The sequence below is a fragment of the Nocardia wallacei genome (assembly GCF_029869545.1).
GTDB classification, from domain to species: domain Bacteria; phylum Actinomycetota; class Actinomycetes; order Mycobacteriales; family Mycobacteriaceae; genus Nocardia; species Nocardia wallacei_A.
This window is the reverse complement of the sequence record NZ_JARWQD010000106.1, coordinates 57,672-106,058: the sequence shown is the minus strand read 5'-3', so window position 1 is coordinate 106,058 and position 48,387 is coordinate 57,672. Positions and strand designations below refer to the sequence as shown.

Below are 48,387 nucleotides of genomic sequence, written 5' to 3'. Positions count from 1 at the left end.
GGATCGGGGCGCGCCGCGTCGGGGTCTGCGAATTCGGAGCGTGCGGCGTCGGAGCGTGCGGGGTCGGGGCGGGCGGCGTCGGGGTCTGCGAATTCGGAGCGTGCGGGGTCGGAGCGTGCGGGGTCGGGGCGTGGGGGGTCGGGGCGCGCCGCGTCGGATCGGGTGGTGCCGGAGCGCTCAGGATCGGGGCGGGCGGCGTCGGAGCGGGTGCCGTCGACGGTGCGGGCGGCGGGGGCGTTGGCGGCGCTCGAGGGCGGGATCGGCGTGATTGTGGCGATCGTGCTGGTTGTGCGTGGGCTGACCGGGGCGGATCAGAGCCTGACCAGTGCGTATGGGACCGCGGCGTGGTTCGCGGTGCTGGGCGGGGCGGTGCTGGCGGCGGGTATCGCGCTGCTGCTGGGGCGGCGCTGGGGCCGCGCCATCGCCGTGATCGCCCAGATCCTGCTGCTACCGGTGTCGTGGTACATGATCGGCAGCCAGCCCCAGTTCGGCATCCCCCTGGGCCTCGTCGCACTCGTCGCCCTGGGCCTGATGTTCTCCCCGCCATCGACCCGCTGGGCCGCCGAGGTCTACGACACCGCCGAGTGAGCCGCCCTCGGGGAGCACCCGCTACTTCCGAATGTGACGGACCGCCCGGCACACGCCCCGAATCCACCCGAATTGCCCCCTGAACGGGCCACAGAGACGCATTTGGTCAACCGTCCATGTTTCTTGGTCGGAATGCGCCCCCAAATGGCTATCGCAGTGCGCCTTCCTCACATATCCCGGCGCGCCCTCCTCACATATCCCGGCATGCTCTTCGCCGGGATCACTCGGGGAAGTAGGTCGGGTCGTGGTGGCAGGTGGTGTCGGTCGGGGGGAGGGTGCCGTCGCGGAAGTAGGTGTTGACGATGGTGCTGACGCAGGGGCTCAGGCCGACGCGGAAGGCGCCGTGTATGCGGGTGTCGGCCAGGGTGACCAGGCGTGAGGCCGACAGCTTTCGATGTAGCGCGACGCCGCTGTGGTAGGCGGTGCGGGGGTCGCCGGTCGCCTGCAGGATCAGCGCAGGCGTGGCGTTGTCGATCTCGGTGGCGGGCTCGACCGGATCCGGCCAGTACGCGCAGGCGGTGATGTTGTTGGCGAATGCGCCGAACACCGGCTGCGTCGGCCGGGCGGCCTCGATATTGCGGTGGTACCACGACGGATCGCGGGGCGCGGGCTTGTCGCCGCACATGACCGCGGCCAGGCCCGAGGGTTCGGTCGGGTTGGCGCCGCTGATCTTCTCCTTCAGCCGTCCCATATCGAACGGCAGCCCGGAGACGGCATCGGACACGATCCGCACCACCTCGGCGAGATCGGCGTTGAACCGCGGATTCAGCAGCAGCGCGAACAGCATCATCGGCACGGTGTGCTCGTCGATCAGATAGAGGTCGCGGGCGACGGGATGGCTCGCGGCGCGCCGGATCACGTCCTCGACGAACGCGCGGACCTGCGGGGCGCTGGCGCCGAAGTGATAGTCGCCGTCGCGGCGAGCCGCCCAGGCCGCCCAGTCGTCGAGCGCGGCCTCGTTGGCCGGGCCCATGTCCTGATACATGCCGAGCCAGTAGCGATCCGAGTCGACCGCGCTGTCGAGCACCATCCGGTCGCTGCGCCGCGGGAACAGCTGCATGTACACCGAGGCCAGATAGGCGCCGTAGGAGCCGCCGAAATAGCTGACCCGCTGGTGGCCGAGTGCGGCGCGCACGACATCCATATCCCGGGCGGTGTTGCGGGTGTTGATATTTCGGGCCTTCTCGGGGTCCGTGGCCAGGCACGAGGCGGCGAACGCGGCGGCCAGGGTGGTGTCGCGCGCCAGGCCGAAGGCGTCGAATCCGGCGGAGAACAGAATGGTCGGCAGCGGCAGCGCGCACTGCACCCGGTCCGATCGGCCGACGCCGCGCGGGTCCATGCCGATCAGGTCGTATCCGGCGCGTACGTCCGGTGTGAGCCGGTCCCGGACGGTGGTGATCATGCGCAGCCCCGGACCACCCGGACCGCCGGGATTGGTCAGCATGATCCGGTGTGGACGGTCCGGGTCGGTGGCGCGGAGGCGCGAGATGGCGACGGTCAGGGTGCGCGCGTCCGGGCGGCCGTAGTCGAGCGGGACGACGATGCCCGCGCATTCGGCCCCGGCCTCGTCGAGAACCGTGTCGTTGCAAGGTTTCCAGTCGACCTGCTGGGTGTAGAAGCGCTCCAGACCGGCGCGAGCCTCGGGTGCTGCTGCCACCGGGCCCGCGTACACGGCGGTGGCGAGCATGAATCCCGGTACGAGCCAGCGAATCCACGGTGTCCGCATCGAATCTTCCGCCCCTCGTGCGCGTTTCCCGCTCGGCCACGGTGGCGCGCCGGGAATTTCGATCACGACCTTATCGCCGATCACGCCCATACGGTTTCAGCGAACCGGGGACGGGGCGGATTTGCCCGATTCGCGCTGGGACTACCTCCGTCCGGCCCCCAGGAAGTCGGCGGAGCGCGCCAGGCCCGCGCTTTCGACGGCGCGGGCCGCCGGGGCGAGGGCGGTGAGCGTTGCCCGGATCTCCGGAATCCGGTCGTAGGCGGTCGCCGCCAGCGCGTCGGTGCGGGATTCGATATGTGTCCGCAGCGCGCGACCGGCCTCGGTCGGTTCGCCCGACTCCTTCAGCAACCCACGGGACGCCAGCCGGGATTGTGCTGCGGCCCAGTCGTTTTCGCTCCAGCTGCGCAGCTCGCGCCACAGCTGCGGGGGAGTGCCGGAGTCGGCGGCGAACAGCACGACGGCCTCGCAACCGTCGAGGCCCTCGGTCAGCAGCGTGGCGAAGTGCCCGTCGCCGCGATGCTCGCGTAGCGCGGTGACGGCCTGCCAGAGTGCCTCGACCGGATCCTCGGGAGCGGGCAGGTCCCGGTTGGCGGCGAACAGCGCGCGCCCGCCCGCGGGCGCGGCCTCCACCGCCGCCGTCAATGTCGGCAGTACCTGCCTCGCCACGTCGGCCAGATCGGGTGCCAGTTCGCGCAGCGCCCGCGCCGCCGACGTGCGGCGCGCCTCCAGAATCGCCTCCGGGTCGGCGAACGTCCATGCGTCCGGGACCGCACGCCGGACCATGTCGGGATGGAAGTTGTAGAAGATCGCCTCCACGACGGTGGGGCCCACCGCGCCGAGCGGTGCGGCCCGCGCACCGAAGTAGCCCATCCAGAAACCGCGCAGCCCAACGGCTTTGAGTGCGGATATGCAGTCGGGCGCGAAATACGTGACTCCGTGCAGCGGCTCGAGGACTCGCCACATGTCACGCGCGAAGGTGTCGCTCATGGGATCGACAATACGGCGGTACCGGGGATGCGCCGCGGCGGTGCGCAGCCACCCTTGGTGTGCATTCACACCACCCTGGGCGCCGGATACCACCCCTCGGAGGGCTGATATCGGCGGGCACTGCGACGGACAGTAGAACGACGTCCCGTCCACGAACCGGAGCACCCGATGTCGATCGTCAGCCTCGCCGCCGCGGCGGACCGTCGCGCGACTGTCCGGGCCGCGGACGGTGTCGAGCTGGCGGTCGTCGAATCGGGTCGGCGCACCGCGGATCTGACAGTTGTTCTGGTGCACGGACATTGCGCGAGTTCCGAATCCTGGACCTATGTGCGTGCCGAGCTGTCGCGGCGATATCCGGATGCCCGGCTGGTCTGCTACGACCATCGCGGCCACGGGGAATCCGCCGCGGCGCCCGCCATACCTACTCCACCGCGGCGGGCGATCTGCCGGGCGCCGGTGGCGCAGGCCACTCGGTCATCCTCGAACAGCCCGACCGAGTAGCCGAGGCCCTCACCCGCTCCGCCGACTCCCCAAGGCCCAACCCCAGCACCAGCGCCGCCTAGCAGCCATGAGCAAGTAGCAATGCGGCCGTGCCGTCGCCACCACAGCTGTGGCGGGCCGGGTCGCCGGATGGCAAACCGCTGATACCGGGTGGAATTTTCGGACGTCCCTGCGTTGTTGCCCCGGTGGGCGGCACCGCGGCGATCGGTTCCGCGATCGCGAGTGGTGCGTTTCGTGCGTGCCCCTGGATAGACGGGACATCCCTATGGTCTTCGGACTGTTCGCTGCGCTGGTGGCTTGCGTAGGGTTCGGGGTGGCGTCGGTGTTGCAGGCGTATGGTGCGCGTCGGGCGGCGGCCGCTGCGCGGGACCGGGGTGTCGGTGGTCAGACGACCGAGACCGGTGCTCCGACGGTCGCGTCCACCGTTGCGGCGGCGCTGACGGTGTGGTTCATCGTCGGCACCGCACTGGATGTGGTCGGCTTCGCCGGGAATGCGGTGTCGGCTCGGCTGGTTCCGCTCTTTCTGTCGCAGACGATCATGAGTGCGAACCTGGTCGTCACTGCGGTGCTGGGCATTTTCGTGCTCGGGATTCGGTTGCACGTGCGCGATTGGGTGGCGATTCTCACGGTGATCCTGGCGCTCGCGGTGCTCGGTGCCGCCGCGGGACACGAGGGCGGCGGCAGCGACGATGCCCGGCTGCACTGGGGTGTGTTGATCGCCGCGGTTCTTCTCTTCGCGATCAGCCAGTTGGTGGTGCGGCGCCTCGGATCCAGGGGCGCGGTGGCGGCCGGTCTCGCCGCGGGGCTGCTTTTCGGGGCCATGGCGATCGCCGTCCGCATCGTCCGCGGGATCGATCCGCCGGACCTGCCGACCCTGCTCGCCGACCCCGCCGCGTGGACGATCGCGGTGGCGGGCATCGGTGGCTTCTATCTGCATACCGTTGCGCTGCAACTGGGTTCGGTGAACGGTGCGACGGCGGCACTGGTCGTCGGTGAGACGGTCGTCCCGGGAATCGTGGGGGTGCTGCTGCTCGGCGACCTGTCGAAACCCGGCCTCGGGTGGCTGGCCGCCCTGGGCTTCGTCCTGGCCATCGGGGGAGCGGTCGCTGTCGCGGTGTTCGGCAATCTGTCGCAGGCGCAGGGGCCGTCGGATCCGCCCGGGCTCGATGCCGAGGACGAGCCCTCCTCAGCTCAGGCCTCGGCGAGCTGGGTGAGGGCGGCGCCGTCGAGGCGGTAGCCGGTCCATTCGTCCTGGGGTGTGGCGCCCAGCGACTTGTAGAAATCGATCGAGGGCGTATTCCAGTCCAGGACAGCCCAATCCACGCGCTGGTATCCGCGGGCGACCGCCTCGCGCGCCAGCTCGGTGAGCAGGGCCTTGCCCAGGCCGAGGCCGCGCGCCTCCGGCTTGACGAACAGGTCCTCCAGGTAGATGCCGTGGGTACCGGTCCAGGTCGAGTAGTTCAGGAACCAGATCGCGCAGCCCAGCACCGCATCGCTCGAATCATCCTGTGCCACATGGGCGAACACGGCCGGGCTCGGCCCGAACAGCGCGGCGTGCAGCTGTTCGGCGGTGAGGTGGCACAGGTCCCGGGACTTCTCGTACTCGGCGAGGTCGTAGACCAGGCCGACGAGGGCGGGCACGTCGGCGGGCGTGGCGCGGCGGATCATCGGACACCTCCGTCGAGTGTGGGGACCAGGTTGTGCGACAGCACCGTGCGCGCCCGGTGGTCGTGGCCCAGCACGCTGATCCCGCCGGTGGACATGAAGAAGCGGCGGCCCTCGCGGACGTCGAATTCGGCCCAGCGGGCGATCAGGGCGCGCGAGAAATGCCCGTGCCCGACCAGCACCACGTCGCGGGTGCGCAGCGCCGGGTCGACCGCGGCCAGCACCCGGTCGGCGCGGGCCTGCACCTGGGCGAGGGATTCGCCGCCCGGCACCTCCCCGGTGAAGATGGTCCAGCCCGGTACGGTGCGCTGGATCTCGGGCGTGGTGATGCCCTCGTAGTCGCCGTAATCCCATTCGACCAGGTCGTCGTCGACCTGCGCGGGGCCGAGGCCCGCCAGTTCCGCGGTGCGCACCGCGCGCTGTTTCGGGCTGGTCAGAACCAGCGGATCCCGCAGCTTCAACTCGCCGAGCAGGTCGCCCGCGGCGCGCGCCTGCTGCTCGCCCAGCGGCGTCAGCGGCACATCGGTGCGCCCGGTGTGCTTGCGCGCCTTCGACCACTCGGTTTCGCCGTGTCGCAGCAGCACCAGCCGGAAATCAGCATCGCCCATGCCGTCGATCATGCCCGAACGGCTCGTTCGCGCGGCATGGTGGCGTCGTTTCGGGCAGATCAGCGGAACAATTCGGCGTTCGCGGCGGACCAGGCGGCGAAGGTGGTGGACCGGCCGGTGAGCTCGGCGACCGTGCCGGTCGCGGCCTGCGGGTGCTCGACCCGCGCGGCCAGGCCCGCGACGTACCACCGCGTGAAGGATTCGCCCAGCATCGGCTCGAGGCGCGCGATCAGTTCTTCGGCAGGCACCGTCACGAACGACAGCTCGCGGCCGAGCGCCTCGGCCAGGAACCCGAGACGCTCTGCCCTGGTGAAGGTTTCGGGGCCGGTGAGTGTGTAGGTCGTGCCGAGGTGGCCGTCGCCGAGCAGGACAGTCGCCGCGACCCGAGCGATATCGTCCATGGCGATGGGGGCGTCGGCGGAATCCGGAAACGGTTCGCGCACTTCGCCTGTCGTGCGAATCTGTTCCGCCCAGTCGGTGGCGTTCTCCATGAATTCGTACGCATGGAGGTGGGTCCAGCCGACGCCCGACTTCTCGACCGCCCGCGCGATGGGCTGCCAGGTCGAGGTCTCGTCTCCGGACAGATCGACGATGTGCTCGATTCCGGCTCGACGCGCCGATTCGACCACCTCCGTGACGGTTTCGCGAACCGGTGCGAGATACATCCTTTCGACGCCCTCGAAGGCGGCGGGCAGCGAGGACGGCCGCCGCAGGTAGCCCTCGACCACCTCGACCTCGGGCGGGAACGCCGTGCGTTCCGGGTGGTTCGACAGCGCGCGGATATCCTCGGCCCCGAGATCCACCAGGTGGTCGACGACCATCCGGCCGATATTGGCGGTGGCGCCGGTCACGAGAATCTTCATGATCTCTACCTCCGGAAGTCGGCTCGGTGATCGGCGGCCCACTGCGCGAAGCTGCGCGGCGCTCGTCCGGTGATGCGGTGGAAAGTATCGGTGGGTGGAAGGCACCCGGTGCCGTCGATCGAGTCGATCCGCAGTTCGAGCATCCAGTCGACGTAGTCGGCCGGGTATCCCTCGCGGAGCCAGTGTTCCCGCGCCTGCCGGGGAGTCAGCTCGTCGAATCGGATGTCCTCGCCGATGGCCGCGGCGATGGCCCGGACCTGCTCGGCCTGGGTGACCTTGGCGGGGCCCGTGAGCGTGTACGCCGCGCCGAGGTGCGCGTCGGTCAGCAGGGCGGCCACGGCGACCTCGGCGATGTCGGCCTCGTGCACCCACGGGTAACCGGAGGTGGGGTACGGCTCCCGGACGACGCGCTCGGCGCGGATCGACTCCGCCCAGCTCAGCGCGTTGACCGCCAGCAGGCCGGGGCGCAGATGCGTCCATTCGACCCCGGTGGCCTCGACCCACTGCTCGACCTGTCGATGGGCGTCCCGCTCGACGGCCAGGTGTTCTCTCAGGTACCGCAGGGCCGGGTCGGCGGGCTCGTCGCCGGTGAATCCGGCCGCGGCCGCGGAATGCACCACGAACCGGCGTACGCCCGCCCGCGCCGCCTGCTCGACGAAGTGACCGCCGGGCGTGGTGACGTCGTAGATGTGTGGGAACAGGTAGACGCGCTCGATGCCCTCCAGCACCCCCGGCCAGGTATCGGGTTGCTCGAAGTCCCCGTATCGCACATCGACCGCGGCCGGAAGGTGCGCGGTCCGCGGAGCGCGGGTCATGGCCCGCACCGCCTGCCCGGCATCGACCAATCGGTGAACGAGGCGACGGCCGACATTGCCGGTCGCGCCGGTGACGAGAATGCGCATGGCACTCCTAACTCATAGCTCGAACCGATGCCTGAGCGAAGGTAGCGCTGGTGGAAGCGCCGATGCACATGGTTGTCGGACTTCCCACATATGCTTGCGCGCAGCGATTTTGTGCCATCTCCGGCGAGATACGTTGCAGTGCAACGGTAACGGTGATGCCACCTACGGCCGGTCCAGCACCGCCCGCAGGAAGTCTTGGGTGCGTTGGTTTTCCGGGGCGGTGAAGATTCGCTCCGGGTCGCCCTGTTCGATGACGCGGCCGCTGTCGAACATCATCACGCGGTCGGAGACGTCGCGGGCGAACTGCATCTCGTGGGTGACGCACAGGAAGGTGATGTCGGTGGTGGCGGCGATGTCCTTGAGCAGGTGCAGCATGCCGCTGACCAACTCCGGGTCCAGAGCGGAGGTCACCTCGTCCAGCAGCAGCACCGCCGGGTCCATCGCCAGTGCCCGGGCGATCGCCACCCGCTGCTGCTGCCCGCCGGACAGCTGGGTGGGCCGGGCGCTCACCTTGTCCGACAGGCCGACCAGCTCCAGCAGGTCCCGGGCGCGCGCCTCGGCCTCGGCCTTCGGCTTGCCCAGGCTGCGCACCGGGCCCTCGGTGACGTTGCGCAGCACGTTCATGTTCGGAAACAGGTTGAACTGCTGGAACACCATGCCGATGCGACGGCGCACGCGGCGCAGATGGGCCTCGTCCGCCGGGACCAGACGCTCGCCCTTGCGCATATGGGTCAGATAGTCGCCGCCCACCTCGATGGTGCCGGAGGTGACCCGCTCGATGGTCATCAGCAGCCGCAGGATCGTCGTCTTACCGGAGCCGGAGGGACCGATCAGCGTGACGAATTCCCCTGGGGCGACGCTGAAGTCGAGGTTGTCGAGGACGGTATTGGTGCCGTACCGCTTCACCACGTCGGTGAAGCGGATGATGGGTGTGCCCGTGTCGCCGGAGGCGGGCTCGACGGCCGGGCTTTCAGACAGTTCCGACACGGCGTTCCAACTTTCGTACCAGTATCGAGCAGGGATAGCTCAGCGCGAAGAAGACGAGACCGACGGCCAGCCACGCCTCCGGCCCGGCGCCGCCGGTATCGGCCGCGTACTCGGTCTTGACCTGATAGACCATGTCGAGCACGACGATCGCCGACAGCAGCGGCACCTCCTTGAACATCGCGATGGTGTAGTTGCCCAGCGCCGGGAGCACGCGCGGAACCGCCTGCGGCAGAATCACATCCGTCCAGGTGCGGGTGCGGGGCAGGCTCAGGGCCCGCGCGGCCTCCCACTGGGTCGCGGGCACCGCGTCGATACCCGCGCGGTACACCTCGGCGCAGTAGCAGGCGTAGTGCACGCCGAGCGCGGTGACGCCGACGATCAGCCGCTGCGTGCCGGTCTCCAGCCCGCCGAGCAGCTCGGGGCGGACCACCCAGTACAGCACGAAGATCTGCACCAGCAGCGGCGTACTGCGCACGAATTCGATGAAGGCCCACAGTATTTGATCGACCACCGGGATGCGCATGCGGCGGATCACGGCGAACACCAGCCCCAGCACATAGGCGACCAGCGAGCCGAGCAGCGTGAACTGGATGGTGACGAGCAAGCCGTCCCAGATGTAGGGGAAGGCCTCGAAAAACCGGTCCCAGCGCCATTTCTCCATCAGGCACCCACCGTCATCGACAGCCGGCTACGCCGACGCTGCGGCTCCCGCCCCACCCGCCGGGCGGCCAGTCGTTCCAGGATCCGCATGACGATCGTGATGGCGACCGCCAGCAGCAGATACAGCACCAGCTCCATCGCGTAGATCAGGCCGAGCTCGCGGGCGAAGGTGGGCACCGCCCGCAACTCGTCGGCCTTCTTGAAGATCTCCGGGACCGCGATGAAACTCAGGATCGCCGTGGCCTTCAGCAACTGGATGAACAGGTTGTTGAAGGAGGGCAGCATCTCGACCACCGCCTGCGGCAGGATCACCCGCCAGAGTCGTTGCGGCTCGGTGAAATTCAATGCGATCGCGCCCTCGACCTGAGTCTGCGGCACGGAACTTATTGCGCCGCGCACGATTTCGGCCCCGTAGGCGCCGTGGTTGAGGCCGAGCACGACGATGCCGACCAGCAGCAGGCTCTGCGCGGTGGCGCCCAGCCGGACCCCGAGGAAGATCGGGACGGCCACCGCGAAGAAGAACAGCTGCACCACCTCGGAACTGCCGCGGAAGCCCTCCACGTAGATCCGGGCGACGGCGCGCACCAGCCGCCACCGCGACAGCATCGCGATACCGGCCGCGAAGGCCAGCACGACGGTCAGCGCGATGCCGCCGACCGTCGCCCAGATCGTGAAGGGCAGCCCGACGGCGATCCGCTCCAGATAGGTGTCGAAATTCTCGGACACGGGCTCGGCTCAGGACTGGCAGTACTGCTCGGTGGTCATCGCGGGCGTCGGCTCGTTCGCCTTGGTCAGCCCGTATTTCTCGACGATCCGCAGCCACTCGCCGCTCTCGTGCACCTTCTTCAGCTCGCGGTTGAAGTCGGCGCGGAACGCGTCGTCGCCGATGCGGAAGTTGAAGGTGCCCACCGCGGGTTTGTCGGTGGCCTGGAACGACGGGGTGACCTCGAGGTTGGCGTCCGGGTTGTTCTTCACCAGCCACTGGGCGGTCACGTCCAGGATGGCGGCGCCGTACACGTCGCCGTTGCGGACGGCGCGCAGGATGTCGTCCTGCTTGGCCATCGGCTCGATGAGATTGCCCGGGACGCCTGCCTTTTCGGCGTAGCCGTTCTCGACCGCGCCGCCGAGCGTGGCGATCTTCACGCCCGCGCCCCCGATATCCTCGAATCTGTTGATGCTCTTGGGATTTCCCTTCGGGACCATGAACGACGAGCCCACCTGGTAGTCCGGATCGGCGAAGGCCGAACTCTCGCAGCGCTTCTTGTTGATGAACATGCCCGCCGCGACGAACGCGTAGTGGTTGGCGCGCACACCGTCGATGAGACCATCGAAATCGGTTACCACGCCCTCGATTTCATCGATTCCGAGATTCTTCAGCACCACCCGGGCCACCTCGGGGGCGTATCCGGTCAGCTGGCCGTCCTTGTCCAGGAACGACCACGGTGCCTCGTTCGCGAAACCGACCTTGATCTTTCCGGAGGTCTTGGCCTCCTCGTAGGTCACCGCGGCCGATCCGCCACCGCCGGTGCCGCAGGCGGTCGCGGCCACCGTGGCCACCGCGAGCGCCAGGGTCGCGATGCGCCACCAGCGGCCTCGCGTGCCTGTTGTCGTGGATTTCCTCATCACCGAACTCCTCTTCAGTTGTCCGTGCTGTCCTCGGAGGTCGTGTGCGAGGGTGTGCACGGGCGTTCCGGCGGAGTCTGCACCGGGCAGCACCGCCTATGACGAACCTCACACAAATGCCAAGAAATTGCAGTGCTTTCGAAAAAATGGGTGGATAACGAGCCGAGAGGAGCCGCCGATGTCCTTCAATTCGGAAGAAATAGCCTTCATCCGCTCTCAGCCGCTGGTCAGAATGGCCACGGTCGCACCGGACGGGCAGCCGGACGTGGTGCCGCTGGCCTGCGAATTCGACGGACGCGGATTCTGGGTCGGGGGTGTCGGCGAGTCGGTGCTCGCCACCCGGAAATTCCGGAATGTGGCCGCCGGAAACGACCAGGTCGCGTTGGTATTCGACGACCTGGTCTCTTTCGATCCGTTCGTCCCCCGGTGCCTACGGGTGTACGGCCGCGCCCGGGGGCCCGTGGATCGCACCGGAATGGTGGGGTCGGGCTTTTTCCTGCGCATCACGCCGACGGTGTCGTGGAGCTGGAACATGGCGGGCGATCCTGCGGGCGCGACCTGGTTCGAGCCGCGCCGGGCCGTGCACACCGCGGACGACGATCAGCCGAGCGCGTAGAGGTCGGTGCCGCGGCGCTCCAGGATGGTGGATCCGGTCACCGACAGCGAGATCGGCTCGCCGCGGTAGTTGTTGCGCTGCACCGGGATTCGGTCGGTCTGTGCGCCGGTGGCCGGATCCACCACGGCGATGCCGTCGACCACCGGCATGAGAATCCGCCCGGCCATCAGGGCCGGACTGCCCAGTGCGTCGGAGGCGGTCCAGAGCGGGTCGAAGGTGGTGGCGCTCAACGCGATCAGGCTGTTGCCGGTGAAGACCAGGAAGGCCGAGCCGACCCGGGTGGTCGTGATGCCGTCGGCCAGGGGAGCGGTGAGCCGGTGCGAGCCGACGGGATTGCCGCCCTGATCGAAGATGGCGAATTCCGGTGCGGCGGTGTCGGTTCCGGGCAGGTACAGCGCGATTCTGTTGTCCGACACCGCGACCACGCGGGCCTTGTCCGAGGCGGCGCCCGGCTCGGTGAGCACGTGCGAGCCGTACTCCTCGGGCACGGTGTTGTCCTTGGGCGCGGGGTTCAGCACGGTCAGGCGGTTCGCGGCGTCGCCGGGGCAGCGTTCCAGGACCGCCAGCCGGGTGGTGCCGGAGGCGGCCGACAGGTGGGTGCAATCGGTGCGCGGCTGGGTGCGGACGTTGATCGGCGCGTCGACATAGCCGTACTCGAGGGTGCGGACCAGATCCGAGCGCCATACCTCCAGCCGGTCCGAGCCGCGGGCCAGCGTGTAGGTGCCGTCCACCGACAGCGTCACCTGCCGGTCCATATAGCTGCTGCGGGCGGTGCGGCGGGCGCCGGTGTCGGCGGCCAGCAGCGTGGTCTGGCTGCAGCCGCGGTCGTCGCGATAGGTGGCGATCACGGTGCCGAACTGGCTCTCCACGCCGCACAGCGGCAGATCGCGCTGATACTTCCAGACCTGCTGGCCCGTCTGCGGGTCGCGACCGGTGACGGTGCCGCCGTCGCCGGTGATCGCGACGCCGCTCGCCGACAGGGCCCGGGTGCTGGCGCCGTCCGGTTCGCGCCACAGCTCGCGCAGCGCCTGCGGCAGCGCGAGCGCGGTGGTCGGCGGGGTGACCGCGCGCGCGGCAGGCTCGGACGTGGTGGCGCGGGCATCGCTGTTCACCCACACGACCACCACCGCGACCGCCACAACCACGGCGATCGCGACTGCGGCAAGGATATCGGCGCGCGTCCGCCGCTCAGGTGCGAGCACGCCAGCGAGGGTATCGGATCGTACGCCCCAGCCCCCGCCCCACCCACCCAATTCCCACCGCGCTTTCGACCGGAATCCGTACAGGATGAAGGTGGATTCCGGCCAAGAACACGCCGGAAATGAGGTGGTTGAGGCGCGCCGGAAATGTGGGCGCGCCTTCCGGCTCAGGCTGAGGCGGACACCGACGTGGAGTCGGCGTTTGCGGTGGAGCCGTTGTGCGATTCGGGGTTGTGGGGGTCCGAGTCGCCTGCGGGCTTGCGGCGGCGCCTGCGGCGGCGGGCGGGCTTGTCTGCCGGGTCGCCGTTGGCGTCCGAGGTGGACTCGGGGCGGCGGTCGCTCGAACCTGCGGAGTCGGCTGCGGACCTCGTGCCCGTGGCGTCGATGCCCGAGTCCTGGTCGCCTGCGGCCTTGGTGCCCGCGTCTTGACCACGTGCGCTCTTGCTGGTCGAGTCCTGGTTGCCCGCTTCGCTGGCCGTGCCTTGGCTACCTGCGTCCCGGTTGCCTGTGCCTTGGCTACCTGCGTCCCGGTTGCCTGTGTCTTGGCCAACTGCGTCCTTGTTGCCTCGGTTGCTCGCGGCCTGGGCGTCGGCATCGGCTGCGGGCTTGCGGCGGCGTCGGCGGCGGCGGGTGGGCTGGTCGCCGTCTTCGGGGGCTGGGGACGGTTGCGCCGCAGTGGGGTTCGCGGGCTCGGTGGTCGATTCGGTTGTGGGATCGGTGGTTTCGGCATCGATCGGCTTGCCGCGCACGGTGCGGCGGCGGTTGCGCTTGCGGGGGGTGCGTGGTTCGCGCTCGACGACGACGGCGTCCTCGTCGCGAACCGGCTTGCGCCGCAACGTGCCCGTCGCGCCCTCCGGGATGCCCAGATCCGAGAACAGGTGCGGGGAGCGCGAATACGTCTCCACCGGCTCCGGAATACCCAGGCTGAGCGCGGAATCGATACTGGCCCAACGGGTCAGCTCGTCCCAGTCGACCAGGGTGACCGCGACGCCGGTGCGCCCGGCCCGGCCGGTGCGGCCGATGCGGTGCACGTAGGTCTTCTCGTCCTCGGGGCACTGGTAGTTGACGACGTGGGTGACGTCGTCGATATCGATGCCGCGGGCGGCGACATCGGTCGCGACCAGCACGTCGATCTTGCCCTCGCGGAACTTCTTCAGCGCCTTCTCGCGCGCGATCTGCCCCAGGTCGCCGTGCACGGCGCCGACGGCGAACCCGCGGTCGGCCAGATCGTCGGCGACCTTCTGCGCGGTGCGCTTGGTGCGGGTGAAGATCATGGTGGCGCCGCGGCTCTCGGCCTGCAGGATCCGCGCGACCAGCTCGCTCTTGTCCAGCGCGTGCGCCCGGTAGACGAACTGCGCCGTGCGATCGTGCACCGCCGAATCGTGCGGCTCCTCGGCCCGGATATGGGTGGGCTTGTGCAGGAACGTGCGGGCCAGCGTGATGATCGGCCCCGGCATGGTCGCCGAGAACAGCATGGTCTGGCGCTGTTCGGGCACCATCGTCAGGATGCGCTCGATATCGGGCAGGAAGCCCAGGTCGAGCATCTCGTCGGCCTCGTCGAGCACCAGCACCCCGACCTTGCCGAGGATCAGATGCTGCTGTTCGGCCAGATCCAGCAGGCGTCCGGGCGTGCCGACGACCACGTCGACACCGGACCGCAGCGCCGCGATCTGCGCCTCGTAGGGGCGGCCGCCGTAAATGGAGGCCACCTGCAGCGGGCCGTTGTGGTTGGTCAGATATTTCCCGGCATTCTCCAGATCCTTGGTGACCTGGATGCACAGCTCGCGCGTGGGCACGATGACCAGCGCGCGCGGCGTGCCGTCCAGCGCGGTGGTGCCGGAATCGGCGGTGGCAATTCGATGCAGCAGCGGGACGCCGAATCCGAAGGTCTTGCCCATGCCGGTGCGGGCCTGGCCGATGAGATCCTCACCCGCCAGTGCCAGCGGCAGCGTGAGTTCCTGGATTGCGAAAGTGCGTTCGATTCCGATCTCGCCGAGCGCGCGCACGATTTCCGGGCGCACTCCCAATTCGGCGAAAGACGGGGCGGTGTGGGTGGGGTCGAGTTCGGCCGTCAGCAACGTTTCCGTCAGCCCCGGCTCCTGTTCGACAGTGATCTTGCTCAGGTTCGTGCCTTTCCTCGTGTAATTCGCATCTCGCGCGCACGAGGCGTGGGGCGGACCCGTGCGGTCCGCGACGACCACGTATCCGCCGTCGTTCCCACCTCGACCGCTGCGGGACACCGGGATGGCATCGACCTGGCGCGGCGTAATGGTGGTGCGGATCTGGTGCGCGCACATTTTCCGTGGGCCGCGGTGACCCCTGCCGGTCGCGATCGATCTCGCAAGGAGGGTGAATTTCCGTTGCCCAGACAGATTGTAGCGTGATAGCTTCTTCTCCCCGAATTCCGGCTCCCGTGAATCTCCCGCGGTAATAGGCCGGACGTTTCCGCATACCCTCGTTCCCCTGCCCGTGGAGCCCTGCGGCACAGCACAATTCAGATCTCGCGGGGAATTCGGTACGACCGCGAGGCGGCGGATTTCGCCGCGCGTGTGGTGTCCGACACCACATATGTGTGACACCGTGTCACGGGTTAGGTTGGTGCGCGTGAGTCTGGCAGACACCGTGACAACGGCCGCGCGCAACATGTGGGCCCTGACCCTCGGCGACGGCATCGAGGCGCCCGCCCCCACCCCGTCGACGGTGCTGTGGGACGAACCGCATCGCCAGCTGCGGCGATTCGAGCCCGCCGCCGAACCGGCCGATGCCGCCGCATCCGTAGACGACGCCGCGGTGCTGCTCGTTCCGCCGCTGGCCGCCCCCGCCACCTGCTTCGACCTGCGCCCGGATCAGAGCCTGGCGCGCTTCCTGCTCGACGCGGGTCGCCACCCGTACGTGATCGACTACGGCGAGATCACCTTCGCCGACCGGGGCATGGGCTTCGAGGACTGGATCGACGACATCCTGCCGGGGGCGGTCCAGGCGGCCAGCGCCGATCGCGGGGGAGCGCCGGTCGATCTCGTCGGCTGGTCGCTGGGCGGCGTGCTGGCGCTGCTCACCGCCGCCGCCGATGCCGCCCTGCCGATCCGCTCGATCACCGCGGTCGGCGCGCCGCTCGACTACGACAAGGTCACCGGGGTGCCGCAGGTCCGGGCGATGGCCCGGCTCACCCGCGGGCTGGCCACCTCCACCCTGGTGCGCGCGGCGGGCGGGGTGCCCGCGCCGCTGACCCGGCTGGGGTACCGGGCCACCTCGTGGGAGCGCGAACTGCGCCGCCCGATGTTCATCGCTGCCAACATCACCGACAGCGCGACGCTGGGGCGGATGGAAACCATCGATCGCTTCCAGGCGCGGATGCCCGGCTATCCGGGCCGGCTGTACAACCAGCTGTGGAGCCGGTTCATGCTGGCCAACGACATCGGAAAGGGCGTGGTGCGGCTCAACGACGCGAGCATCGCGCTGGCCGACATCACCGCGCCGGTGCTGCTCGTCGGCGGGCCGAGCGACGTGATCACGCCCGCCGCGGCGGTCGAACACGGCACCGTCACGCTCACCGGCGCCCGCGAGGTGCGCTATGAAACGGCGCCCGGCAGCCACCTCGGCATCCTGACCGGACCGACCGCCCGCGATACCACGTGGACCTACCTCGAGAAGTTTCTGCGGGATCGGTCGTGACCGGTCACACGGTCGCCGCCGCGCCTATTAGGGTGGGGAGCATGGGAGCAAACCCGTCTGCCGCGCTGGGCGTCTCGAACGGAACCGACGCCCGTATCCCCGCCGACCATCCCGGTGTCCTCGACCTTTTCGCGGTGCTCGCCTACGGCGAGATCTCGGCGTTCTACCGGCTCGCCGAGGAGGCGAAGCTCTCGCCGACGCTGCGCGGCAAGGTGGCCGTGGCCAAGATGGCCGCCGCGGAGATGGAGCACTTCGAGACGCTGGAGCAGGCGCTGCGCTCGCGCGGCGTGGACGTCTTCGACGCGATGGCGCCGTTCGTGCGCGCGCTGGACGCCTACCACGCGTCGACCGACCCCTCGACCTGGCTCGAGTCGATGGTGAAGTTCTACGTGGGCGACGGTATCGCCGCCGACTTCTACAACGTGCTGGCCGATGCGCTGGCGCCCGAGGTGGGCACCGTCGTGCACGACGTGCTGGCCGAGACCAGCCATTCCGAATTCGTGGTGGAGGAGGTGCGCCGCACCGTCGCCGAGAGCCGGTCCGAGCGCGACCGGCTCACCCTGTGGGGGCGGCGGCTGCTGGGTGAGGCGATCACCCAGGCGCAGTACGTGATGGCGCAGCGCGACGAGCTCACCGAACTGGTCCTCATCGCCACCGGCGACCTCAACGGCATCGCCGCCCTGTTCGAGCGCATGCAGGCCAGTCATGCCGAGCGCATGCGCGTGCTGGGCCTGGGCTGAGGCCCGGGACGAAGGTTCGCTGACAGCGCACCTGGCGCGTCACTCTGCCCACTCGTCCTGCATTAGCCTGAGCAGGACAGCATCAGGACTCTAGGAGGTTGGCCGTGGAGGTCAAGATCGGTATTTCGGATAGCCCGCGCGAGCTCGTCATCACCAGTTCGCAGACCCCGGAAGAGGTCGAGGCGCTGGTGTCCGGTGCGCTGGAGGGTAACGGCGGCGTGGTGGCGCTGACCGACGAGAAGGGCCGCAAATACCTGATCCAGGCCGCCAAGGTCGCCTACGTGGAGATCGGCACGTCGACCAGCGGCCGCGTGGGTTTCGCTGCGGTGTAATTCGCGAGGCGAAAAGCGAAAAGCCCACCCGGGACCGGGTGGGCTTTCGTCGTTCCGGCCGGGATCTATTCGTGGGGATGCAGCGGGACCCGGGACAGGCCGCCCCAGCACAGGGCGACGGTGGTGTCGACCGCCTCCTCCTTCGGGATGGGGCGGTCGGCCTCCAGCCAGTAGCGGGCGGTGATCTGGCTGGCGCCGACCAGGCCCACGGCGAGGATCCGGGCGCGGTAGGGGTCCAGGCCCGAGTCGTGCGCGACGAGGTCGAAGACCGCGTCCACGCAGGCCTCGGTGGCCTGCTCCACCCGGCGCTGCACCTGCGGCTCGCTGGTCAGGTCGGATTCGAAGACCAGCCGGAAACCCTGGGTCTCGTGGTCGACGAAATCGAAGTAGGCGGCGACGGCCGCGCGCACGCGCTGGCGGTTGTCGGTGGTGGAGCGCAGCGCCTGGCGCACGCTCGACACCAGCACGTCGGTGTAGTTCTGCAGCACCGCGAGATAGAGTTCCAGCTTGCTCGAGAAGTGCTGGTACAACACGGGTTTGGAGACACCGGCACACTGGGAGATCTCGTCCATCCCGGCCGCGTGGTAGCCGCGTAGCACGAAGACCTCGCCGGCGGCGGTCAGCAACTGTGCGCGGCGTGCCTCACGAGGCAGGCGGGTGCCGCGCTTGCTCGGCGCCATGGCCTCGGACGACAATCGTGACGACGTCATCCGGTCCACGAGGTCTGTCATTTCGGCTCTCCCAATCGATTCCCGGCGATGAATGGATGTGCACGGGTATCCCACGAACGATACTCGTTCCTGAGACGACATGCCGATCCCGGCACCTATTGGCAACCTGTCAGTAACTGGTGGTCCAGAGCAATCTCGCACAGTCGTGAGAAATATCGCAACCCCAGCAGGCCCGAGATCGGTCGGGCAGTGCCCTCGGGCCGGTTGTGAGACTCTGGTGAAGTGACCGACGAACGGGGCAGATCGACCGGCGGGCGAGATTCCCGTCGCCTCGTGGATGCCTTCTCGTCGCGGGCCGCCGGCTTCGGCGCCAGACGCCGGACCGGGAACGGCCCGGAGAGCAGGGCCCCGCAGGCCGGGGCCCCGGAGATCTACGACCCGCTCGGCCTGTACACCGAGCCGAACGGCAACGGTCACCCTCCCGGCGCCGACCGCTGGCGTCAGCCGCTGCGAGCGTCCTGGGACCCGGCCGGTACGCGGGACGCGCGGTCGGGGGCCGAACCCGAGCGCGACGCCGGGAAACGGAGCGCCCTGGGCCGGTTCGTCGCCACCTACGGCTGGCGCGCCTACGCGCTTCCGGTGCTGTTCGTGATCACCGTGCTGGTGGCCGTGGATGCTGTCAAGGGGGCTGGCGATCCGGACGGCGCGGGCGCGCCCGGCCTGGGCAGGCTCAGCGGGCACACCGACAAGGCGGGCATCATCGGCGCCCCGCCGACCGGTGACGGCAAGTTCGGCGACCTGCCCAGCGGGGCGCTGCCCGCCGGTGGCGCGTTCGCCGAGGCCGGGACGGGCACCTGGCGGCTGGTGCGCGGCACCTCGGCGCAGATCGGCGCGGCGCAGGGGCATCTGTTCAGCTACACGGTCGAGGTCGAGGACGGCGTGGACACCTCCGCGCTCGGCGGCGACGACGCGGTGGCGAAGATGGTCGAGGCGACCCTGGCCAATCCCAAAAGCTGGACTCACGATCCCAAATTCGGCTTCCGCCGCATCGACTCCGGCGAACCCGATTTCCGGATCTCGCTGACCTCCCGCCAGACCACCAAGACCGCCTGCGGCTTCGATATCCCGATCGACTCCTCGTGCTACAACGCCGATCTCGGGCGGGTGGTGCTGTCGGAGGTGCGGTGGGTGCGCGGTGCGCCGGCGTTCGAGGGAGATATCGGTTCGTACCGCCAGTACCAGATCAATCACGAGGTCGGGCACGCCATCGGCTACCACGAGCATCAGCCGTGCGAGAGCGACGGCGGCCTGGCGCCGGTGATGATGCAGCAGACCTTCGGCACCCGCAACAACGACATCGCGGCGCTGGACCCGCAGGGCGTGGTGCCGATGGACGGCAAGAAGTGCCGGTTCAATCCCTGGCCCTACCCCCGCGGCTGATCGCCCGGCCGGTGCGGCACGATGGTGGGGAAGAACGGCCCGAGTCGCGGTGTTGCACAACAGTGCGTTGCCGTCATGGAGCGCAGCGCGATCGGCGAATTCGATTCGAGGAGTCTGAGGACGTGTCAGCAGCACAATCCCTGCCGCCACTGGTCGAACCGGCCGCCGAGCTGACCCGGGACGAGGTCGCTCGGTACAGCCGGCATCTGATCATTCCGGATCTGGGCGTGGACGGGCAGAAACGGCTGAAGAACGCCAAGGTGCTGGTGATCGGCGCGGGCGGCCTGGGCTCGCCCGCACTGCTGTATCTGGCCGCGGCCGGGGTGGGCACGCTGGGCATCGTGGAGTTCGACGAGGTGGACGCGTCGAATCTGCAGCGGCAGATCATTCACGGCGAGTCCGATATCGGGCGCAGCAAGGCCGACAGCGCGCGGGATTCGATTCTCGAGATCAATTCCGGAATCGACGTGCGGCTGCACAAGATTCGGCTGGAGCCGGAGAACGCGGTGGAGCTGTTCTCGGAGTACGACCTGATCGTCGACGGCACCGACAACTTCGCGACCCGGTATCTGGTCAACGACGCGGCGGTGCTCGCGGGCAAGCCGTACGTGTGGGGGTCGATCTACCGGTTCGAGGGCCAGGTGTCGGTGTTCTGGGAGGACGCACCGGACGGGCGGGGGATCAACTACCGCGACCTGTACCCCGAGGCCCCGCCGCCGGGCATGGTGCCCTCCTGCGCCGAGGGCGGCGTGCTGGGCGTGCTGTGCGCCTCGATCGGATCGGTGATGGTGACCGAGGCGATCAAGCTGATCACCGGCATCGGCGAGACGCTGCTGGGCCGGTTGATGGTGTACGACGCACTGGATATGAACTACCGGACCATCAAGCTGCGCCGGGATCCGGAGCGGCAGCCCATCACCGAGCTGATCGACTACGAGGCGTTCTGCGGCGTGGTGTCCGAGGAGGGCCAGTCCGCGGCGCTCGGTTCGACCGTCACCGCGCGCGAGCTGAAGGACATGCTCGACGCGGGCAAGGATGTCGCGATCGTCGACGTCCGCGAGCCCGTCGAGTGGGACATCGTGCGCATCGAGGGTGCGACGCTGATTCCGAAGGACCGCATCCTGTCCGGTGAGGCGCTGGCGGAGCTGCCGCAGAACCGCCCGATCGTGCTGCACTGCAAGACGGGTGTGCGTTCGGCCGAGGCGCTGGCGGCCCTGAAGAACGCCGGATTCTCCGACGCGGTGCACCTGCAGGGCGGAATCATCGCCTGGGCCAACCAGATCGACCCCACGCTGCCGGTGTACTGATACCGGCAGCGTGGGGATCAGGCAGCGGCTGACCGGCGCGTGGGGACCAGGCAGCGGCTGACCCGCGCGGGGTATTCCCCCCTCGCGTGGTTCGTTTGCGGGGACCGAATCCCCCTCCGGCCGACTAACATCCATTCGAAAGTGTGCAAAGGGTGTTAATCCGGCGCTGTTCCGTGGCGCGGACAACGGGCCGCGTCGGGTGCGGGAGCTGGAGGTTCGATGCTGATAGCCACATCGGCGCGGCTTCCGTGGTGGACAACGGTCCGGGAGTACGGTACGGCCGTGACGTCTGTGGAACCTCCCGAACATGTGCGGGCCACGTTCGGGCTTCGCGAGGTGACCCCGGTCGCGCTGGGCGATTGGGACGGCGGATGGCGCTGCGGCGATGTGGTGCTGTCGCCGGTTGCCGACCATGCCCGCGCCGCATGGTCGGCCAAGGTGCGCGAGGCGCTGCAGGTGGACGGGTTGCGGCTGGCCCGTCCGGTGCGCGGGACCGACGGGCGTTACGTCGTATCCGGTTGGCGCGCGGACACTTTCCTGGAGGGCACGCCCGAGCCCCGGCACGACGAGGTGGTGTCGGTGTCGCTGCGGCTGCATCAGGCGACCGCGAAACTCGAGCGGCCGCGGTTCCTGGTGCAGCAGCCGATCGCGCCGTGGGTGGATGTGGACGTCTTCGTCGCCGCCGACCGCGCCGCCTGGGAGCCGGTCCCGCTGCGCAGCCTGAAGCTGGGCGGCATGCTCCCGACCACCTCGCCCGACGGCCGGCGCAGCCTCGAAATGCTCGCCCAGCTGGCCACTCTGCGCAAACCCGTACAGACACCGTCGCAGTTGGTGCACGGCGACCTGTTCGGCACCGTCCTCTTCTCGGGTGCGTTCACGCCCGGCCTCACCGACCTCACCCCCTACTGGCGTCCCGCCCCCTGGGCCGCCGGGGTGATCGTCGTCGACGCTCTGTCGTGGGGCGGCGCCGACGACGGCCTGCTGACCCGCTGGGCCGACCTCCCCGAATGGCCGCAAATGATCTTGCGAGCGGTCATGTTCCGCCTCGCGGTCCACGCACTGCACCCCCGCTCCACCCCGGAGGCGTTCCCGGGCCTGGCCCGCACCGCCGACATGATCCGGATGAAACTCTGAAGCCCCCTGCGCCGCACCGTCGAACCGTAGACTGAGGGGTACCCGCATCGCGGCGACCGGGTTGTTCCGCTGTCGCTGTGGTTCGGATGTTCCGCTCTGGACCCCGGCGGCTCGTTCATGCGAATCCGAGAGCAGGGCTGCTCGCGACGGCGCGCGGATGACCGGTGCGAGCCCGTGTCGAGCATACGGTTCCACTAGGCTTCGGGATCCTGGCCGGCGCTCGGATTCGGCCTCCGACGGACGGATGCCCGCGACCCGCGGTGTCGCCGAGTCGACCGAGTAGGACAGGAGCAGAGCACGATGGCCGATCGACGGTGTTCGTCCGGTGGTTCCGGATGACCACCGCGGCGACCCGGTTCGTGATCGCGCTGCGCGAGGCGGGCGACGGCCGGAACGCGGCGTCGAACAATCGGCTGTGCGACGCGTGTGTTCGCGTGCTGCCGGTGGCGCAGGCGGCCATCACGCTGGCGATGCCGGGCGGGCGCTGGGAGGTTCTGGGTGCGGCCGGGGACACCGCCGCGCGTTTCGCCGACGCCCAGGCCGCCACCGGTGAGGGACCCGGCCCCGATGCCCATGCCGCCGGGGCGTCGGTCCGTGTTCGCGACTTCGCCGAGATGATCGCGGCCGGGAGGTGGCCGTTGCTCGCGCAGTGGAATCGGTTCACCGTGACGAGTCCGGTATGTTCCCTCCCGCTGCGGGTCGGCGCGATCCGGGTCGGATTTCTCGACCTGCTCGGTGCGGACCGGGTCGTGCGGGACGTCGAGGCGTACAGCGACGCGACCCAGGTGGCCACCGTGATCACCACGATCCTGCTGACCACCCTGACCACCCCGGTGGACGACGCGGTCGGCTTCACCGACAGGGAGCTGGGACCATGGTGGGAGCAGTCGCTGGCGGCCCGCGAGATCCATCAGGCGACCGGGATGATCGCGGTGCAGCTGGACTGCAGCGCCGCGGTCGCATATTCCCGGCTGGTGGGGTACGCGTTCAGTACCGAGCGCACGCTCGCGGACGTCGCCGCGGATGTCGTCGCCCGCCGCTTGCGCTTCCCGCCGGACGCGCAACCCGATCGGCATCGGCGCGCCGAGCCCGATCCGATCTGACACGAGAAGGGTGAATTGAGATGGCAGGCCGAGAAACCGCGCTGACTGCGGCGTTGGTGCGTCTGGTCGACACCCTGGTCGCCGATTACGACCCGGTGGACCTGACGCAGGAGCTGGTCGACACCTCGGTCGATCTGCTGCACGCCGACGCCGCGGGCCTGCTGCTGGCCGACGGCCGCGGTGAGTTGCAGGTGCTGGCGTCCACCTCCGAGGAGATGCGGCTGCTCGAACTGCTGCAGATCCAGGCCGCCGCGGGTCCGTGCCTGCAGGCGTTCCGCACCGGCGAGCAGGTCTTGGTCGAGGATCTCGACGCCGTCGGCGACCGGTGGCCGCAGTTCGTCGAATATGCTCTGCGACAGGGCTTTCGCGGGGTCTGCGCGCTTCCCATGCGGCTGCGCGCCGACCGGATCGGGGCGCTCAATCTGTTCACCACCCGCCCCGGCACACTGGGCGCCGACGACCTGCACATCGCGCAGGCGCTCGCCGACGTCGCGACGATCGGGATCCTGCACGCCCGCATCCTGGCGGACTCGCTGGCGGTGAACGAGCAGCTCAATCGCGCGCTCAACAGCCGGGTGGTCATCGAGCAGGCCAAGGGAATGCTCGCCGAACGCGGAAACCTCGACATGGACATGGCGTTCCAGCGGCTCCGCAAGTACGCACGCGACACCAACCATCGGCTGGCCGAGCTCGCACTCGCCGTGGTCGAGCGCACCGTCGAGCTGGACACCATCGTGGTTGCGGCGCGGCCGGACGACACGGAGTAATCTGGTCGGCACCTTGCCGCTGCTCCGGACCCTGGTAGTCGAATCAAGGCGTACCCGCCGACCCTTGGAGCAGCATCATCGACACCTCGCCCGCGGCGGCCCGTCCGGCCGCCACCTTCGAAAGAAGTTGTGAAACACCGGAATTCGTAGCAGCGAGCGACCGCTTGGTGCGGCACCTGTTCGATGTCGGGTTGCAACTGAACGCGCTACACGTGGTGGTCGACAACGGACACGCCACGCCCGCCGACAATCATGCCGTCCGCGAGGCCATCGCCGGGACACTCGAGGATCTGGATCTACTGGTCCGCGACGCGAGCGCGGCGGTGCTGGCCCTCGTCCGAGAGGCGCCGCCGTCACGCACACCGTGAACCGGCTCGCACGAAATACGGCTACCGCCAAGGCTTTCTGCGCGCCGTGCCGGGCCCGTCGGCATCGGTGTCGACGTCCCAGCCCGTCGTGAGGTCGAGCATGGTGATGCCCGCCTCACGAATGTAGGTTTCCAACCGCCGGATCGTCGTCGATACCGTCTCACGCGCCGCACGCGCCTCCTCGTCGGTGACGGTGCCGTCTTTCAGGCGCTCGTCCACCGTCCGCAGTTGCAGCGCAACACTGTTCAGATCCTGAATCAGGCGCTGGCAATGGTCGGCGAAGACCGCCGCACGATCGTCGGTCATCGCCCCTCCTGGGATCGCCGAGGATCCGCGGCCGAGCCGCGGGCGCCGGAGACCGGCGCACCTACGGTACCGCACGGGCGCCGCGAATCGGTGGTGATCGTTTCCCGTATGGCCGTGGGGCACCGGGTGTTTCGACGCGATATCAGTTGCGCCGACGGCGTGGTAGCTCGAGTCGATCCCGCCAGCTCGGATGGGTGCGGATGTGCCGCGAACCACCGGCGTGCTCGCGGCGGTCGCGGCTCAACGCGGAGTCGTCGGGCGACCGGTTCGGATCGTGGGCGGCGGAGTCGGTGGGGCGTGCGGCGGGCCGCAGGGCGGTCGACAGCAGCGCCAGACCGGCCGCACCGACCGCGCCGACGACGATGCCGAACAGGAACGGCCCGTCGGTCAGCACCCCGACGATGCCGAGGATGACGGCGGCGCCCACGGCCGTCAGACCGATGACGATGCTCATGGGAACTCCTGAACATTGCTGGGTATCGATCGCGTACCCGGCCCTTCGACGGTTATGCCCGCCGACAGGCGATCGTCTACTCCTCGGCGCCGTCGCCGGGTTGGACCCGTTCGTGCACGGTGAGCAGCACATGGTCGAACCGGTTGCGCAATCCGCCGCCGTTCGGGTCGATGGCGTTCGCCTCCTTCACCAGCCTGGCCGAGAGCGCCCGGATCTTGGTATTGGTGTGGTGTGAGCGCCATTTCAACACCGCGAACGCCTGTTCTGCGTTGAGCCCGTACACCAGTGCGAGCACCCCCTTGGCCTGTTCGATCGGGGCCCGGCTGGCGATCACCTCGGGGAGCAGGTCGTTGATGATGTCGTTGCGCTCCTCTTCGAGGGCATCGGTGAGATCGACGTAATAGCCCGTGGTGCCGGTGACTGTTCCGTGGTCGTCGGATTCGTAGTCGGCGATGACGATCACCTCGCGGGTCGCGCCCGCGGTGTCGATTATCCGCTGCCGCCCGCAGAACGGTTCGTGCCCTTCGATGACCTTCTCGATGACCGCCTCGAGGTCGGCTCGATCGTCCGGGTGCTGGTGGGACAGCAGGAGTTCGGTCGTCGGCTCGATCGTGCCCGGTTCGTACCCGAACAGCCGGGCCACCTCGTCCGACCATTCCCACCGCTGGTCGGCGAGCGTGAACCGGAACTCGCCCGCGTTGTCGCACGGCTCGTTGCCGAGCACGCTGCCGAGCGCGGTCACCAGCTGCGGGTCGAGGTGTTCGCCATCGATCATTGCGTCGGTATCCGTTCTGCCGGTGTCGATCGGGATCATCTCGAGGGTCGAGACGACTTGGTGCGCACGGTCATTCCCGGCAGGCCTGGTCGCGCAGGACCCGCAGTGTCTTCGTCAGGACGCGCGAGATCTGCATCTGGGAACAACCGAGCCGGTCCGCGATCTCCTGCTGGGACATCGAATCCCGGAACCGCATGACCAGCACCTGGCGCTCGCGGTCGGACAGGGCAGCCAACAGCGGGCCGATCGCCAGGTAGTCGTCGATATTTCCATATCGCGGCTCCACATCGCCGAGGATGTCCAGTAAAGACCGGGGAGCCGACCTGCCGTCGTCGACTTCGGTACCGGCATCGATGGACGACGCGTGGTAGGCGTTGCGCGCGATCAGCGCCTGGGTGACCTCGGCGAGGTCCACACCGAGCTCTGCGGCGATCTCGCGTGCCGCGGGTGATCGCCCCAGCCGCTGGGTCAGCGCATCGGTCGCCGGACCCAGCCTGCTCTGAATCTCTTTGAGTCGCCGGGGAACCCGCACGGCCCAGGTGTGATCACGGAAGTGCCGCCGCAGTTCTCCCATGATGGTCGGCACCGCGAAACCGAGGAATGCGGTGCCGTGATCGGGGTCGAACCGATCGACGGCGGCCACGAGTCCGACGCGGGCGATCTGCAGGAGATCCTCGTAGTTTTCACCGCGGCCGACGAACTTGCCCGCGATGCGCTCGGCCACCGGGAGACAGCGGGTGATGACCTCGTTGCGCAGTGACCGGCGTCGCGGATCGTCGAGATGGAGCCCGCCGATCTCGATGAACAGCGCGTCGACGAAACCGAAGCCATCGTCGGAGACGGGCTCGTCGGGGCTGTCCAAGGTGGTTCCGAAGGTGTCTCCGCTCATCGCGCACCGCCGCGTGTCCAGTGGAACTCTGCGACCGTGGGGTATCCGCCGAGTCCGTAATCGTAAGGGCCGACAAAGAATTCGAGCGTGTCGGTGAGTGCCGAGACGATGTGCCAGCCGATGTCGTCGGGGTCCGGACGGGCGCCCGAGCCGGTGACGGCCGATACCAGGACGTCCATCGCGGCGCCGTCGTATCTGAAGGAGCAGTCGAGTTCCGAACCGGGGACGGCGTCGCGCACCAGAGCGGTGGCGACCTCCTCGGTGGCGAGGCGGATATCGGTGACCTCGTCGATCCCGAAGTCCGCGAGGAGAGCGATTGTCTCGGTCACCGACCGCAACATGCTCAGTTCTTCGAAACAGGCGCCGACCTGCACACCGATCGTGCGGGCCCGCGCCGTGGGGGAAATCGCCATATGAGCTTCGCCGCTCGGGCATGAGACAACCCGGGCGCTGCCGGTACGCGCCGACACCACCGCCTCCGATCATCTGAACCGGCGCATCAGTGCGCCGACCTACTCAGCGGCCGGTTGCTGGACCGTGAGGCAGCAGTGATCGTAGCCGATGCCTGTCGCCGTGTGGCGTCCGACACGTGCCGGGCGGCGGTGGACGGCCGCGGTGTGCCCCCGCAATTTCGGAGGCGTATCAATTGTCGACAATAGGACAATTACCGTTCGGTTTGACGGTCGGCCGTGCCGGGTACTCGTTGGTAATGACGGTGGCGCAATATCATGGAATTACCGATACTTCGAACCGAGTATTTCCCGGCTGTCGTACAGTCTGCAGTGTGTAATTTGCGCCCACTGGATACATGAACTGGCCGGGCGTGAAAGGGGAGAAGCTTGTCATTTTCAACTCACGAATCGCGGAGCCGGAACCCGGAGAAGGGTTATATCGCACTGCTGGGCTGGAGCCTGAAGGCGGTCGAGGCCGTGGATCGGTTCGACCGCCGGTATGTGGTGGTCGCACCGGAGTGGGCGAAGGAATATTGCGCCGAGCATGATATCCCCTATATCCCCTGGAATTTCGAGCGGCTCAACGACAGGTCGATGGAGATCGCCGAGACACTGCGGGATCGAGGTGTGGACGTCGCGATCCCGATCTTCGAGGAGACCGTGGAGTGGGCCGGTGCGATCAACTCGGTGCTGCTGGACAACCCGCGGCTGCTGGGCCAGGCGATGCTGCTGCGGGACAAGTCGCTGATGAAGCGCCGCGCACAGCTCGGCGGCATCCGGGTGGGGATCTTCGAGGAGGCGCACGAGCGCGACGACGTCATCCGCTTCCTCAAGCGGGTCAACCAGACCCTGCTCAAGCTCGACGGCGACCCGAACGACCCTATCCACATCAAGGCATTCGACAAGGCGGGCTGCCTGGGTCATCGCGTCATCCGGACGCCCGATGAGATCGATGCCATTCCGGACGAGGATTTTCCGGTGTTGATGGAGTCTCATCTGGACGGGTGGGAATTTGCGGTGGAGGCGTGGGTCCACGACGGAAAGATCCGCTTCCTCAACATATCCGAATACGTCACGCTCGGATATTCGGTCTTCGTGCCCGCCACGCCCGAACTCGAGCAGTATCGCCCGGAGATAACCCGCCAGGTCGAGAAGCTGGTCAAGACGTTCGATATCGAATTCGGATTCGTTCACCCCGAGTATTTCGTCACCAGTGACGGCGAGATGTATTTCGGCGAGGTGGCCTATCGGCCGCCCGGATTCAATGTCTTCGAGTTGCTGGAGCGCACGTACGGGTTCAACGCCTACCACGGGCTCGTGCTCGCCTTCGACCCGAAGACCACGGAGGACGAAATCGTCGACTTCTTCCCGAAGGAGGTGGTGGATGCGCGAGGGCATGCGGGCAGCTTCGGGGTCTATCCGCGGCGGCGCGTGGTCAGCCGGTTGTCGCTGCCCGAGGAGACCGAGGATCACGACTATTTCGATTCGCACGAACTCAACCCGCCCCTGGCGGAGAAGGTCACCAAACGAACGGCGTTCGGTAACCACTGGGGACTGCTGTACTTCTTCGGTGAGGACCCGTACACTCTGCGCGATCTGCTGAAACGGCAGGAAGAGCTTGACTTCTACATCTAGTCCGTGCGACGGCTACGGCTCACGGGGAGGATCCTGAGTGAGTCCACTCAGTGGCGACAGTGCAACCCTGGAAAGGCGTCTGGCAACCCTGGACGACGCCACGCAATCACTCACGGCCGCAAGCGATTTCGGCAAGCAGGTCAAACTGGGGCGCGTCCTGGAGACGCTGCGGCGGGTGCTGTTGCTGCCCGGCGGCTGCGCCGCGGTGCGGGCCCGCGCCGAACGGCTGGAGGCGGCGGGCCTGTTCCTCGGCACCGACTGGGCCTACCCGCAGATCCTGATCCCGGCGCTGAGTGCCGGTTCGCTGCGCAGCGACAACGCCGACACGGTGGTGCTCGAGGCGGTCAGCGACCTGCGCCTGCTGGCCGTCGCGAAGGGGGATTACGCGCATCCGTCGATCTCTGCCGAGCAGGCGCGTCATCATCTGTCGCAGGTCCTGGCGATCAACCTGTCCCTGCTGCTGACGGCTCCGGGCGAGGCCGAACGCGCCCGGCAGGGTCGAATGGCCCAGGTGCCGCGGGAACTGCTCCACCACCTCGTCGAGGAGGTGGGATACGAGAAGGTGCTCGAGCATCTCGTCGACGAGATCTGGCGCATCCTGCGGCAGCGCCCCATTCAGGTCGACTCGGTCAAGCGGATGATCACGCAGATCTCCGTCGCCCGCAGCAACCCCGAGATCGACCTCGGTGCCAGCGGTCTCGGCGCGGACCGGCTGATCAGCAGCCTGTACGCCACCACCGACGCGTGCCGGGAGGATCCGGGAGTGGACGTGTACCGCACCCGACTGGAGTCCATGGACGAGGGCGCATTGCAGTACGAGGCAACGGGTTTCGCGCGATCGATGCACGACACCGGGCTCGTCTCGCCCTATCACGCGGTCCTGCTGCGCTTCCTGCTGCACAAGGGTGAGTACCTGCTCGCCGAGGCGCTGGGACTGTCCAGCACCGGACGCGACTGCCTGCTGTGCTATCACGACCTGGTGCGCGGCCTGATCGACGAGGCCGTCCACGTCGAGACCGCGCAGTGCGTCTACGGGCTCGCGCTGATGCTGGAGCGGGGCATTCTCTATCAGCCGCCGGTCGCCCCCGCCCTGTGGCGGCAGCTGGCGCTGCCGGTGTCGGCCCTATCCGCGCAGCGCTTGATCGGGGTGTTCGGGTCCGCGCCGGCGCCGCGCGCCCGTCTACTCGCGGGCACCCTGTCGATGCTGGGCCAGCCCCTCGGCGTCGGCCAGGGCGACAACCCCACCTGCCAGTCGGCGCGGGCCCTGTCGATGTGGGCCTACAACGACCCCGATTACCTGCTGCAGATCGTGGCGTGGGCCGCGCGGGACGACGAGATCGTCATGCACTTCGAGGGCGAGCCGATCTCCTCGCAAGACAGCGCCGGTGGCGTCGCCGCCGCGCTGCCGTTCGATCTGGATCCGGTGTCGCTGCTGGTGGTCCCGCACCTGGATCGCATCTACGCGGAGATGGGCCGCCGCTGCGTCGGCCGCGACGGTGATCCGCACCGGTGGATCAACCCCGAATTCCACGGCTGGTGGTCCGGCCGCGGATTCCGCATCAACGTCGACGTGGCCACCGGCAACCTGACCGAGCTCGACGAATTCCTCCGGCACTTCTACGCGAGCTACCACCCCCTCTACAATGGCAACCAGCCGCTGATCCACCCCCAGCCGGCCGGTATAGCCGTCACCGACAGCGCCGCGCGCTTCGTCGGCTGGCACGCGATCACCATCCTGCGGGTCTCGCTCGACCCCCAGGAGACGATGCGGGTCTACTTCTACAACCCCAACAACGACAGCGGCCAGGACTGGGGAGACGGCGTCGTCGTCGGCACCGCCGGACACGGCGAACGATTCGGCGAGGCATCACTTCCGTTCGAGCAGTTCGCCTCTCGCCTCTACATCTTCCACTTCGACCCCCTCGAGCCGGGCGAACTGGCCCGCGTCGACCGCGCCGAACTCGACCGCGTCATCGGCTACATCCACCGCAGCTGGGGCGCGGACCGGCTGGCGGAGACGCCCGGGGCGTGAGTGCCGCGCGGCGGTCATCCCTCGTGCAGGATCTGTAGCACCATCTGCGCGGCCTGCTCCTGCCACTTGGCGTACAGCGTCGGGTACGCGGATCGCTGCGTGGCCTGCGCGGCCTGCCACAGCGGGACGGACTGGTAGTTGGGCGCGTGCTCGGACACCGCGTCCAGGAAGGCGCGGGTCGCGTAGGCGGGGTCGGTCAACTGCTGGGGTGTACCCCAGCCCATCGACGGGCGCTGCTGGAACAGGCCGAGCGAGTCGTGGTCCACCGCGACGTCGACATTGCGCAGCGTCGACTCCTGCAGGGCGGTCGCCAGCGACAGCACCGCCGCGTAGGCGGGCAGGCCGCGCTCGCGGACGACGCCGACGATGGCGCGGGCGTTCTTCCACTGATCGGGGTTGGGGTCCAGGTGCTGCTGCGGGCCCTCGACACCGTGCGGCAGGAGGTCCGCCATCGTGGTATCCGCATACCTGTCGTCCGCGGCGGGACGCGGCTGTGTCGCCGAGGCGTGGTCGCCCGCCGAGCCGGAGACCACGAAGGCCAGCGCCACGCCGGTGGTCGCGGGACTCATCAGCACCGCAGCCGTGGCGGCCATGGCAAGAAGGGGTTTTCTACGAAGTTTCATGGGCTATCGCTGTGCTCCGTGCCGCCCGGCGTTCGCCCCCGCCCATCGGACTTCGGAACCCGATTTCGCAGGCGGGTACGGCGGCGGCGATCGGGGCGGCCCGATTTGATTCGATCCGGGCCGGTCACTGCACGATAGCGAAGATCTCTATGAGATAACGTTGAGGTAACTATTAGAGGGTAGCTGCTGGATTGCCCTACTCGACCACCTATTCCGCAGGTCGGCCGCCTGTCGAGGGTGGATTTCGATGCCGACGCACCGTCTCAAACTATGAGGCGAGTCATAGCCGAAATGGGACTCGCGTCACATTTGTGCGCGAAATGCGGAGGCGGGGGAGCACGGTCGCCGACGGCAGGGGGGACGACGGCGACCGTGCCCGGGGGATCCGGCTTGGTCAGGGCCGGATCGGTCGGTGGCACAGAAAGTGACGCTTGCTAGATCATCTGTGCTGGGCCGCAGGGCGTTACACGTTCGCGTAGGCCAATGACGGCGCGCGGCGCACCGCGAACGACGAGCGCAGGTAGAACCACCATGTCACCGCGGCCATCGCGAGGAACGCCACGGCGTAGGCCCAGAAGGCCGGCGTCATGCTGCCGAAGTTGTTGTTGGACAAGCGCAGTGCCTGCTGCAGCAGCCAGCCGCCCGAGGCGCCGACCGCACCGATCACGCCGATCGCCGCGCCCGCCTGTCGCTTCGCCGAGATCAGCGCAGAGGCAGTGTCCTCACCCGCCTCGCTGGCCCGGCGCTTGGTTTCGGCGATGAAGATCGACGGGATCATCCGGTAGGTCGACCCGTTGCCGATGCCGGTCAGCACGAACAGCAGCAGGAACGAGATCAGGTACAGCGGAAAGCTTTTCGCCGACAGGGCCGCCATGATCAGGACGGTCGCCACCGCCATGCCGCCGAAGACGTAGAGCGTGATGCGGGCGCCGGTCAGCTTGTCGGAGATCCAGCCGCCGAACGGGCGGCTGAACGAGCCGACGAAGGCGCCGAGGAAGGCGAGATTGCCGAGCGTGCTCATCCACCCGATCTTGGCCAGGTCCGGGAAGTTGGCCTTGAGCAGCGTGGGGAAGGCGAAGGAGAAGCCGATGAACGAGCCGAAGGTGCCGATGTAGAGGAAGGCCATCACCCAGGTGTGCCGATTCGCCATCGCGAACCGGTAGGACCGGCCGTCGGATTTGGCGGAGCTGATGCTGTCCATATAGCGCAGCGCGCCGAACATCGCGGCGAGGATGAACGGCACCCACACGAGCACCGCGAGCGTGATGCCGAACCGATAGCCGCCGGGATCCTTGGCCATCAGGTGCGTGCCGAGCGTGATGATCAGCGGCACGACCAGCTGGGTCTGCGCCACGCCCATATTGCCGCCCGCGGCGTTGATGCCCAGCGCGGCGCCCTTCTTGCCCTCGGGGAAGAAGAAGTTGATATTGGCCATGGACGAGGAGAAGTTGCCCCCGCCGACCCCGGCCAGCGCGGCGAGGATCAGGAACACCCACATCGGCGTGCCCGGCTGGTTGATGAAATAGGCGACGCCGAGGGTGGGCGCGAGCAGCATGCCCGCGCTGAAGACGGTGAAGGCGCGCCCGCCGAATCGGGGGATCGCGAAGGTGTAGGGCACCCGCAGCACGGAACCGACCAGCGTCGGGGTGGAGGTGAGCAGCAGGGCATTGCTCACGGCCACCGGATTGCCCCGGCCCAGTCCGTCGAGGAATTCGAATCCCGCGGCGCCCATGGCGGTGACGATGCTGCCCCAGATCACCCAGATGCTGAAGCCGAGGTTCTCGGCGAATACCGAGAAGATCAGGTTCTTGCGCGCCGTCCGCTTTCCGCCACTCTCCCAAAAGGTTTCGTTGTCGGGTTCCCAATGCTCGAGCCAGCGGCCGCGGGCCTGGTGGCGGAAGGCGGGCGTGTCCTGGCCGGTGTGTACTGCCGCGTCGGTGGTCGTCATCGGCGCTCCTCTCACGAAGGGACGACCGCCCTCATCGAGGAGATCCCCCGGCCGGGCTGTGCGCCGGCGGCCGTGGACCCCTGCGGTCGGGTCCACGGTACGAATGTGGCGTTACACACACGTCGCGCCCGGTGACGGGCCGGGCAATTCCCCCTCACCCGCCCGTCGGCGCGGCGGTGACGACTCGTTTACTTGTCCGGATATTCGGCGATGAGCGAGCCGAGAAAACAGTTCGCCGCCCGCGCGGCGCGCTCGGGATCGCCGTCGATCACCGCGTGCACCAGATCGGCGTGTTCGGCGTGGTAGGAGTCGCCGGATTTGGCTGTGCGGGAACGGATGCCCTGTTCGATCGTCTGCAGCAGCGAATCGTAGAATTCCAGATAGACCGCGTTGTGGCTGGCGACCACGATCGCGCGATGCAGTTCCACATCGGCCTCGATGGCGGTGGGGTTGTTCTCGTCCCACGCCTGCCGGCGCTCCTCTAGCAACCGCAGCAGGTTGGCGATGTCGGCATCGTCGCGGCGCTGCGCCGCCAGCCGGGCGGCCTGGGTGTCCAGGGCCTGGCGCAGCTCGAGGATGTCGCGCTCGACGGCGTCGGCGAAGTACTTGGCGAGGGTGCCGCCGAGGTCGGAGGTCGCGATCACGTAGGTGCCGGAGCCTTGGCGGCGCTCCAGCATGCCGGCGTGCACCAATGCCTGCACGGCCTCACGGACGGTATTGCGGCCGGTGCCGGTGAGCTCGGTCAGCTCCGGTTCCGTGGGGATGCGGGAGCCGACGGGCCAACGGCCGGAACGGATTTCGGCACGCAGCTGCTCGGTGACCTGAGCGATGAGGCTGGTGCGACGGACGGGTTGCACGCAGAACAGAGTACCCCTGCTCACATTCTTTGCGTCCTATCACCCAATCATCCTATGATTTTTACGTGACAGTAACCGTTGAGCAGACCGATATCGAGGTCCAGCATCGCCGCCGCTCCCTGATCGAGGGGCGGCTGCTCGTGTTCGCCGCCATCCTCATGTCGGCGTTCACGCTGCGTCTGGCGGTTACCGCGTTCACCCCGCTGGCCGAGCGGATCGGCGCCGATATCGGCTATTCGACCGCGGTGGTCGGCGTCTTCGGCATGATCCCGACCGCAATGTTCGCCTTCGCGGGCGTGCTGACCCCGATCTTCGTGCGGCGGCTGGGCCTCGAGCGCACCGCGCTGGTGGCGATGCTGATGGCCGGTGTCGGCCAGCTGGCGCGCGCCGCGGTGCCCGACACGTGGGAGCTGCTGGTGCTCTCGGCGCTGGCGCTGGCCGGTATGGGCATCGGCAACGTGGTGATCCCGCCGCTGGTCAAGCGGTACTTCGCCGATCATCTGGCGGTGCTGAGCTCGCTGTACATCACCATGGTGCAGCTGGGCACGGTGGTTCCGGCCGTGATCGCGGTGCCGGCCGCCGACTCCGCGGGCTGGCGGGTCTCGCTCGGGCTGTGGTCGCTGCTGGGCTTCGCGGCCGCGCTGCCCTGGCTGGGCGTGTTGCGCGATCGCCGCGGGCGGGACCGGGCGGACAAGACCGCGCTGCCGTCCGAACAGCACACCGCGGGCAAGGTGTGGCGCTCGCCGGTGGCGTGGGGGATGGCCGGAATGTTCGGCATGACCTCGCTGACCACCTACGCCATGTTCACCTGGCTGCCCAAGATCCTCACCGACGCGGGTGCGTCGGCGGCGTTCGGCGGCACCATGGTCGGTGTCTTCTCCTTCGTCGGGCTGGCCGCCGCGCTCACCGCGCCCAGCATCACCGCGCGGGTGAGCAATCCGTTCCCGATCGTGATCGGTTGTGCCATCGCCTTTTTCGTGGCCTTCGCCGGGCTGCTGACGGCACCCATGGGCGCGCCGTGGCTGTGGGTGATCCTGCTGGGGCTGGGTCCGAGCACGTTCCCGATGGCGCTGACGCTGATCAATCTGCGCACCCGCACGCAGGCCGGATCGGCGGCGCTGTCCGGGTTCACCCAGGGCGTCGGCTACACGGTGGCATGCGTGGGCCCGCTGCTGTTCGGCGTGCTGCACGACCTGACCGGCGGCTGGGGCGCGCCGTTCGCGCTGCTCGTGATCGCGGTGCTGGTGCTGCTGACGGGGGCGTGGCAGGCGTGCAAGCCGCGGATGTTGGAAGACACCTGGGTCCCTGCCGAAAGCGCGCCGGGACAAGCCTGATTTCACCGTAGGACTTGCCGACCGGTGAGGTGTGGGCCAAGATGTTGGCCATCGGCAAGCGAGTGTGTGCCAAAACACTTGCCGCCGTTGACCTCACCGGTCGGTTGTCGATGGGTGGGCTGTTTTTGACGCACGGAAACCGTTGTGTCACACGCACGAAACATTCACCCGGTTCTCACGGGTTCGCACGGGTAATCGTGAGCAACCGTTGATTTGACGGTCATTTCGCGCAGCATCGGCGCAATACCGGTTTCCTACCTTGGGGCCATCCCGCAATTCAGGAGGCCCTTTGAGCACGCTGACGCGCAACCACTGGAGAGCGCTTGCACGAGCGAAGGCGAGTGCACGTCACATTGAACATTGGGATGCCGAGGATGTCGACGCCTGGGAGTCCGGCGGTAAGTACATCGCGCGCCGCAATCTGATCTGGTCGGTGTTCGCCGAGCACATCGGGTTCTCGGTGTGGTCGATCTGGTCGGTGATGGTGCTGTTCATGCCCACCGACGTGTTCCACATCGACACGGCCGGGAAATTCTTCCTGGGCGCGGTGCCGACGCTGGTCGGCGGCGTGCTGCGGATCCCCTACACCGTCGCCACCGCCAAGTTCGGCGGGCGCAACTGGACCATCTTCTCCGCGCTCGCGCTGCTGGTGCCGACCCTGCTGACGCTGTATTTCATCAACCAGCCGGGCACCTCGTACACGACGTTCCTGATCGTGGCGGCGTTCGCGGGCCTGGGTGGCGGCAACTTCGCCTCATCGATGTCCAATATCAACGTCTTCTATCCGCAGCGCCTCAAGGGCTGGGCACTCGGCCTGAACGCCGGCGGTGGCAACATCGGCGTGCCGGTGATCCAGCTGATCGGCCTGGCCGTCATCGCCGCCCTCGGCAACGCCTACGGCAATGCCTCGCTGGTCTGCGCGGTGTACCTGCTGCTGATCGTGGTCGCGGCCGTCGGGGCGGCGCTGTACATGGACAACGTGCGCAATCAGAAGGCGGACCTGTCCTACATGGTGACCGCGCTGAAGGTGCCGCAGTCGTGGGCGATCGCGTTTCTCTACATCGGTACGTTCGGCTCCTTCATCGGCTACAGCTTCGCGTTCGGCCAGGTGCTGCAGATCAGCTTCGTCGCCGGCGGCGGCAAGCCCGCCGACGCCGCGCTGCACGCCGCGGCGATCGCGTTCATCGGACCGCTGCTCGGATCGCTGGCCCGCCCGTACGGCGGCAAGTGGGCCGACCGCATCGGCGGCAGCAAGGTCACGCTGTACACCTTCTTCGCGATGACGGTGGCCGCGATCGCGGTGGCCGGGGCCAGCGCCGCCGCCGACGGCAACGATCATGTGCCGACCGGCGGTGTGATGGCGGTGCTGGTGGCCGGATTCATCGCGCTGTTCGTGGTCTCGGGTGTCGGCAACGGGGCGGTCACCAAGATCATCCCGTCGGTGTTCGACGCGAAATCGCGCAGCCTGCCGGGGGATTCGGCCAGCCGGGCGGCCTGGTCGCAGAACACCTCGGGCGCGCTGATCGGTGTCGTCGGCGCGATCGGTGCCCTCGGCGGCGTCGGCATCAACCTGGTGCTGCGCTCCTCCTACGCCTCCACCAAGTCCGCGACCACCGCGTTCTGGGTGTTCATGGTCTTCTACCTGATCTGCGCCGCGGTGTGCTGGGCCGTGTTCCTGCGCCGTCCGAGCGCCCGGCGGCGCCCGGAGCCCGATGTCGTCGTCGAGGCCGAGTCGTTCGTGCTCGAGGCCGAGCTGGAATCCGGAAACAGCCTGCCGGGCAACGGCTCCCGGTCCACCAACCGTCGGCCCAGAGCCTGACCAGAACCACCCGGAGGACACTCATGAACCCCACTGTGGAACCCACCCAGCGCAAGACCGTGGTGGTCGTCGGTCACGGCATGGTCGGCCACCGGTTCGTCGAGGCGCTGCGCTCACGCGACACCGACGGCCGGTGGCAGGTCGTGATCCTCAGCGAGGAGCCGCAGGCCGCCTACGACCGCGTCGGGCTGTCGTCCTACGTCGGTAGCTGGGATCCGAATCAGCTGGCGCTGCCGGGCAACGACTACGCCGGGGACGACCTGGTGGATCTGCGGCTGGGTGTGCGCGCCGAGACCGTCGACCGCGGCGCCCGCAAGGTCACCACCTCCACCGGTGATGTGATCGGCTACGACGCCATGGTGCTCGCGACCGGTTCGTACGCGTTCGTGCCGCCGGTGCCGGGCCACGATCGGCCGGAATGCTTCGTGTACCGCACGATCGAGGATCTCGACGGCATCCGGTCGGCCGCCGAGGCCGCCGGGCCGGGAGCGGTCGGCGTCGTGGTCGGCGGCGGCCTGCTGGGCTTGGAGGCCGCGAACGCGTTGCGGCTCATGGGCATGACGCCGCACGTGGTCGAGTTCGCGCCGCGGCTGATGCCGGTGCAGGTCGACGAGGGCGGCGGAGCGATCCTGGAGCGGTTGGTCACCGACCTCGGCCTGCAGGTGCACACCGGGGTCGGCACCTCGTCGATCGAGCAGTCCGAAGGCGATGCGGGACTGCGGGTTACGCTGTCGGACGAGTCGACCATCGACGCGTCGCTGGTGGTGTTCTCCGCCGGTATCCGCCCGCGCGACCAGATCGCCCGCGACGCCGGGCTCGAGGTCGGCCCGCGCGGCGGCGTCGTCACCGACCTCGGCCTGCAGAGCTCCGATCCGCACATCTATGCCGTCGGCGAGGTGGCCGCGGTGGAGGGCACCTGCTACGGCCTGGTCGCCCCCGGTTACACCACGGCCGAGATCGTGGCGGACCGATTGCTCGGTGGCGCAGGCGAATTCCCGGGCGCGGACCTGTCGACCAAGCTGAAGCTGCTCGGCGTCGACGTCGCCAGCTTCGGCGATGCGCACGGCACCACCGAGGGCGCGCTGTCGGTCGTGCTGCACGACGCCGCCAAGGGCACCTACGCCAAACTCGTTCTCTCCGATGATGCGAAGACGCTGCTGGGCGGCGTCCTGGTCGGCGACGCCTCGCAGTACGCCGCGCTGCGCCCGCTGGTCGGCAGCGAGCTACCCGCCGAGCCCGCCGCACTGATCTCGCCCGCCGGAGCGGAATTGGGCGCCGACGCGCTGCCCGACGACGCCCAGATCTGTTCCTGCAACAACGTATCCAAGGGAGCGATCTGCGGCGCGATCGCGGAGGGCGCCTGCGACATCCCCGGCATCAAGAGCTGCACCTCCGCCGGAACCTCCTGCGGCGGTTGCGTTCCCATGCTCAAGAAGCTGCTCGAGCAGTCGGGCGTGGAGATGTCCAAGGCGCTGTGCGAGCACTTCGAGCAGTCGCGGCAGGAGCTGTTCGGGATCATCCAGGTCACCGGCATCCGCACGTTCTCGGAGCTGATCGCCAAGCACGGCAAGGGATCCGGTTGCGATATCTGCAAGCCCGCGGTCGCCTCGATCCTCGCCTCCACCTCGAGCGACCACATTCTCGACGGCGAGATGGCCGCGCTGCAGGACACCAACGACCACTTCCTGGCCAATATGCAGAAGAACGGCACCTATTCGGTGGTGCCGCGGATGCCGGGCGGTGAGTGCACGCCGGAGCAGCTGATCGAAATCGGGCAGATCGCCAAGGATTTCGGGCTCTACGTGAAGGTCACCGGCGGGCAGCGAATCGACCTGTTCGGCGCGCGGGTGGAGCAGCTGCCCAAGATCTGGCAGCGGCTGGTCGACGTCGGCATGGAATCCGGTCACGCGTACGGCAAGTCGCTGCGCACGGTGAAGAGCTGCGTCGGCTCCACCTGGTGCCGGTACGGACAGCAGGATTCGGTCGGGATGGCGGTGCGGCTGGAGCGGCGGTACCGCGGGCTGCGGTCGCCGCACAAGCTGAAGCTGGCCGTGTCCGGATGCGCCCGCGAATGCGCGGAGGCGCGCGGTAAGGACGTCGGCGTCATCGCCACCGAGCACGGCTGGAACCTCTACGTCGGCGGCAACGGCGGCCTCACCCCCAAGCACGCGGTGCTGCTGGCCGGGGATCTCGACGACGAGACGCTGATCAAGTACATCGACCGGTACCTGATGTTCTATATCCGCACCGCCGACCGGCTGCAGCGCACCGCGCCCTGGCAGGAGTCGCTCGAGGGCGGCATCGAGTACGTCAAGCAGGTCGTGTGCGAGGACTCGCTCGGCCTCGCCGACGAGCTGGAGGCCGCCATGGCCCGCCACGTCGACGGATACAAGGACGAGTGGGCGGCGGTGCTGGAGGATCCGGCGAAGCTGTCGCGGTTCGTCTCGTTCGTGAACGCGCCGGAGGAGGCGGATCCGACGATCGGCTTCGACGAGAGCGGGGAGCGGAAGGTCCCGGTGCTGCTCGGCATGCCCGAGATCCCGGCCGATGCCGCCACGCAGGGGAAATAGGCGCGTAATCGCGTGGAAACAGGACGCCGGTACCAATAGGTAGAGCGTTCGGAGGAGAGTTACCGATGACCGTGATCGACACCCCTGGCATTGCTCAGGCCACCGCGACCGGGTGGACCTCGGCCTGCCGCTTCGACTATCTGATTCCGGGCCGCGGCGTGGCGGTGTTGCTGAAGGGTGGCCGGCAGGCGGCCCTGTTCCTACTGCCCGACGGCACCCTGTACGCCGTCGGCAATATCGATCCGTTCGGGCGGGCCGCGGTGATGTCGCGCGGCATCGTGGGTGATCGCGGCGGCGTGCCCGTGGTGGCCTCCCCGCTGCTCAAGCAGGCATTCTCGCTGGTGGACGGGCGCTGCCTGGACGACGACACGATGGCGCTGCCGGTCTACGCCGTGCGCGTGGTCGACGGTGTCGTGGCGGTATCGAACGAGCCGATGCCGCACGAGGCCGCGGGCCGCACGGGTGAGGATTCGCCATGACCGTCGAACCTTCGACCGCCGCGTGCCTGGATGGTTTCACCATCGGCATCACGGCCGCCCGCCGCGCCGAGGAGCTGGCCACACTGCTCACCCGGCGCGGCGCCAATATCGTTGCCGCCCCGGCCATTCGGATCATTCCGCTGGCCGACGACAACGAACTGGAGCGGGTGACCCGGCAGTTGGTCACCGATCCGCCGCAGGTCGCCGTCGCCACCACGGGCATCGGCTTCCGCGGGTGGATGGAGGCCGCGGAGGGCTGGGGCCTGGCCGAGGATCTGCGCACCACCCTGGGCTCCACCCGGCTGCTCGCCCGGGGCCCGAAGGCCAAGGGCGCCATCCGCGCTGCCGAATTGCGCGAGGAGTGGTCGCCGGCGTCGGAGTCCTCGGCGGAGGTGCTGGATCACCTGCTCGCCGAGGGCGTCGAGGGCGTGCGGATCGCGGTGCAGCTGCACGGCGCGACCACCGAGTGGGAGCCGGTGCCGGACTTCTGCGAGGTATTGCGTTGCGCCGGAGCCGATGTCGTGCCGGTGCCGGTGTATCGCTGGATTCCGCCGGAGGATCCGGTGCCGCTGGACCGGCTGATCGAGGCGATCGTCACCTCCGCGCTGGACTGCGTCACCTTCACCAGCGCCCCCGCGGTGGCCTCGACACTCATGCGCGCCAAGGAAACCGGGCTGCTGGAGGCCGTGCTGCACGCGTTCCGGGCGCGGGTGCTTCCGGCCTGCGTCGGCCCGATCACCGCGGCGCCGCTGGAGGAGCTGGGCGTGCCCACCACCATGCCCGGCCGCGCGCGGCTCGGGGCGCTCGCGCGGCACGTCGCGGAGGAATTGCCGCGGCGCGCCAACAGGATTCACGCCGCCGGGCATGTGCTCAGCGTCCGCGGCGGGTGTGTGGTCGTCGACGATCAGGTGCGCCAGCTGGCGCCGGCGCCGATGGCGCTGATGCGTGCGCTGGCACGGCAGCCCGGCCGGGTCGTCTCCCGCGAGGATCTGCTGGCGGCGCTGCCCGGTGGTGGCGACGACACGCACGCGGTGGAGACCGGTATCGCGCGGCTGCGCGCCGGGCTGGGAACGCCGAAAGCCATTCAGACAGTGGTGAAACGGGGATACCGGCTGGCGCTGGATCCCGCCGAGTGCATCGACAACAATCCGCGCCCGGCCGCGGGCTACGGCCCGTCTCCGCGGCGCGGCGACATCCCGGTCGTCGGCGGTGCCCGCAACGCTGCCGATCCGGCCCCGCGCCGCGGCGACGGGGGCGGCAGCGTCCGCAACCACGACGGGGACCGCGAAGCCGCCGATCCGGCACATCGGCCGCAGCGCCCCGCGCCGCTGGCGGGGGTGTGATGAGTGGCATGGATGTGCCCGGCCCGGCCCTCGTACTGGTCGCCCACGGCACCCGGAGTTCACGCGGCGTAGAAATGGTCGCGGCACTGGCCGAGGCGGTATCGCGGGAGCTCGGTGCGCCGGTGGGTGATGAGATCGGCGTGCCGGTGAGCGGGTTGCGCGAGTTCGGTGCACCGGTGGGCGGGTCGAGTGAGCCTGGTTCGCCGGTGGGCGGTGAGAGCGCCTGTGGTGCAGAGCATGTCGGTGCGGGGATGTCCGCGCGTGGTGTCGCCGCGGTTACTCGTGGTGACGGACGGGTGCTGTGCTGTGACCGGCGGCCCGTGCCGATCGATTCCGGAGTATTGGCAGCGGGGGCGGAAATTCCGGTGCGCGTGGGTGATTCGGGCCCGGTGGTGCGGACGGCGTTCGTGGATGTGCTCGGGCCCTCGCCCGCCGAGGTGCTGCGAGATCTGGGTTCGGTTCCGGCCGTGGTGGTTCCGGCCTTCCTCGCCTCCGGGTATCACGTGTACCAGGACGTGCCGCGCGAGGTGGCCGAGAGCGGGCACGCGGTCGTCGCGGTGACGCCCGCGATGGGGCCGGATCCGGCGCTGGCGCGCATCATGCGAATGCGGTTACGCGCCGCGGGTTGGCGCCCCGGCGACGCGGTGGTCTTCGCGGCCGCCGGATCCTCGGATGCCCGCGCGCGGCGCGACGTCCGCCGCGCGACCATGATGCTCAGCGAACACCTGGCGGCCCCGGTGCGGACGGCCTATATCGCCACGGGCACCCCGAGGGTCCCGGAAGTCGTTGCGTCGCTGCGCGAATCGGGCGAGCGCCGCGTCTTCATCGCCTCCTACCTGCTGGCCCACGGCCTGTTCCACCAGCGCCTGCACGAATGCGGCGCCGACGGCGTCGCCGAACCCATCGGCGTCCACCCCGCGGTAGTCCGCCTACTAGCCGCCCGCTACCGCACCGCCGCTCACGCCCTCTCCCACACACCGGCCTGACCCCACACGGCCGTCCCACCATCACCGCTGCGCCCATTCCCAGCACCTCCGGCTGCCCCATTATTTCCGGCACGCTTTTGGCCGGAATCCACGGCGGTCAACAACGGATCCCGGCCAAAAGCACGCCGGGAATGCGGGTGTGCGTGCCGGGAATGTGGGTGTGCGTGCTGGGAATGTGGGTGAGCGTGCTGGGCATGCGGAGTGAGGTGCCGGGCATGCGGTGAGCCGGGCAGACATGTGGGCGAGCGTGCCGGGCATGCGGTGAGCGGGGCAGACATGCGGGGGAGCGTGGCGGGCAAGCGGGGCGGGCTGGTTCCCGCACGGTTTGTGTGTTCCCGCACGCCCTGCAGGGGCCTGTAGGGGGTGCGGGGATGGGTAAGGGGTGCGGCTGGGTGGGTGTGGGTCGTGAGTGGGGGGGGAGGCCCTGAGGTGTCAATGGGGGTTCGGGACGGATTCGGGGGGTGGGGTGGTGGCTTAATGTCGGGGGATGCGGAAGGTTACGGTTGCCGGGGCGACGGGGGCTGTGTTTGCGGTCGTGGCGTCGTTCGTGTTCGCGGTGACGGCGGTGGAGACGATGCTGTTGTACCCGAACGTTTTTCGTGAGGTGCCCGAATCGTTGGTGCGGGCCGAGGAGTTCATGAGTGTGGTCGCGGTGGGGGATGTGATGCGGCCGCTCGGGGGAGCCCTGCTGCTGACCGGGCTGGTCGCGGTGGTGGTGTCGCTGTGGGGGCGGCTGGCGCGGGGCTGGACGATCGCGGCGTTCCTCACGGTGCTGTTCGGCCTGGGCGTGCTGTCGACCATGTACCAGTGGCCGCGGGCGACCATTCTCTACGACGAGCGCGACCAGCACACCCGCGCCGAAATCGACCGTGCCGCCACGGAATTCCTGATCGGCCAGGGCTTCCGGATCGCCTTCGCCGCCCTGGCCGCGCTGTTCGCCATACTCGCCGCCCTGCGCTGCTATCGCGAAAGGGTCCTCGCTACCGCCGAGCGGCCCGCCGTTTCGGTGTGAGTCACCCATTCTTCGCCTGCGCGTCCCCTGGCTTCGTTGTTAGCGCAATTATTGTGTGGTCATGAGGATTCGGCGGTGGCGGCGGATATATCTGGGCGCCGAATACGCGGCATTGTTCTTCGGCGGCACCACGGCCTACAACCGGCTGATGCGCGGTAAGCCACCGATTCCCGCACTGCTCGCGCTGGCCGCGGGCGCCGCCGCCTACCTGCGGCGCGCACCCGATTTCGACCGCTCCGCGCTGTGGCGTACCTCCGCGCTGCGGGCCGAGGCCCGCTCGATGGCGGCACTGGCGGGAGCGAGCTCCCTCACCCTAGGCGCGGCGGTGGCGCTGCTGCGGCGCGACGACCTGTTCGACCTGCCCCGGCGGAACCCGTGGTTGTGGCTCGCGGTGATGGTCCTGTATCCCGCGCTGAGCGTGTACCCGCAGGAATTGGTCTTCCGGTCGTTCCTCTTCCAGCGGTACGCGCCCGTCTTCGGGGAGAGCCTCGTGCTGGTCGCCGCCAGCGCCGCCGCGTTCGCCTACGTCCACATCATTTTCGGCAACTGGTTCTCCGTCGTCGCCAGCGGCGTCGGCGGATGGTTCTTCGCGGCGCGGTACCTGCGGACGCAGTCGCTGTTCACCGCGTCCGTGGAGCATTCGGTGTACGGCATGCTCGTCTTCACCGTCGGCCTCGGCCGGTACTTCTACCACGGTGCGGCGATTCCGGGGCGGGTCAGCGGCGCGGTTCGATCCTGAGCCCACCACCGGTGACGTTCCGCGTCATCTCCAGCTCCAGGAAGTCGTGCGGGAACCCCAGGGTGATGGCGCTGGCCGCCTCGAGCCGGGCCAGATGTTCGGCGTCGAACTCCACCTCGAGGGCGCCGAGGTTGTCCTCCAACTGGGCGGCGGTGCGGGCGCCGATGATCGGGGCCGTGACCGCCGGGTTGCGCAGGGTCCACGCCAGGGCGACCTGTGACGGAGTCCTACCCAGTTGCGCCGCAACCTCTTTCACGACCTCGGCGATCGCGAGGCCGCGCTCGGTGAGCGCACCGCTGGACAGGGCGACGTTCTTACGCGTGCCCTCGGGCGAACCGACGGCGCCGTCGGCGAGATCGGCGCGGCCGTACTTGCCGGTGAGCACCCCGCTGGCCAGCGGCGACCAGGGGATCACGCCCAGCCCCAGCTCCCGGGCCATCGGGATCAGGTCGCGTTCGCCGGTGCGCTCGATGAGGCTGTACTCGATCTGCAGTGCCACCAGCGGCGACCAGCCGCGCAGATCGGCGATGGCCTGCATGCGCGAGACCTGCCAGGCCGGGGCGTCGGAGATCGCCACGTACAGCACCTTGCCCTGGCGCACCAGATCGTCGAGCCCGCGCAGGATTTCCTCGACCGGGGTGTGAAAGTCCCAGGCGTGCAGGTAGAGCAGATCGATGTAGTCGGTATTCAGGTGCCGCAGACTGGCTTCCACCGAGGCGAACATGCTCTTGCGGTGGTTGCCACCGGAATTCGGGTCGCCCGGCCGCCGCAGCATCGTGTATTTCGTTGCCAGCACCAGGCTTTCGCGATTGTCCCGGGTGAACTCGCCCAGCAGCCGCTCGGAGCTGCCCGCGGTGTACATGCTGGCCGTATCGATGAAGTTGCCGCCGCGCCCGATATAGGTGTCGAGCAGTTTGCGCGATTCGTCGCGGTCGGCACCCCAGCCCCAGTCTTCGCCGAAGGTCATCGTCCCCAGCGCCAGCGGCGAGACCCGCAGTCCGGAGCGGCCCAGCAGCCGGTAGGTGTCGAGAGTGAGGGACATGGTGTGTGCTCCTGTTCGTTCCGTGCGTCGCGACCAAGTCTGTGCCGGTCGCGACCAGGGGGTAAGGGAAGAATCTTCCTGGGAACGCTGGTACCAGGACCGCCGTAGGATCGATGCCGATGACTGGCACGGTGGACACGACTCAGGAGCTGGCCGCATTCCTGCGCGCGCGGCGGGAGCGGCTGGACCCGCGGGATCTGGGCCTGCCCGCGCGGCGGTCCCGGCGCACCCCCGGGCTGCGGCGCGAGGAGGTCGCCGAGCTGGCGGGGGTCAGCGTCGACTACATCGTGCGGTTGGAGCAGGGCCGGGGGCTGCGACCGTCGGCCGAGGTGCTGGAGGCGCTGGCCGGGGCCCTGCGGCTGGACGCCGACGAGCGCGCCTACCTGTTCGACCTGGCCCGGCAGCGCCAACCCACCGACGACAAGCCCGCGACCACCGCGGCCCCCGCCCTGCGGCTGCTGGTGGCGGATCTGTCCCCGCTGCCCGTCATGGTGGTGAACCACCGCTACGACATCCTGGCGTGGAATCCGCAGATGGCGCGGCTGCTGCTGGACTTCGACACCCTCCCGTCGCAGCAGCGCAACTCGATGTGGCTGTGCCTGCTGCATCCGGGCATGCGTGACTTCTTCGCCGATCGCGAGCGCACCGTGCGCGAGGGCATCGCCGACCTGCGCGCCGCCTGGGCCGTGCATCCCGAGGATCGGGTGCTCGCCGATCTGATAGGGGAATTCCGTTCCCGCAGTGCGGAATTCGAGCGACTCTGGGCGAAGCGGGACGTGCGGGTGAACGGCCGCGGCCACAAGACCCTGGTGCACCCCGAGGTCGGCGCGGTCACCGTGGCCTACGAGGCACTGCAGCCGCTGCAGGATCCGGACCAGCGCCTGATCATCTACCGCGCCGCCGACGAGGACAGCCAGGCCGCGCTGGACCGGCTCTGCCCGCGGTGACCGGACGCCCCGGCCTGGTTTGCGCCTATTCTCCGCCTCGAATGCCGTAGGTTTGCCCATGGAGCGATTCGCCAGGGCAGGCACACCGGAGACTAGGAGGCCGGGTGACGCGGACGCAGGTCGGTTCGGTCGCCGTCGACGTGGACGGCGACCTCCCGTTGTCTGCGGCACAGTTGCGGTGGTGGGTGGCGCAGCAGCTGTACCCCGAGGTGCCGAATACGGTCGCGATGTATCTGGAGTTGACCGGCCCGCTCGCCGTCGAGCTGCTGCGGTCGTGCGCGGTGCGAGCGGCCGGGGAGCTGCAGTCGCCACTCGTGCGGTTCCGGAACATCCGCGGGGAGCCGCGCCAATTCCTGTCTCCGCGGGCGTTCGACCCACCGCGCTACGAGGACCTCACCGACCGGGATGATCCGCTCGCCGCCGCGTTGCGGAGCATGGAGTCCGATCACGGGACGCCGCTGGATCTCGAGCGCGATCGGCTCACCACCGCAACGGTATTCCGGGTCGGCCCCGATCGCCATCTGCTGTATCTGCGCAGCCACCACATCGTGCTGGACGGTGTCGGTGCGGCGTCGGTGCTGCGGCGCACCGCGGAGCTGTACGCGGGTGCGGGCGAGAAGGAAGGTTCGCACCGCGGCCCACTGTCGGTGGCCGAGTTGCTGCAAGACGAACTCGCATACCAGGATTCGCCACGGCGGCGGGCCGATCGGGATTTCTGGAACCAGCAGCTGACCGGGCTCGACGAACCGGTGACCTTGGCCGGACACCGCATGCCGCCCGAACCGCGGCCACACCGGGTCGGCGCCACGGTGCCCGAATCGACGGCGGCCCGGCTCGAGACCGTGCGGAAGCGGACCGGCGCCACCTTCCCGGAGCTGACGATCGCCGCGTTCGCCTGCTATCTGGCCGCGATGACCGGAACCGGCGACGTCGTACTGGCGCTGCCGGTGGCGGCCCGCCCGACGGCGGCGCTGCGCCGCTCGGCAGGATCGGTGTCCAATGTTGTTCCCTTGCGGCTGAACGGGATTCGCGATGGCACAGTCGGGGCGATCACGGCGCAGGTGCGTGCGCGGGTCATCGGGGCGTTGCGGCATCAGCGCTACCGCTACGAGGACATGCAGCGCGATCGCGGCGAGAGTCATGTGGTCCGCGGCGGCTTCGGACCGGTGCTGAATGTGCTCGGCTTCGTGGAACCGCTGCGGCTCGGGCCGTTGACCGCGCAGGCGCGGCTGCTGTCCCTCGGTCCGGTGGAAGATCTGCTCGTCAACGGCTATCAGCTCGGACCCGACGAGCGGACGGCCAGCATCGACATGCTGGCCAATCCCGCGTTGTACTCGCGCGCCACGCTGCGGTGGCACCATCACCGCTTCCTCGAGTACTTCGGGCGATTCCTGGCGGCGGAACCGGAACTGGCGGTGCGGGCGCTGGATCCGCCACCCGTGCGGGCGGGGGGACCTGCGGTGCGCGCGGATCGCCTGCTTCCGGACCTGTTGCGCGACGGAGCTTTCGGAGCGAGGCGGGTGCACCGCGGGCACGGGAAGCAACGATCCGCGACCTGGTCGCGGACAGCGACCGAGAGCCTGGCGGCCGGGGCGGTCGCACTGCAGGACGGGGCGCGGCGGTGGACATATCGAGAGCTGGACGAGCAATCCTCGCGCTGGGCACGGGAGCTGATCGAATTCGGTG

The 48,387-nt window shown here is 68.8% G+C and carries 46 protein-coding genes and 2 pseudogenes (1 of these 48 cut by a window edge); 26 read left to right on the top strand and 22 right to left on the bottom strand.

Annotated features, from left to right (window positions below):
* Nucleotides 1–165: 165 nt before the first annotated feature.
* Complete coding sequence (locus QH290_RS07420; protein WP_280382331.1) at nt 166–588, top strand: hypothetical protein; 423 nt, start codon at nt 166–168, stop codon at nt 586–588.
* Between the two features lie 220 nt (nt 589–808).
* On the opposite strand, the gene QH290_RS07415 is transcribed toward QH290_RS07420, so the two are convergent.
* Complete coding sequence (locus tag QH290_RS07415; RefSeq protein WP_280382330.1) at nt 809–2,314, bottom strand: alpha/beta hydrolase; 1,506 nt, start codon at nt 2,312–2,314, stop codon at nt 809–811.
* 141 nt (nt 2,315–2,455) lie between these two features.
* Nucleotides 2,456–3,301, bottom strand: a complete 846-nt coding sequence (locus QH290_RS07410) for an SCO6745 family protein (RefSeq protein WP_280382329.1) — start codon at nt 3,299–3,301, stop codon at nt 2,456–2,458.
* Between the two features lie 168 nt (nt 3,302–3,469).
* Between QH290_RS07410 and QH290_RS07405 the strand changes: the two genes are divergently transcribed.
* Together QH290_RS07405 and QH290_RS07400 are read left to right on the top strand one after the other, a co-directional pair.
* Nucleotides 3,470–3,802: an alpha/beta fold hydrolase gene (locus tag QH290_RS07405; RefSeq protein WP_280382328.1), complete on the top strand. Its 333-nt coding sequence runs from the start codon at nt 3,470–3,472 to the stop codon at nt 3,800–3,802.
* A gap of 265 nt (nt 3,803–4,067) precedes the next feature.
* Nucleotides 4,068–5,039 carry a hypothetical protein gene (locus QH290_RS07400; protein WP_280382327.1) on the top strand — a complete coding sequence of 324 codons (972 nt, stop codon included), beginning with the start codon at nt 4,068–4,070 and terminating at the stop codon, nt 5,037–5,039.
* Here QH290_RS07400 and QH290_RS07395 read toward each other — a convergent pair.
* The 8 genes from QH290_RS07395 to ehuB form a co-directional block, all read right to left on the bottom strand.
* Nucleotides 4,994–5,470, bottom strand: coding sequence for a GNAT family N-acetyltransferase (locus QH290_RS07395; protein ID WP_280268486.1), 477 nt, complete (start codon nt 5,468–5,470; stop codon nt 4,994–4,996). The two genes, QH290_RS07400 and QH290_RS07395, sit on opposite strands and share 46 nt — an antisense overlap.
* On the bottom strand, nt 5,467–6,075 hold the full coding sequence (locus tag QH290_RS07390) for an acid phosphatase (RefSeq protein WP_280268485.1): 609 nt from the start codon (nt 6,073–6,075) through the stop codon (nt 5,467–5,469). Before QH290_RS07390 ends, QH290_RS07395 begins: the two co-directional genes overlap by 4 nt.
* A 59-nt stretch (nt 6,076–6,134) precedes the next feature.
* Nucleotides 6,135–6,938, bottom strand: coding sequence for an NAD(P)H-binding protein (locus QH290_RS07385; RefSeq protein ID WP_280382326.1), 804 nt, complete (start codon nt 6,936–6,938; stop codon nt 6,135–6,137).
* Between the two features lie 5 nt (nt 6,939–6,943).
* On the bottom strand, nt 6,944–7,840 hold the full coding sequence (locus QH290_RS07380; protein WP_280268483.1) for an NAD(P)H-binding protein: 897 nt from the start codon (nt 7,838–7,840) through the stop codon (nt 6,944–6,946).
* Nucleotides 7,841–8,002: 162 nt separating this feature from the next.
* Complete coding sequence (gene ehuA / locus QH290_RS07375) at nt 8,003–8,767, bottom strand: ectoine/hydroxyectoine ABC transporter ATP-binding protein EhuA (RefSeq protein WP_280268496.1); 765 nt, start codon at nt 8,765–8,767, stop codon at nt 8,003–8,005.
* A gap of 43 nt (nt 8,768–8,810) precedes the next feature.
* On the bottom strand, nt 8,811–9,488 hold the full coding sequence (gene ehuD, locus QH290_RS07370) for an ectoine/hydroxyectoine ABC transporter permease subunit EhuD (protein WP_280268482.1): 678 nt from the start codon (nt 9,486–9,488) through the stop codon (nt 8,811–8,813).
* A complete protein-coding gene (locus QH290_RS07365; protein WP_280268481.1) occupies nt 9,488–10,213 on the bottom strand; it encodes an amino acid ABC transporter permease in 726 nt (241 codons plus the stop codon). The genes ehuD and QH290_RS07365 overlap by 1 nt, the downstream gene beginning before the upstream one ends.
* A gap of 9 nt (nt 10,214–10,222) precedes the next feature.
* The gene (ehuB, locus tag QH290_RS07360) at nt 10,223–11,110 is read right to left on the bottom strand and encodes an ectoine/hydroxyectoine ABC transporter substrate-binding protein EhuB (RefSeq protein ID WP_280268480.1); all 888 of its coding nucleotides are present in this window, start codon (nt 11,108–11,110) and stop codon (nt 10,223–10,225) included.
* Between the two features lie 178 nt (nt 11,111–11,288).
* Between ehuB and QH290_RS07355 the strand changes: the two genes are divergently transcribed.
* Entirely contained in the window at nt 11,289–11,726 is a 438-nt protein-coding gene (locus QH290_RS07355) for a PPOX class F420-dependent oxidoreductase (RefSeq protein WP_280268479.1), read from the top strand.
* On the opposite strand, the gene QH290_RS07350 is transcribed toward QH290_RS07355, so the two are convergent.
* Together QH290_RS07350 and QH290_RS07345 are read right to left on the bottom strand one after the other, a co-directional pair.
* Nucleotides 11,711–12,928 carry an Rv3212 family protein gene (locus tag QH290_RS07350; RefSeq protein ID WP_280268478.1) on the bottom strand — a complete coding sequence of 406 codons (1,218 nt, stop codon included), beginning with the start codon at nt 12,926–12,928 and terminating at the stop codon, nt 11,711–11,713. The two genes, QH290_RS07355 and QH290_RS07350, sit on opposite strands and share 16 nt — an antisense overlap.
* A gap of 736 nt (nt 12,929–13,664) precedes the next feature.
* Nucleotides 13,665–15,015, bottom strand: a pseudogene (locus QH290_RS07345) (DEAD/DEAH box helicase); the annotation flags it as partial.
* A gap of 514 nt (nt 15,016–15,529) precedes the next feature.
* Between QH290_RS07345 and QH290_RS07340 the strand changes: the two are divergent.
* The 3 genes from QH290_RS07340 (at nt 15,530) to QH290_RS07330 (ending at nt 17,669) form a co-directional block, all read left to right on the top strand.
* On the top strand, nt 15,530–16,597 hold the full coding sequence (locus QH290_RS07340; protein ID WP_280268477.1) for an alpha/beta fold hydrolase: 1,068 nt from the start codon (nt 15,530–15,532) through the stop codon (nt 16,595–16,597).
* 41 nt (nt 16,598–16,638) lie between these two features.
* A complete protein-coding gene (locus QH290_RS07335) occupies nt 16,639–17,337 on the top strand; it encodes a ferritin-like fold-containing protein (protein ID WP_280268476.1) in 699 nt (232 codons plus the stop codon).
* A gap of 104 nt (nt 17,338–17,441) precedes the next feature.
* Nucleotides 17,442–17,669 carry a DUF3107 domain-containing protein gene (locus tag QH290_RS07330; protein ID WP_280268475.1) on the top strand — a complete coding sequence of 76 codons (228 nt, stop codon included), beginning with the start codon at nt 17,442–17,444 and terminating at the stop codon, nt 17,667–17,669.
* A 65-nt stretch (nt 17,670–17,734) separates the two neighbouring features.
* Here QH290_RS07330 and fasR read toward each other — a convergent pair whose 3' ends face one another.
* Nucleotides 17,735–18,400: an HTH-type transcriptional activator FasR gene (gene fasR / locus QH290_RS07325; protein ID WP_280268474.1), complete on the bottom strand. Its 666-nt coding sequence runs from the start codon at nt 18,398–18,400 to the stop codon at nt 17,735–17,737.
* 387 nt (nt 18,401–18,787) lie between these two features.
* Between fasR and QH290_RS07320 the strand changes: the two genes are divergently transcribed.
* The 6 genes from QH290_RS07320 to QH290_RS07295 all read left to right on the top strand — a co-directional run bounded on the left by QH290_RS07320 (nt 18,788) and on the right by QH290_RS07295 (nt 24,459).
* Complete coding sequence (locus tag QH290_RS07320; RefSeq protein ID WP_425301835.1) at nt 18,788–19,780, top strand: DUF3152 domain-containing protein; 993 nt, start codon at nt 18,788–18,790, stop codon at nt 19,778–19,780.
* A 122-nt stretch (nt 19,781–19,902) separates the two neighbouring features.
* Entirely contained in the window at nt 19,903–21,087 is a 1,185-nt protein-coding gene (gene moeZ, locus QH290_RS07315) for an adenylyltransferase/sulfurtransferase MoeZ (protein WP_280382325.1), read from the top strand.
* A gap of 282 nt (nt 21,088–21,369) precedes the next feature.
* Nucleotides 21,370–22,221, top strand: coding sequence for a TIGR02569 family protein (locus tag QH290_RS07310; RefSeq protein WP_280267505.1), 852 nt, complete (start codon nt 21,370–21,372; stop codon nt 22,219–22,221).
* 335 nt (nt 22,222–22,556) lie between these two features.
* A complete protein-coding gene (locus QH290_RS07305; protein ID WP_280382323.1) occupies nt 22,557–23,324 on the top strand; it encodes an ANTAR domain-containing protein in 768 nt (255 codons plus the stop codon).
* 20 nt (nt 23,325–23,344) lie between these two features.
* Nucleotides 23,345–24,091 carry a GAF and ANTAR domain-containing protein gene (locus tag QH290_RS07300; RefSeq protein ID WP_280267503.1) on the top strand — a complete coding sequence of 249 codons (747 nt, stop codon included), beginning with the start codon at nt 23,345–23,347 and terminating at the stop codon, nt 24,089–24,091.
* A gap of 164 nt (nt 24,092–24,255) precedes the next feature.
* Nucleotides 24,256–24,459: a hypothetical protein gene (locus QH290_RS07295; RefSeq protein WP_280382322.1), complete on the top strand. Its 204-nt coding sequence runs from the start codon at nt 24,256–24,258 to the stop codon at nt 24,457–24,459.
* A 21-nt stretch (nt 24,460–24,480) separates the two neighbouring features.
* On the opposite strand, the gene QH290_RS07290 is transcribed toward QH290_RS07295, so the two are convergent.
* The 5 genes from QH290_RS07290 to QH290_RS07270 all read right to left on the bottom strand — a co-directional run bounded on the left by QH290_RS07290 (nt 24,481) and on the right by QH290_RS07270 (nt 27,212).
* On the bottom strand, nt 24,481–24,765 hold the full coding sequence (locus tag QH290_RS07290) for a hypothetical protein (protein WP_280267501.1): 285 nt from the start codon (nt 24,763–24,765) through the stop codon (nt 24,481–24,483).
* A gap of 142 nt (nt 24,766–24,907) precedes the next feature.
* The gene (locus tag QH290_RS07285) at nt 24,908–25,219 is read right to left on the bottom strand and encodes a hypothetical protein (protein WP_280268207.1); all 312 of its coding nucleotides are present in this window, start codon (nt 25,217–25,219) and stop codon (nt 24,908–24,910) included.
* 76 nt (nt 25,220–25,295) lie between these two features.
* The gene (locus QH290_RS07280; RefSeq protein WP_280382321.1) at nt 25,296–25,994 is read right to left on the bottom strand and encodes a PAS and ANTAR domain-containing protein; all 699 of its coding nucleotides are present in this window, start codon (nt 25,992–25,994) and stop codon (nt 25,296–25,298) included.
* 70 nt (nt 25,995–26,064) lie between these two features.
* Nucleotides 26,065–26,883: an RNA polymerase sigma factor SigF gene (locus tag QH290_RS07275; protein WP_280382320.1), complete on the bottom strand. Its 819-nt coding sequence runs from the start codon at nt 26,881–26,883 to the stop codon at nt 26,065–26,067.
* Nucleotides 26,880–27,212, bottom strand: a complete 333-nt coding sequence (locus tag QH290_RS07270; RefSeq protein WP_280268210.1) for an anti-sigma factor — start codon at nt 27,210–27,212, stop codon at nt 26,880–26,882. Before QH290_RS07270 ends, QH290_RS07275 begins: the two co-directional genes overlap by 4 nt.
* Nucleotides 27,213–27,929: 717 nt before the next feature.
* On the opposite strand from QH290_RS07270, the gene QH290_RS07265 reads away from it, so the two are divergent.
* A complete protein-coding gene (locus QH290_RS07265; protein WP_425301827.1) occupies nt 27,930–28,970 on the top strand; it encodes an ATP-grasp domain-containing protein in 1,041 nt (346 codons plus the stop codon).
* Between the two features lie 37 nt (nt 28,971–29,007).
* Nucleotides 29,008–31,002 carry a hypothetical protein gene (locus QH290_RS07260; RefSeq protein WP_280382319.1) on the top strand — a complete coding sequence of 665 codons (1,995 nt, stop codon included), beginning with the start codon at nt 29,008–29,010 and terminating at the stop codon, nt 31,000–31,002.
* A 14-nt stretch (nt 31,003–31,016) separates the two neighbouring features.
* Here QH290_RS07260 and QH290_RS07255 read toward each other — a convergent pair whose 3' ends face one another.
* The 3 genes from QH290_RS07255 to QH290_RS07245 all read right to left on the bottom strand — a co-directional run bounded on the left by QH290_RS07255 (nt 31,017) and on the right by QH290_RS07245 (nt 34,430).
* A complete protein-coding gene (locus QH290_RS07255; RefSeq protein ID WP_280268213.1) occupies nt 31,017–31,595 on the bottom strand; it encodes a hypothetical protein in 579 nt (192 codons plus the stop codon).
* Between the two features lie 493 nt (nt 31,596–32,088).
* Nucleotides 32,089–33,573 carry an MFS transporter gene (locus QH290_RS07250; protein ID WP_280382318.1) on the bottom strand — a complete coding sequence of 495 codons (1,485 nt, stop codon included), beginning with the start codon at nt 33,571–33,573 and terminating at the stop codon, nt 32,089–32,091.
* A 188-nt stretch (nt 33,574–33,761) separates the two neighbouring features.
* A complete protein-coding gene (locus QH290_RS07245) occupies nt 33,762–34,430 on the bottom strand; it encodes a FadR/GntR family transcriptional regulator (RefSeq protein ID WP_280268215.1) in 669 nt (222 codons plus the stop codon).
* A gap of 65 nt (nt 34,431–34,495) precedes the next feature.
* Between QH290_RS07245 and QH290_RS07240 the strand changes: the two genes are divergently transcribed.
* From QH290_RS07240 to QH290_RS07200, 9 genes and pseudogenes are all read left to right on the top strand, one after another.
* Nucleotides 34,496–35,764, top strand: a complete 1,269-nt coding sequence (locus QH290_RS07240) for an MFS transporter (protein WP_425303563.1) — start codon at nt 34,496–34,498, stop codon at nt 35,762–35,764.
* Nucleotides 35,765–36,053: 289 nt separating this feature from the next.
* Complete coding sequence (locus QH290_RS07235; protein ID WP_425303562.1) at nt 36,054–37,583, top strand: nitrate/nitrite transporter; 1,530 nt, start codon at nt 36,054–36,056, stop codon at nt 37,581–37,583.
* Between the two features lie 23 nt (nt 37,584–37,606).
* A complete protein-coding gene (gene nirB / locus QH290_RS07230; RefSeq protein ID WP_280268217.1) occupies nt 37,607–40,153 on the top strand; it encodes a nitrite reductase large subunit NirB in 2,547 nt (848 codons plus the stop codon).
* Between the two features lie 65 nt (nt 40,154–40,218).
* Nucleotides 40,219–40,632 carry a nitrite reductase small subunit NirD gene (nirD, locus tag QH290_RS07225; RefSeq protein WP_280268218.1) on the top strand — a complete coding sequence of 138 codons (414 nt, stop codon included), beginning with the start codon at nt 40,219–40,221 and terminating at the stop codon, nt 40,630–40,632.
* A complete protein-coding gene (locus QH290_RS07220; protein WP_280382317.1) occupies nt 40,629–41,975 on the top strand; it encodes a uroporphyrinogen-III synthase in 1,347 nt (448 codons plus the stop codon). The genes nirD and QH290_RS07220 overlap by 4 nt, the downstream gene beginning before the upstream one ends.
* A 14-nt stretch (nt 41,976–41,989) precedes the next feature.
* A pseudogene (locus tag QH290_RS07215) lies at nt 41,990–42,091 on the top strand (sirohydrochlorin chelatase); the annotation flags it as partial.
* A 135-nt stretch (nt 42,092–42,226) separates the two neighbouring features.
* On the top strand, nt 42,227–42,961 hold the full coding sequence (locus QH290_RS07210; RefSeq protein WP_425303564.1) for a sirohydrochlorin chelatase: 735 nt from the start codon (nt 42,227–42,229) through the stop codon (nt 42,959–42,961).
* Between the two features lie 535 nt (nt 42,962–43,496).
* Nucleotides 43,497–43,973, top strand: a complete 477-nt coding sequence (locus QH290_RS07205) for a hypothetical protein (RefSeq protein WP_280266873.1) — start codon at nt 43,497–43,499, stop codon at nt 43,971–43,973.
* A gap of 61 nt (nt 43,974–44,034) precedes the next feature.
* Nucleotides 44,035–44,712 carry a CPBP family intramembrane glutamic endopeptidase gene (locus QH290_RS07200; protein WP_280382316.1) on the top strand — a complete coding sequence of 226 codons (678 nt, stop codon included), beginning with the start codon at nt 44,035–44,037 and terminating at the stop codon, nt 44,710–44,712.
* On the opposite strand, the gene QH290_RS07195 is transcribed toward QH290_RS07200, so the two are convergent.
* On the bottom strand, nt 44,690–45,754 hold the full coding sequence (locus tag QH290_RS07195) for an aldo/keto reductase (RefSeq protein WP_280266871.1): 1,065 nt from the start codon (nt 45,752–45,754) through the stop codon (nt 44,690–44,692). The two genes, QH290_RS07200 and QH290_RS07195, sit on opposite strands and share 23 nt — an antisense overlap.
* 119 nt (nt 45,755–45,873) lie before the next feature.
* Between QH290_RS07195 and QH290_RS07190 the strand changes: the two genes are divergently transcribed.
* Together QH290_RS07190 and QH290_RS07185 are read left to right on the top strand one after the other, a co-directional pair.
* A complete protein-coding gene (locus QH290_RS07190; RefSeq protein ID WP_280382315.1) occupies nt 45,874–46,701 on the top strand; it encodes a helix-turn-helix domain-containing protein in 828 nt (275 codons plus the stop codon).
* A 104-nt stretch (nt 46,702–46,805) separates the two neighbouring features.
* Nucleotides 46,806–48,387: the beginning of an amino acid adenylation domain-containing protein gene (locus tag QH290_RS07185; protein WP_280382314.1), read on the top strand. It continues 2,378 nt past the right edge of the window; only the first 1,582 of its 3,960 coding nucleotides appear in the window; the start codon lies at nt 46,806–46,808; its stop codon lies off the right edge, out of view.

Bases quoted from the DNA above. Each gene is read 5' to 3' on its own strand.
- QH290_RS07415 (WP_280382330.1), bottom strand. From the start codon at position 2,314: ATGCGGACACCGTGGATTCGCTGGCTCGTACCGGGATTCATGCTCGCC.
- QH290_RS07410 (WP_280382329.1), bottom strand. From the start codon at position 3,301: ATGAGCGACACCTTCGCGCGTGACATGTGGCGAGTCCTCGAGCCGCTG.
- QH290_RS07405 (WP_280382328.1), top strand. From the start codon at position 3,470: ATGTCGATCGTCAGCCTCGCCGCCGCGGCGGACCGTCGCGCGACTGTC.
- QH290_RS07400 (WP_280382327.1), top strand. From the start codon at position 4,068: ATGGTCTTCGGACTGTTCGCTGCGCTGGTGGCTTGCGTAGGGTTCGGG.
- QH290_RS07395 (WP_280268486.1), bottom strand. From the start codon at position 5,470: ATGATCCGCCGCGCCACGCCCGCCGACGTGCCCGCCCTCGTCGGCCTG.
- QH290_RS07390 (WP_280268485.1), bottom strand. From the start codon at position 6,075: ATGGGCGATGCTGATTTCCGGCTGGTGCTGCTGCGACACGGCGAAACC.
- QH290_RS07385 (WP_280382326.1), bottom strand. From the start codon at position 6,938: ATGAAGATTCTCGTGACCGGCGCCACCGCCAATATCGGCCGGATGGTC.
- QH290_RS07380 (WP_280268483.1), bottom strand. From the start codon at position 7,840: ATGCGCATTCTCGTCACCGGCGCGACCGGCAATGTCGGCCGTCGCCTC.
- ehuD (WP_280268482.1), bottom strand. From the start codon at position 9,488: ATGGAGAAATGGCGCTGGGACCGGTTTTTCGAGGCCTTCCCCTACATC.
- ehuB (WP_280268480.1), bottom strand. From the start codon at position 11,110: ATGAGGAAATCCACGACAACAGGCACGCGAGGCCGCTGGTGGCGCATC.
- QH290_RS07355 (WP_280268479.1), top strand. From the start codon at position 11,289: ATGTCCTTCAATTCGGAAGAAATAGCCTTCATCCGCTCTCAGCCGCTG.
- QH290_RS07335 (WP_280268476.1), top strand. From the start codon at position 16,639: ATGGGAGCAAACCCGTCTGCCGCGCTGGGCGTCTCGAACGGAACCGAC.
- fasR (WP_280268474.1), bottom strand. From the start codon at position 18,400: ATGACAGACCTCGTGGACCGGATGACGTCGTCACGATTGTCGTCCGAG.
- QH290_RS07305 (WP_280382323.1), top strand. From the start codon at position 22,557: ATGACCACCGCGGCGACCCGGTTCGTGATCGCGCTGCGCGAGGCGGGC.
- QH290_RS07300 (WP_280267503.1), top strand. From the start codon at position 23,345: ATGGCAGGCCGAGAAACCGCGCTGACTGCGGCGTTGGTGCGTCTGGTC.
- QH290_RS07290 (WP_280267501.1), bottom strand. From the start codon at position 24,765: ATGACCGACGATCGTGCGGCGGTCTTCGCCGACCATTGCCAGCGCCTG.
- QH290_RS07285 (WP_280268207.1), bottom strand. From the start codon at position 25,219: ATGAGCATCGTCATCGGTCTGACGGCCGTGGGCGCCGCCGTCATCCTC.
- QH290_RS07280 (WP_280382321.1), bottom strand. From the start codon at position 25,994: ATGATCGATGGCGAACACCTCGACCCGCAGCTGGTGACCGCGCTCGGC.
- QH290_RS07275 (WP_280382320.1), bottom strand. From the start codon at position 26,883: ATGAGCGGAGACACCTTCGGAACCACCTTGGACAGCCCCGACGAGCCC.
- QH290_RS07265 (WP_425301827.1), top strand. From the start codon at position 27,930: ATGGAGATCGCCGAGACACTGCGGGATCGAGGTGTGGACGTCGCGATC.
- QH290_RS07255 (WP_280268213.1), bottom strand. From the start codon at position 31,595: ATGGCCGCCACGGCTGCGGTGCTGATGAGTCCCGCGACCACCGGCGTG.
- QH290_RS07250 (WP_280382318.1), bottom strand. From the start codon at position 33,573: ATGACGACCACCGACGCGGCAGTACACACCGGCCAGGACACGCCCGCC.
- nirB (WP_280268217.1), top strand. From the start codon at position 37,607: ATGAACCCCACTGTGGAACCCACCCAGCGCAAGACCGTGGTGGTCGTC.
- nirD (WP_280268218.1), top strand. From the start codon at position 40,219: ATGACCGTGATCGACACCCCTGGCATTGCTCAGGCCACCGCGACCGGG.
- QH290_RS07220 (WP_280382317.1), top strand. From the start codon at position 40,629: ATGACCGTCGAACCTTCGACCGCCGCGTGCCTGGATGGTTTCACCATC.
- QH290_RS07210 (WP_425303564.1), top strand. From the start codon at position 42,227: ATGTCCGCGCGTGGTGTCGCCGCGGTTACTCGTGGTGACGGACGGGTG.
- QH290_RS07200 (WP_280382316.1), top strand. From the start codon at position 44,035: ATGAGGATTCGGCGGTGGCGGCGGATATATCTGGGCGCCGAATACGCG.
- QH290_RS07195 (WP_280266871.1), bottom strand. From the start codon at position 45,754: ATGTCCCTCACTCTCGACACCTACCGGCTGCTGGGCCGCTCCGGACTG.
- QH290_RS07190 (WP_280382315.1), top strand. From the start codon at position 45,874: ATGACTGGCACGGTGGACACGACTCAGGAGCTGGCCGCATTCCTGCGC.